Raw genomic sequence first — 56,473 nt, forward strand, 5'->3', positions numbered from 1 at the left:
GGAAACGCTGACCGGCGACAAGATTTCCGTCGGAGCGCCGTTCTTCAACCTGACCTTCGGCCTGCTGATGGCGCCGCTGATCGTCATCGTGCCGTTCGGGCCGATGCTTGCCTGGAAGCGCGGCGATCTGCTCGGCGCCCTGCAGCGGCTCTACGTCGTCGCTGGTCTCGCCTTCCTTGCCGCGGTGGTCTTCTTCTACATCGAACATGGCGGGCCGGTGCTTTCGGTGCTCGGGCTTGCTGCCGGGCTGTTCCTGGTCCTCGGTGCGGTGGCCGATCTCTGGTACCGCGCCGGCATCGGCAAGGTGGCGGGCCATCTTGCCTGGCGCCGGCTTTCCGGCCTGCCGCGTTCGGCCTTCGGCACCGCGCTCGCCCATGCCGGGCTCGGCGTCACCGTGCTCGGCATCGTCGCGGTCACGACGTTCGAGACGGAGCACGTCATCGAGATGAAGCCGGGGCAGGTGACCGAGGCCGGCGGTTACAGCCTGCATTTCGACGGCATGCAGCCGGCGACCGGACCGAATTATAGCGAGGACCGCGGCCACTTCACCATCCGGCGCGCCGGTGTCGCGGTTGCCGATACCTGGTCGGCCAAGCGCCTTTACACCGCCCGCCAGATGCCGACGACGGAGGCCGGCATCCTGACCTTCGGGCTCAGCCAGCTCTATGTATCGCTCGGTGACGCCACCAAGGACGGCGGCATCGTCGTGCGCATCTGGTGGAAGCCGTTCATTCTCTGCATCTGGGGCGGCGCGGTGTTCATGGCCTTCGGCGGCCTCGTCTCGCTCAGCGACCGGCGCCTGCGTGTCGGCGCCCCGCGCCGTAAGGCGAAGCCGGCACGGCCGGCAGCTCCCGCAATGGAGCCGGCGGAATGATACGGCGTCTGCTCCTGGCTTTCGTTTTGCTGCTGGTGGCGGCCCCCGCCTTTGCCGTCAATCCGGACGAGGTGCTGGCCGATCCGGCGCTCGAAGCGCGCGCCCGCGCCCTTTCGGCGGAACTGCGCTGCATGGTCTGCCAGAACCAGTCGATCGACGATTCCAATGCCGACCTGGCCAAGGACCTGCGCCTGCTGGTGCGCGAGCGCATCGCCGACGGCGACAGCGACGAGGCGGTGCTGACCTATATCGTCTCGCGCTACGGCGAGTTCGTGCTGTTGAAGCCGCGTGTCAGCATGAAGACGGTGCTGCTCTGGGGTGCGCCGGTCCTGCTGGTGCTGGCCGGCGGGCTGTCACTGCTGGTCTTTGCGCGCAAGAGGGCCGGCAAGCCGACCGGCAGCAAGCTGACGGCAGACGAGCAGGCGAAGCTGAGCGAGCTTCTGAAAAAGTAGGCGGCCAACCGGCGGCAATTCCGTCAGATGGTGTTGGCTTGACGTTGAGTTTTCAGAAGCGATAGCAACTCATTGGTCGTAACAATGAGTTCCTGAAGTTGCCCAGCCGATGGCTGCAGATCCACGTTGCCGTGGATGACCTGGTTGCGAAGACTCGCCATATTCCTCAGTAACTCTGCCTGCGTCGGGGTCACAAATCCGCCGGCAGCGAGAAGCTCGACAACTCGTCCAGGCGTTTGCGGCCTGATTGTTTCGCCAGGTTCCAGATTTCGGGCGATTGCTTCAAGAGATGCCCACGCCAGCAAGAGCGCGGCTCTTGTATCAGCTAGCTTATCCAAATTTGCGACGGTCTGCTCAATTGACGAAAGGCTCGCAATGGGAACCTGTCGCTCGCCGTCGCCGCCATAGACGACCTCGAGACGCCAATCGGGATGACCCGCTAACATTTCTCTCAATCTGCGAATTTTCGATTGCGCTGTCGGACTACCTTTAGTGACGACCTCGACGATTATGTTGTCATCCGGCCCGGTCGCAACGGCGTCAGCGTCATAGTCGGCAAGGAAGGGGGGGAGATCCGCCTTGGCTGGACGGCGCACGACCCTGTAGCCCCGCGCATTGAGGCGCGGCAGGTATTCATCGAGCGCGTTTCTTTCGACTGCGGCGAAATCGATCATTAGAAAACTGCTTCCTCAGGGACTGCATCCACACGAATATAGAGGATCGGGTCCTCTGATCCTAGTGCTTGTACCAACGTGTCGGATGGATTGGAAAACGCCGCCTTTGTTTCGGGATCAAATCTTTGAACCAGCACTCGATCGACAAGACTATCATCGAGGTAGATGGAAGGGATCATCGCATCGAGCGTTAGCTTGACTATGTTGTCGATGTCGCCGGTCATCGCGGCCTGCGGAAAATAGAAGAGGGTTACCGCCAAGCGAGCTTCGTCGAACGACCAAGCTCCCTCCGGAAGTGCCCTGGCTGCCGCTTCGGCAACCCTTGTCTTCCATTCCTGCCTTGCCGCCGCAAGGACGCTTTGCGAACTGACAGGGGTTCCGATCACGTTGAATTCGAACGGCAGATCCGGCCACATAAGTTTCCGTTAAATTTTTGAATCAGAGGTGCCTGCCAGGCATAGAGCGGCTTCGGCATCCTGACAATACACCGCCTCTCTACCAAGCCGTATGGGTTTGCCGTCAGACAAACCTTGCAAACATTACGAACTTTTCATTCGCCGGACAGTTCGCAGTAAGGTGCGGCGTCCTATATCTTTAGTCATCGACTGATCCGGCGCCGCCGATCTGAAGATTTAAGAACAAAAGAAGGTGCTCCAATGCTCAAGAATTTCAACGGACGTCCGTCCCTCGCTACTGTGCTCAAGGCTTCTACCGTCGCCGGTATCGCAGCCGCTGTGCTCGCAACCGGCGTTCCGCTCGAAATCACCCGGTCTTATGCCGAAGCTGTCAAGGTCCAGGCGCCTGCCGTTCCGAGCTTCGCCAATGTCGTCGACGCCGTTTCTCCGGCCGTCGTTTCCGTCCGGGTCGAAAACCGCGTCAACCCCGTCGCCGACAATAATGACGGCTTCTCCTTCGATTTCAACGGCCGCGGCTTCGACGACCTTCCCGACGATCATCCGCTGAAGCGGTTCTTCAAGCAGTTCGGCGAGGGTCCGAATGATCAGCAGGGCCATTCCCGGCGCTTCGGCCAGAACGGCCCGAATGGCGGTCCGAATGGTCCGGGCGGCAAGGGTCGCCTCCGCCCCGTCGCCCAGGGTTCCGGCTTCTTCATCTCCGAGGACGGCTATATCGTCACCAACAACCACGTCGTTTCTGATGGCCAGGCCTTCGTCGCTGTCACGAATGACGGCACCGAGCTCGATGCCAAGCTGATCGGCAAGGATCCGCGCACCGACCTCGCCGTGCTGAAGGTCGACGGCAAGGGCAAGAAGTTCACCTACGTCAACTGGGCCGACGACAATAACGTCCGCGTCGGCGACTGGGTCGTTGCCGTCGGCAACCCCTTCGGCCTCGGCGGCACGGTCACAGCCGGCATCGTCTCGGCCCGCGGCCGCGATATCGGCTCCGGTCCCTATGACGATTACCTGCAGGTGGATGCCGCCGTGAACCGCGGCAACTCCGGCGGCCCGACCTTCAACCTCAGCGGCGAAGTCGTCGGCATCAATACCGCGATCTTCTCGCCGTCGGGCGGCAGCGTCGGCATCGCCTTCGCCATTCCCGCCTCGACCGCCAGGGATGTCGTCGCCGACCTGATGAAGGACGGCCAGGTCTCGCGCGGCTGGCTGGGTGTGCAGATCCAGCCGGTGACCAAGGATATCGCCGAATCCATCGGTCTCTCCGAGCCGAGCGGCGCCCTCGTGGTTGCCCCGCAGGCCGGTTCGCCGGGTGACAAGGCCGGCATGAAAGCCGGCGACGTCGTCACCGCGCTGAACGGTGAGACGATCAAGGATGCGCGTGATCTCAGCCGCCGCATCGGCGCGATGCAGCCGGGCAGCAAGGTCGAGCTTTCGGTCTGGCGCGCCGGCAAGGCCCAGCCTCTCACCGTCGAACTCGGTACGCTGCCGATCGACCAGAAGGATGCGTCCGCCGATGACAACAGCCAGCCGCAGCAGCCTGAGGCACCGGCTTCCGAAAAGGCGCTTGCCGATCTCGGCTTGACGGTTGGCCCGTCTGACGATGGCAAGGGCCTGGCGATAACAGGCATCGATCCGGACTCCGACGCTGCCGACAAGGGCATCAAGGAAGGCGAAAAGATCACTTCGGTCAACAACCAGGAGGTCGCCAGCCCCGACGATGTCGTCAGGGTGCTGAACCAGGCCAAGAAGGACGGGCGCACCCGCGCGCTGTTCCAGATCCAGTCCAATGAAGGAAGCCGTTTCGTCGCGCTTCCGATCAACGGCCAGGGCTGACCCTCAAGACAACTTGGAGCCGCGCGGACGAAACTCCGCGCGGCTCGATTCTTCTGACCTTGAAGGATGATCGCGATGAGCGCCGCCCCGCAGGAAGATGCTTTGAGCCTTGCCGAAACGCAGCCGGCGGGTAATGTCGGCCGCATGAAGATTCTCATCATCGAAGATGATCTCGAAGCCGCGGTCTACCTCACGAAAGCCTTTCGCGAGGCGGGCATCGTCGCCGATCACGCCAGCGACGGCGAGAGCGGCCTGTTCATGGGGTCGGAAAATACCTACGACGTGATCGTCATCGATCGCATGCTGCCGCGCCGGGACGGGCTTTCCGTCATCAGCGAGTTGCGCCGCAAGGCCATCCATACGCCGGTCCTCATCCTCTCGGCACTCGGCCAGGTCGATGACCGCGTGACCGGTCTTCGTGCCGGCGGCGACGATTACCTGCCGAAGCCTTATGCCTTCAGCGAGTTGTTGGCACGCGTCGAGGTGCTCGGCCGCCGCAAGGGCACGCCGGATCAGGACGTCGTCTATCGCGTCGGCGATCTCGAACTCGACCGGCTCTCCCACGAAGTGCGCCGCGGCGGCAAGGAGATCCCGCTGCAGCCGCGCGAATTCCGCCTGCTGGAATATCTGATGAAGAATGCCGGCCAGGTGGTGACCCGCACCATGCTGCTCGAAAATGTCTGGGACTATCACTTCGACCCGCAGACCAACGTCATCGACGTCCATGTCTCGCGGCTGCGCTCGAAGATCGAGAAGGACTACAGCCAGCCGCTCCTGAAGACCATTCGCGGCGCGGGGTACATGATCAAGGATGAGGGATGAGCCGTTTCAAGGTTCTCTTCAAGTCCACAGCAGTCCGCCTTTCGGCACTCTACATCCTGCTTTTCGCGATCTGCGCCGCGACGCTCGTCTTCTATGTGACGGCGATGTCGGAACGGCTGCTGTCGGGCCAGATCCGCGACGCCGTCAGGCAGGAGGTGGAGCAGGTGCAGCGCGCCTATGACACCGGCGGCATGAACCTTCTGCTGCGCATGATGGAGCGGCGTGCCCGCCAGCCGGGCGCCAACCTCTATATCATCGCCGGTCCCTCGGGCGATATTCTCGCCGGCAATGTCGCCTCGGTGCAGCCGGGTGTCTTCGAGGAGATCGGCTGGACCTCCGCGCCCTTCGGCTACCAGCGTTATACCGACAGCGGCATCGAGCGCCGCCACAGGGCGATTGCCAATATCTTCGTGCTCGACAATGGCCTCAGAATCCTGATTGGCCGCGACCTTGGCGACCCCGAGCGTTTCCGTCTGCTGGTGCGCCAGGCGCTGATGGTGGCCTTGGCGATCATGGGGCTCGGCGCCATCATCATCTGGTTCGCCATCGGCCGCAACGCACTGAAACGCATCGACCGCATGTCGGATGCGAGCAAGAAGATCATGGCCGGCGACCTGTCGCAGCGCCTGCCTGTGGGCGGATCCGGCGATGAATTCGACCGCTTGTCGATGTCGCTGAATACCATGCTGGAGCGCATCGAGAAGCTGAACGAAGGCCTGCGGCAGGTCTCCGACAACATCGCCCACGATCTCAAGACGCCGTTGACGCGGCTGCGCAACAAGGCGGCCGATGCACTGGATATCGCCGACGGCGAGGCGCGGCGCACTGCACTGGAAGGCATCATCTCCGAATCGGACCAGCTGATCCGCACCTTCAACGCGCTGTTGATGATCTCCCGCGTCGAGGCCGGATCGGTCGCCGCCGAGATGTCGCCGGTGGAGCTTTCGGCCATCGTCGCCGACAGCGCCGAGCTTTACGAGCCGGCGGCGGAGGAGGCCGGGCTTGGCCTCAGCTCCAGCATCGAGCCGGATGTCGAGGTGCAGGGCAATCGAGAGCTGATCGGCCAGGCAATCTTCAATCTGCTCGACAATGCCATCAAATATTCCTCCGATACGGAAGGAGCAGGCAAGGTAACGCTGAAGCTCGCCCGCCGCCCGGATGGCATCTGCCTTTCGGTGGCCGACCATGGGCCAGGCGTTCCGGCCGACAGGCGCGACGACGTGGTGAAGCGCTTCGTCCGCCTCGATGAAAGCCGATCGAAGCCGGGAACGGGGCTCGGGCTTTCGCTGGTGGAAGCAGTGATGGAGCTGCACAACGGCCGGTTGGAACTCTCCGATACCGATCCCGACAAGCCCGAAAAGCGCGGATTGACCGTCAGCATGATCTTCCCCGCCAAGGCTGCCTGAGCTTTTCCGCCGAAACACGATCGGTTGAATCGTATATTGGCGGTTTGCCGCCAAGACCCTAGTTTAATGCTGGTCGAAGGAGGCGTTCCCGCGATTCTGCGGGACCGTTCCTTCGGCGCTAAAGCAGGGAGAGTGCATGCTGACGAAATCGACGCATTGCCTGAAGAATGTGGCCGAAGGGCTGCTGCGTCCGCTGAACCAGACGGAGTTGAAGCTGGCGCTGGCCGACCTTCAGGAGGCCGGCAGACACGAGCCGTCGGTGGCTGCGATGCTGAAGACGGAGAGCCCGCTTTGCGATTTCATCGCGGCCGTGCTGACGCTGTCGCCTTATCTGCGCGAAATCGTCAATCTCGATCCCGCCATCCTCGCCGGCGCCATCACCCAACCGCTGGAGCCGCAGATCGAGGCGCTGGTCGCCGATGCGCGGCGCTGCTGGCAGCGGGACGGCGAGGGGGCCGCACCTTCGGAATCCGTGGTGATGAGCAGGCTGCGCATCATCAAGCGCAAGGTGGCCTTCCTCGTCGCTCTCGCCGATCTCGCGCGCATCTTCGACGGCCGGGCGACGACGGCCTGGCTGAGCGAGCTTGCCGAAGCTTCGGTTGCCGCCGCGATCGACCATCTGCTGCTGGCGGCGCATGAGGGTGGAAAGCTCAGGCTGCGGGATCTGGCGGCACCGAGCGAGGGCTCCGGGCTGATCGTGCTCGGCATGGGCAAACTCGGCGCATCCGAACTCAACTATTCCTCCGATATCGACCTCGTCGTCGTTTTCGACGAACAGGCGGGCATCGTGCCCGACCCCGATGACGCGATCGAGGTCTTTCCCAGAATGATGCGCCGGCTGGTGCGCATCCTGCAGGAGCGGACAGCCGACGGCTACGTCTTCCGCACCGATCTCAGATTGCGCCCCGATCCCGGCTCGACGCCGCTGGCGATCCCGGTCGATGCGGCGATGATCTATTACGAGGGCAGGGGCCAGAACTGGGAGCGGGCGGCCTTCATCAAGGCGCGTGCCGTTGCCGGCGACTTGACCGCGGGCGGCGATTTCCTGCGCGGGCTCGCCCCTTTCGTCTTCCGCAAATATCTCGATTACGCGGCGATTGCCGATATCCATTCGATCAAGCGTCAGATCCACGCGCATAAGGGCCACGGCGCCATTGCGGTCAAGGGTCATAACGTCAAGCTCGGCCGCGGCGGCATTCGCGAGATCGAATTCTTCGTCCAGACGCAGCAGCTGATTGCCGGCGGTCGCATGCCGGCATTGCGTGGCAGGGCGACGGAGGAGACGCTCGGTGAACTCACCAAGGCGAAATGGATCGACGCGGAGACCCGCGACGAACTGACGGAGGCTTACTGGTTCCTGCGCGATGTCGAGCATCGCATCCAGATGGTGCGCGACGAGCAGACCCACCTGCTGCCGGAGACCGATGCCGACCTGAAGCGCATCGCCTTCATGATGGGCTTTTCCGACACGCCGAGCTTCTCCGAGCGGCTGGTCGGCGTGCTGAAAACGGTCGAGCGGCGTTATGCCCACCTCTTCGAGCAGGAGAGCAGGCTTTCCACCGACACCGGAAATCTCGTCTTCACCGGCCAGGGCGACGACCCGGATACGCTGGAGACGCTGAAGAAACTCGGTTTTACCAGACCGTCCGATATTTCCCGTATCATCCGCACCTGGCACTACGGCCGCTACCGGGCGACGCAATCGGTCGAGGCGCGTGAAAGGCTGACGGAGCTGGCGCCGGAGCTCCTGCGGGTCTTTGGTGAAAGCAAGCGCGCCGACGAGGCGCTGCTGCGCTTCGACAGTTTCATCTCCGGCCTTCCCTCCGGCATCCAGCTGTTCTCGCTGCTCGGCAGCAACCCGGCGCTGCTGTCGCTGATCGTCAACATCATGTCCTCCGCACCCCGGCTTGCCGAGGTGATCGCCGCCAAGCCGCATGTCTTCGACGGCATGCTCGATCCCGGCCTGATGGCCGAGCTGCCGACGCGCGATTATCTCGGCGAACGGCTGAAGGGCTCGCTTGCCCAGGCACGCCACTATGAAGAGGTGCTCGACCGGCTGCGCATCTTCGCCGCCGAGCAACGCTTCCTGATCGGCATCCGCCTGCTCACAGGCGCGATCAACGGCGTGATGGCCGCACGCGCCTTCACCCATCTCGCCGACCTCATCATTGCGGCGGCACTCGATGCCGTGGTCGGCGAGATGCGGGCAGCACACGGCGATTATCCCGCCGGGCGCATCGCTGTCGCCGGCATGGGTAAACTCGGCAGCTTCGAGCTGACCGCCGGTTCCGACATCGATCTGATCCTGCTCTATGATTATGACGATGCGGCCTCCGAGTCCGACGGGCCGAAGCCGCTCGATGCGACGCGTTACTTTACCCGCATCACCCAGAGGCTGATGGCCGCTTTGTCGGCGCCGACCGCCGAAGGTGTGCTTTATGAGGTCGACATGCGGCTGCGCCCATCCGGCAACAAGGGGCCGGTCGCCACCCGCATCAATGCCTTCGGCAAGTATCAGCGCGAAGAGGCATGGACCTGGGAACATATGGCGCTCAGCCGCGCTCGGCTGATTTGCGGCAATGAGAGCCTGATCGCCGAGGCGGAACATATCGTCCGCGAGGTGCTGTCGGCCGATCGCGACATTGCCAAGGTGGCGCATGATGTTGCCGAGATGCGCGAACTGATCGACAGGGAAAAGCCGCCCTCCGGTCCGTGGGACCTGAAGCTCATTCCCGGCGGCGTCATCGATCTCGAATTCATCGCCCAATATCTCGCACTGATCGCGCCGACCAGGGGCGTCGGCATTGCCGTCAATGGGATCAGCACCGGCGAGGCCCTGAAAGTGCTTGGCGACCGGCTGATGGCGCCAGTCGATCTCGATATATGCCTCGAGGCGTTCGCGCTTTATACCCGCCTTTCGCAGCTGATCCGCCTCTCCATCGACGGCCTGTTCGATCCGAAGGATGCGCCGGCGGGCCTCGTCGAACTCGCCTGCCGCGCCGGCGACTGCCCTGACATCAAGACGCTGGAAGGCGAGGTAAAGCGGCTTTCGAAAGCGGTTCGGAAAATATTCCTGAATGTCGTAAAAGCCTGATCTCACATCAGATGGAACGACCGCGAGGATTATCTCGAGCATGGCCTGTCGGATTCTCGTTTAGCCAGTCGTCTTCAGGACAAAGCTATGGAGAACACCAATGACGATTACCATCACTGCCTTTGAACGGTCGCCCGATCGCGGCAGGGGTCTGGCGCGTGACATGCGCGTTCGCTGGGCGCTCGAAGAAGTGGGCCAGCCTTACGACGTTCGTCTTGTTTCGTTCAAGACTATGAGAGAACCCGCGCATCTCGCACTTCAGCCTTTCGGGCAGATCCCGACCTATGAAGAAGGCGATCTCGCTTTATTCGAGTCCGGAGCGATCGTCTTTCATATCGGCGAGCGCCATCCGGGCCTGCTGCCGGACGATGCGAATGCCCGGGCGCGCGCGCTCACATGGATGTTTGCCGCGCTCAACACGGTGGAAACACCGATCTTCGACCGCGCTCTCGTCATGATCCTCGAGCGCGACAAGCCTTGGTACGACCAGCGCCTTTCTGCCCTTGAGGACAGCATCCGGAAGCGGCTGACCGACCTCTCCCACCGTCTTGGCGATGCCGACTGGCTCGACGGCGCGTTCAGCGCCGGTGACCTGCTGATGGTGACGGTGCTTCTCAGGTTGAAAGGATCAGGCATACTGGAAGAATATTCGAATCTCTCCGCCTATATCGCCCGCGGCGAAGCGCGGCCGGCATATAAGCGCGCTTTCGCCGCCCAATTGGCGGTTTTCACCGCCGCATCGGTCGGCTAAATGAGGTCGGGTCTAGATATCGTCGGGAATACGCAGCGAGATTACGGTGCCGACCGCTTCGCGTGAGCGGATCTTCATGCGGCCGCCATGCAGCAGGGTTAGCGAGCGGGAGATGGCGAGCCCGAGGCCGGAGCCGCCCTTGCTCTTGGCATATTGGCTCTGCACCTGCTCGAAGGGCTGGCCGATCTTCGACAGCGCCGAGCGTGGAATGCCGATGCCGGTGTCGGCGATGGTGACGACGACGGCGCCGTCGACGCGGCGGGTGCGTACCGCGATGCGGCCGCCATTGTCGGTGAACTTCACCGCATTGGAGAGCAGGTTGAGCAGCACCTGCTTCATCGCCCGGCGGTCGGCCATCAGCGTCAGACCGGAGCAGATGCGCTGTTCGATGACGATGTTCTTTTCAGCTGCGGGCATGGCGGTGAAGCGCAGGCTTTCCTCAATCAGCGGCACAAGATCGATGCGCTCGCAATGCAGCCTGACATGGCCGGCTTCGATCTTCGACATGTCGAGAATGTCGTTGATGACGTTGAGCAGATGTTTGCCGCTGTCATGGATATCGCGGGCATATTCGTCGTATTTCAGCGAGCCGAGCGGACCGAACATCTGGTTCTGCAGGATTTCCGAGAAGCCGAGGATGGCGTTGAGCGGCGTGCGCAGCTCATGCGACATGTTGGCGAGGAATTCCGATTTCGCCTTGTTGGCAGCCTCGGCGCGTTCCTTCTCCGCCTGGTAGTTGGCGTTGGCCGTCGAAAGCTCGGATTTCTGGATCTCCAGTGTCTGGCGCGAGGCGGACAGATCGCCGATCGTCGCCATCAGCCGGCGCTCGGATTCGCGCAGCCGCTCCTGATGGCGTTTCATCAGCGTGATGTCGGTTCCGACCGAGACCCTGCCGCCGTCGCGGGTGCGCCGCTCGTTGATCTGCAGCCAGCGCTCGTCGGCAAGCTGCACTTCCGTCGTGCGCGAATAGCCGGAGCCGTCGGCATCGGAAATCCGCCGCTCGATGACAGGCCGGGCGGCGGCGGCATTGACGGTCGAGCGCTCGGTGCCGGGCACGAGCACGCTATCCGGCAGGCCATAGGCCTGCTGGAAATGCGTGTTGCACATGACCAGCCGATCGTTTTTGTCCCAGAGCACGAAGGCTTCCGAGGTGCATTCGATGGCGTCGGCCAGGCGTTGGTCGGCTTCTGCGTAGCGCTGGGCGAGCCTATGCTGTTCGGTCACGTCCATGGCGATGCCGATCAGGTGCATACGGCCGGAATTGCTGCGGATCACCTGGGCGCGCGCCCGCATCCAGACATAGTGGCCGCCGGCATGGCGCATGCGGAAGATCTGGTCGACCTGGGCGGAAGCGCCCTTGCCGATGACGCGCGCGATCTCGTAGAGCCCGCCGTCATCGGGATGCATCAGCCGCGCGGCGTCGCCGAAGCCCATCGTCTTGTCGGAACCCGGCAGGCCGAGCATGTCGTACATTGAGCGCGACCAGAAGAATTCGCGGCTCTCGAAATCGAAATCCCAGAGGCCGCAGCGGCCGCGCGACAGCGCCGTCTCCACGCGCAGGTTCGATTCCACGAAGATGTCGTCGGCGTCACGGGCGCGCTTCACCTGGGTGTAATAGGCATAGAGGATGACGAGCAGGATCGAGGAGATCCCGGCAAACAGCGTGACGTTGAGCGCCAGTTCCTCGCGCCAGAGCCGGCCGACCTCGTCGAGCGAGGTGGCGGCGACGATATAACCGCCGGCATTGCCCATCAGCGTGATCTCGGCATAATAGGGCACGCCGCCGATCGTCGTTTCGATGACGCCGGCGCGATCGCCGAAGCGGCGGATCGCCGAGACCTCGGGGAAGAAATCGCCGACATTGCTGCCAACATGCGAAAGCCCGGCGGTGGTCGCGGCAAAAACCTTGCCGCTTGCCTGCACGAGCAGCACGAAAGCGCCGCTGTCCAGCCGGTCCTGCGGCAGGTATTTGGCGAGGCGGGCCTGCGCCCCGGCGATATCGCCGCTGTCGAAGATGTCGGCCGCATCGGCAAACACCGCAGAGGCGGTCGCCGCCGAAAGGGCGGTGGCATGGCGCGCCGAGGCCTCCAGCCGCCCATATTCGCTCATCATGCCGAAGAAATGCGAGGCGGCGACGACGGAGAGGAAGGCGACGATCAGCGCCGGGATGGCCCGTTTCAAGACCAGCTCGGCCTTGGGCAGATAACGGAGAAGTGGTTCCGATGTCGCATGGCCCGAAAGGCTGTCGCGCCAGGCTTTCAGCCCGTCAAAATCGACACGCAGCCGTCCTCCGGCCACGGTTGCCCGCCGCACGTCCATCATCTCTTCGCCTTGTTCCTCATGTGATTCGCGCGCCGCTCGCTCGAACCTGACCTAGAGAATCATGGGTGATTCGCCTTGTCCAGAGGCAAAGGTAAAAATCCGTTAACTATTTATAATTTCGGGTTTTTCCAGGTGATTCGAGGTGCTGGGCGACCGGCCGCCGAATTTCTCCTGATGGCCGGTCGAATCAAATTACCCTTTAAGCGTGCGCTCTACGATATCGCGCACGTCGGTCGAAAGATCGGCGGCCCGCTCGATCTCGATCAGCGCCGAGCGGGCGTGATCGGCACGCACGGGTTCGAGCGAGCGCCAGGAGCGCATCGAGGTGAGGATGCGGGCGGCAAGCTGCGGGTTGCGCCCGTCGATATCGAGAATCTGATCCGCGAGGAAGCGATAGCCTTCGCCATCGGCGCGGCCGAATCCGGTCGGGTTGGCAAAGGCGAAGGTGCCGACCAGCGACCGCATCCGGTTCGGATTGGTGCGCTTGAAGAGCGGATCGTCCATCAGCGCGCGGACCCGTCCCAGGGTTTTTGCGCCCGGAATGCCGGCCTGGATCGCGAACCATTTGTCGATGACGAGCGCATTTTCCGCGAAGCGGTCACGGAAGGTGGCGAGCGCCTCGCTTGTCTCGGCGCTGTCGGGAAAACGATGGGCGAGGATGGTTAGCGCATGGCTGAGATCGGTCATATTGTTGGCCGCATCGAAGGCGGCCTTGGCGCGGGCCGGCGTCTCTTCGGCATGCGAGAGGTAGGTGAGGGCGCTATTGCGCAGCGCCCGCAGGCCGGCGCTTTTCGCATCCGGGTTGAAATCGCCTGATGTCGTCATCGCTGCGTAGAGGCTGGCAAAGACATCCTTTCCGGCATCGGCGATCTGTTTCAAGACCGCCTGCCGACCGGCATGGATGGCATCGGGATCGTTGTTGCCGCCAAGTTCCCGGGCGATATCGGATTCGCTCGGCAGAGCCAGCGCCTGGGCACGGAAGGCGGGCTCGAGGCTCTCGTCGGCGGCGGCCGCGATCAGTGTCTCGACGAAGGTCGCCTCGCAGATCACAGGCTTACCCTGGCGGGCGTCGCGTGCCGCTTTCAGCAGGTTCGGCAGCGCCAGATCGGTCAATGCCTGCCAGCGGGCGAAGTGATCGGTCTCATGGCGGGCGAGATGGGCGAGATCGGCCGGGCTCTGATCGAAATGCAGGTTGATCGGCGCCGAGAAGCTGCGGTTGATCGAAACGACCGGCCGCGAGCCAACGCCATGGAACACGGCCGTCTGCGTGCGCCCCGTGAGATGCAGCACCTCGCCGGCATATTCCGCGCCGTCGACCGAGGTCGGCTCGATCTTGCCGCCGTTTTCGCCAAACAGCGCGAGGCTGAGCGGAATATGCATCGGCTCCTTGCTCGGCTGGCCGGGCGTTGCCGGGATCATCTGTTCGAGCGACAGTGTGAAACTGCCGGCCGCCGCATCATAGCTGCCCGATGCGGTGACGAGCGGCGTGCCGGCCTGATGGTACCAGAGCGAAAATTGCGTGAGGTCGCGACCGCTTGCATCCTCGAAGCATTTGACGAAATCCTCGATCGTCACGGCCTCACCGTCATGGCGGTCGAAATAGAGGTCCATGCCTTTCTTGAAGCCGTCCTTGCCGAGCAGCGTCGCGATCATGCGCGTGACTTCGCTGCCCTTTTCGTAGACGGTCGTCGTGTAGAAATTATTGATCTCACGATATGTCGTCGGCCGCACCGGATGGGCGAGCGGGCCGCCGTCCTCCGGGAACTGCTCCGATTTCAGGTGGCGCACTTCGGCAATGCGCTTGACGGCGCGCGAGCGCTGGTCGGAAGAGAATTCGTGGTCGCGATAGACCGTCAGGCCTTCCTTGAGGCACAGCTGGAACCAGTCGCGGCAGGTGATGCGGTTACCTGTCCAGTTGTGGAAATATTCATGCGCGATGATCGTCTCGATATTGGCATAGTCGGCATCGGTGGCGATCTCTGGATCGGCAAGGACGTATTTGTCGTTGAAGACGTTGAGGCCCTTGTTCTCCATCGCGCCCATGTTGAAATCGGAGACGGCGACGATCATGAAGATGTCGAGATCGTATTCGCGGCCGAACCTCTCTTCGTCCCACTTCATCGAGCGTTTCAGCGCGTCCATGGCATAGGCTGCGCGCGGCTCCTTGCCGTGCTCGACATAGATCTTCAGCACCACCTCACGGCCGGACATGGTCGTGAACGTGTCTTCGACGACGCCGAGATCGCCGGCGACGAGCGCGAAGAGATAGCTCGGCTTCGGATGCGGATCGAACCAGGCGGCGAAATGTTTGCCGGGGCCATAGCCGGCGCCGCCGAGGAAGTTGCCGTTCGACAAAAGCAGCGGGTTGGCGTCCTTGTCGGCGATGATGTTGACCGTGAACGGCGCAAGCACGTCGGGCCGGTCGGGAAAATAGGTGATGCGGCGGAAACCCTCCGCCTCGCACTGCGTGCAGTAGATGCCGCCGGTGCGGTAAAGGCCCATCAGCTTGGTGTTGGCCTCAGGGTTGATGACGGTGGTGACCGTCAGTTCAAAGGGCGCGCTCTCCGGCAGGTCGCGCACCGTCAGGCTTTCCGGTGTTGCGTCGTAACGCGAAGGGTCCAGTTCCACCTGGTCCAACAGCAGCCCCGACAGCATCAGTTCGTCGCCGTCGAGAACGATCGGCGCTGCCGGATCGGTGCCCGGGCGACGATGAAAGATCAGACGTGCCTCGACCTTTGTCTCCGTCGGGTCGAGTTCGAAGGTCAGGTCCACACGTTCCAGCACGAAGTCGGTGGGACGGTAATCTGCCAGATGAATGACCTGGCCGGTATCTGTTCGCATGGTGTTTCCTGAAGACCGTTATTTGATAACCGCGGAATACAGAGGCGGGCGCACTCTGCCATAAATTTTGCCGGGGATGATTACATTAAAGTCTGAACTAAAGTTAAAGCAAATTGCCCGCGAACACCAAGTTCGCGGGCAAAATATCTTATTGGAAACGGATGAACGCCGCTGCGGGGAGATGGGCGCTACTTCAGGTTGAGGGCGGCTTTGATCGTCGCGTCGTTTTCCGTCTGCTGCACGACGACGCCGTACCAGCCGAGCCCATCGTAATCCTCGTAGCCGAGGGTCCGCGCGAAGGCGACGATCGAGCCGTTATTGTCGTAGTAGCTGCCTTTCGTTTGGCCGGACGGATTGGCGAGCGCGAAATGGGAAAAGAGCAAGGCGCGATTGGTGGTGGCGATGACCCGGCTCTTGCCGTCGAGCAGCATGACCGTCGTTCTTTCCGCCAGTTGCGGTGGCAGGTTGGCTTCTTTCTCGACGATCGCCTGGCCCTGGTTCTGCCAGTCGAAATAGACGCCGAGCGTGCCGACCAGCCGCCCGTCGAGCTTGCCCTCTTCGCGGATGCCTGTGGCATAAACGAGCGCATGCCTGGCGTCGTGGAGCGGGCTCGCTTTGACATCATCGACGATATAAGCGTCGCCGGAGGAGCAGGCGGATGCCGCGCGGAACCACGGATCGCCGGCAAGGCTTGTGCCTGCGATCTTGCGCTGGAACTTGGGATTGGCGGAGGCGATCACCTTGCCCGAGAGATCGGTCATGACGAGATCGAGATAGACGGTGTAGAAGCGGTTGATGGCGCCGAGACGCTCCGCCGCAAAGGCGACGGTTTCCCGGCTCGGGTTCTGCAGCGCCTGCCAGAGCGCTGGATCCGTCGCCCACCAGCGCACATCGGCCGTGCGCTCGAAGAGATTGCGGACGATGAGCTGCACCAGCGTCTGCGCCAGATCGGTGAGGCGAACGCCCTCCATCTCCTCGACCAGCGAGTCCGCCATGGCACGGCTGAGGCCGATGCGGCCGAGCACGTTGCTCTCGAACCTGCCGGTGATGTCGGTCGCGATCTGCGCCAGCCGCTGCACCTCGTTGGCAACGACGGCAAAGCCCTTTCCGGTCTCGCCGGCCCTAGCCGCCTCGATCAGCGCATTGATCGCCAGCAGCTTGATCTGCTTGACGATATGGGTGTTGTCGGCGCTGAAGCGCTCGAGGTCGGTGCTGATGCCGTCGGTGACGACGCGCATGGAGCGCGGTGTCGCATTCTGCGACTGGGCAATGGTTTCGACGCTAAGCGGCTTCATCAAATGGGATCCTGAAAGGAGCGGGCAATTGTTTGTGCGGTGAAGAAAATTTCGAGATCAGCGATAAAAACGATGCTTGCCTATGGTTTTCAATTGGTTAACGCCGAGCGCCGGGAGATGAACATTTTGGGGGTAAATGGCTCAAAAAAGGAAATTTCAGCGCGGTGACGCGTATGCAGCACGGTTGAGCCCGCGGCTGACGGCGATTCTGTGATTCTCTCATATTGCTTGCGGTTTTTTCGCCAATCAGACTTTTCTTTCGCTACGATGGGCGACGTCACCTGCTGCGTTCCCGAGTCGAACGCGTCTCCCCGTTCCGGTTAAGTCAGTATCAAGAGCCAGGATCATGCACTCGGTTCTCAGAAACCCGATGAGAGGCATTGCGCTGAAAGTCTCGTCGGTCGTGGTCTTCCTGGCCATGCAGACCTTCATCAAGCTGGCGGGCTCAGACATCCCGCCGGGGCAGGTCACCTTCTGCAGGTCGTTCTTCGCGCTTTTCCCGATCATGGCCTATCTGGCCTATAACAGGCAGTTGCGCGCCGCCTTCTACACGGCCAATCCAATCGGTCACCTGAAGCGCGGCACGATCGGCATCTTGTCGATGGCTTTCGGTTTCTACGGCCTGCTGCATCTACCGCTGCCGGAGGCGATCGCGCTCGGCTATGCGTTGCCGCTCGTCGCCGTCATCTTCGCTGCCGTTTTTCTCGGCGAGACCGTGCGCATCTATCGCTGGAGCGCCGTCCTCGTCGGCATCGTCGGCGTCGCCATCGTTTCATGGCCGAAACTCACGCTGTTTCGCGACGGCGGCATGGAAGCAGAACAGGCCGTCGGTGCGCTCTGCGTGCTGCTCTCGGCCGTTCTCGGCGGCGTGGCGATGATCCAGGTGCGCCGCCTCGTCGAGGAAGAGAAGACGGCGACGATCGTGCTCTATTTCTCGATCACCGCCTCGGTCTTCTCGCTGGCTTCTCTTCCCTTCGGCTGGCTCATCCTGGCATGGCCGACGGCGCTCTATCTGATCGCAGCTGGCTTTTGCGGCGGAGTCGCGCAGATCCTGCTGACGGAAAGTTACCGCCATGCCGACGTCTCCACCATCGCGCCGTTCGAATACACCTCGATCCTGCTCGGCGGCATCGTCGCCTACTTCGTCTTCGGCGACGTGCCGAGCGTGACCATGCTGATCGGCACCGTCATTGTCGTCGCCGCCGGCATCTTCATCATCTATCGCGAGCATCAGCTGGGCATCGAGCAGAGAGAGGCGCGCAAGGCCACAACGCCGCAAGCCTGACGGCTGCAAGCGCATGTTTATCAAGGTTTTAACGCAGGGATTGCGGTGGCTTGAAACTTGCGCTCAAAGAGTGAAAAGAATGGTGAATTCTTGGGATATCCTCGGTCTGCGGAATATGATTGTTGAACATGAGAGAGTATCATTTATTCCAAGCTGTGCATGTCTGAATGGCCGCTGATGCCGGAGGAGCTCTCGGGTGTCGTTGCTCCGAACGCTGGCCGGCGAGCGGGGGGTGGAGAAAAGCATAATGGCATTCACAGCGGAGCAATTGGTGGGGAACTCTTCCTTTCTGATGAGCATTCGCTTTTTGGCTGGGCAGATGCGCGGCATGTTCGATGCCGGTCCGCGGCTGGCGCGACTGCTCGCCTCCCATCAACGCTGGCTTCTGACCCAGACTGCCTATGCCCTCCATCTGGAATATGATCCGCGCGACCCGACCTCGGGCTTCACCGCCGTTGGGCTGACCGGGCGCATCACCGCGCACAAGGTGGCGAGCCGCAACACCGTGCTCGCCTTCATCGAAGAACTCTATACCTACCGCTTCATCACCCACACGCCCGGCGACGAGCGGCGGCGACCACGTCATTTCGAACCGGGCGACGTCAGTCATCAGGGTATGTTTGCCTGGCTTTTCTCCAATCTCGGTGCGCTCGACCTGCTCGACGGCGGTCAAAGGGCAGCCTTTTTCCAGGCAAATCCATCACTGATGCGGCTCATTCAGCCGCGCATTGCCCGCCATTGCCTCGAAGATGCCGCCTGGCGCGAACCGCCGGAGCAGGTAGCGCTCTTCCTCTGGACGGAAGCCGGCGGCCTCGTCGTCGACAACTTCATCGCCCGGATGGCTATAGAAGGCAGCGAGCCGGATAGGCTGTCCGTCGGCCGTGTCGAAACCCGCGCGCTCGCTGCCGATTTCATGATGTCGCGCACTCATCTGCAGCGGTTGCTGGCAAAAGCGGCGCAACGCGGCTGCGTCGGCTGGCGTGACGAGCCGCGCAAGACGCACCTATGGATATCGCGGGATTTCGTCGAGGAATATTGCGCCTGGCAGGCGGTCAAGTTCGCCTATGTCGATGAAGCCTTCGAATGGGCGAAGGCCCAGATCGAGGAAATGGCCATCTAACCAGAGCACTTCCAGCAAAAGTGCGCAGCGGTTTTGCGTCCGGAATGCGTGAAAACAAAGAGATAGAGCATTTCCATGACTCGGAAATGTTCTAGAGAACGATCGCCGCTGTACCTGCGCCAATGCGCGATCCGGCATCGGCCGGCTTGACCGAAAGCTCGCGCTCATATTCCCGCGCGGCGCAGACCGCGACGCGGATGTGCTCGAAGGTTTCGATGTTGCGCAGAAGCGATATCAGGATCGTCGACATGTTGGGTACTCTTGACACGAAAGGGCAGGCGAAGCGCCTGCAGCGCCGCGCGTCTTTTCAGACGCGCAAAGGACGCTGCAACACTTTGAGTCTCTGCTCAATATTGCTGGAAGTCCGAAAAAATAGCGTTCGGGCGCGCCGTACGGCTGTTGATACCGGTGCCGCGGGCAATCATCTGTTCGTTCGTGGCAAAGCCGAAACGGCTGTAGCCTTGAGTGGAACGAACCTGGTCGCCGGCGAGGCGAAGGGTTTCAAACCCGCTATGGATAGGACGAAAACGCTTGTTCATGGCCTTGGTTCCTGTGATTCCTCCCAAGACACAGTTGATATTGCGATGCAGCATAGATTCCGCAATGCATCACGGCGGGATGCAGCCATGCGAAAATCGCATAGGCTGATTCACAAATTATTCAACTTTGGCTAATTTCTAAGCAAAGAGAGGGACTTAAGTTTCGCCTGAAAAGCCAGCAGGTCATTCCAGGCCAGCCGCTTGTTTACAGGTGCGGTTAACAGATCCTGCGGATGCAGGCTGGCTATGGCAGGAATGACACAGTCCGCAACGGCAATCTCCTTCCAGCGGCCGCGCAACCCATGAATCGTATCGTTTTCACCGAAGAAGAAGCGCGCCGAGAAATTGCCGAGCAACAGGATCGCCTTGGGTTCGGCAAGCGCGATCTGCCGCTCGATGAAGGGTCGGCAGATGTCCATTTCCGCCGCCGAGGGCGCACGATTGCCAGGTGGTCGCCAGGGGATGACCTGCGTCAACAGAACGCTCGAGCGCGTCAGCCCGATCGCCGCCAGCATCTTGTCGAACAGCTGGCCGGATTTTCCCGAGAAGGGCATGCCCTCGCGATCGTCTTCGGCGCTCGGCGCGGAGCCGATCACCATGATCCCGCTTTCGGCATCGCCGCTGGCAAAGATGGTCGAGCGGGCACTGTGCTTGAGGTTGCAGCTGCTGAAGGCTTCGATCGCGGTCTTGAGCTCGACGAGCGAGCGCGCGGTCTCGGCGACGAAGCGCGCCTGCTGTACCGCCTCGCCATCCGGGATTGCCGGTTGCGGACCGGACGCCGCGCGTTCGGCAGGCGCCGGGCGCACCGCTGCATTCGGGCGCACCTGTGCCTGACCTGGGGCAGGGCGCTCCCCAGCGGCGGGACGTTGCTGCTGTGCCGCCGGGCGGCGGGCGGCCTTCATCGCCTCGAATTCGGCGAAGCGGTCAATCGCCTCTTCCTCCAGCAGCCATTCCACGCCGGCATCGGCATGGAAATGCAGAAGCGCTGCGAGCTCGGCTGGGGAAAGGTCGTTGGCGGAGATCATGCGGCAAGCTTAGCGGAGTGACACGGGCATTGAAAGGGCGGGCGGCCGATTGCCCGACCTTGCCGGCTCTATTGCACAGTCCATTGCGCGATGTCGTCACGTTCGCCGATCAGCGCCAGGCCATGGGCGATCGACAACAGCTCGCCGCCGCTTTCGATCCGGTCGCGCTCGAAGCGTTCGGTAAAGATGCGGCGCACCGCCGGCACGAACGAGGTGCCGCCGGTCAGAAACACCTTGTCGATCTCCGATGGTTTCGTCTCGGTCCTTTCGAGTACGTCGTCGAGCGCGCCTTCGATGCGGGCGAGATCATCGGCGATCCAGCCTTCGAAGTCGCTTCGCTTGATGCTGCGATGTCCGCCGCGGCCAAGCGGCGCGAAATCGAAAGGCGCTTCCTCCGAAGCCGAGAGCGCCATCTTCGTCGCCGACACCGCCTGATAGAGCGGGTAGCCCTCATCATGGTCGATGAGATCGATGAAGATTTCGAGCTTTTCCGGTTCCAGGCTGGTGCGCACCAGCTTCTTCAGATCCTCGAATTCGCGCGTCGTCTTGAAGATCGACAGCTGGTTCCAGCGGCCGAAGCTGGAATAGTAGTTGGACGGCACTTCAAGGATCTTGTCGAAGCTTTTGAAATGGCTGCCCTTGCCGATCAGCGGCGCGACGATGTTGTCAATCATCCTATAGTCGAAATGGTCGCCGGCGACGCCGACGCCGGAATGGCCGATCGGCGTTGCCGTCAGTCTGCCGGCAACGGTCTCGAAGCGGATCAGCGAATAGTCGGTCGTGCCGCCGCCGAAATCGGCGACCAGCACTGTGGCATCCCGCTTCAGGTTCTGCGCGAAATAGAAGGCGGCGGCGACCGGCTCGTAGACATAGTGGATTTCGGGAAAGCCGAAGCGCGACAGCGCCTCGTTGTAGCGCTCGGTCGCCAGCGCCGGATCGGGGCTGGCGCCGGCAAAATGCACCGGCCGGCCGGTGACGATGCGACTAACATCCGAAGGCCAGTTGTCGCCGGCATAGTTGCGCAGCCGCCGCACGAAGACCTCCATCAGATCCTCGAAATTATGCCGTTTGGCGAAGATCAGCGTGCCCTGGAACAGCGCGCTCGCCGCAAAGGTCTTGATCGACTGCAGAAAGCGGCATTCGCCGGGATTGTCGATGAATTGGCGGATCGCCGCATGGCCCGCTTCCACCTTCAGTGCCGAAGCGCCGAGCTGGGCATCCTTCATGAAGGAAAGCGCCGTGCGCATGCTGTCTGCCGTACCCTCCGTGCTCGTGAACGCCATCGAGCGCGTCGCCCCGCCATCCGCCATGGCGAGAACCGTATTCGTCGTGCCGAAGTCGAAACCCAGCGCCTGAGCCATGCCCGCACCTCTTCATGCCGATTGTTATTGGAGACGGAGCATCGCTCCGCGAAAGGGCGTAAGCACGCCCCGGAATCAGGAGGGCGGGTGATGCCACAGGGGCGTGACACTTTCAAGAGGATTGAAGGCATCGCGCCGACATCTGTTGTTCCCTCTTCGCCTGCCGGAGCGAAGAGGGCAGGCCGCCGTTACTCGGCGGCCATCGCCCTTGCCTCTTCCAGCTGCGGCTCCTCGACCTTGTTGTGGCCGATCAGGCGGCCGAGGAAGTTTCCGAAGCGGTCCATCTCGACGAAGATGACCGGGGTGATGAAGAGCGTCAGCATCTGCGAGACGATCAGGCCGCCGACGACGGCGATGCCGAGCGGCTGGCGCAGTTCCGAACTTGCGCCGGTGCCGAGCGCGATCGGCAAGGCGCCGAGCAGGGCGCAGAAGGTCGTCATCATGATCGGTCGGAAGCGTCGCACGCAGGCTTCGTGGATCGCCACCGTCGCCTTTTCGCCGGTTTTGCGCATGGTCTCCACCGCCACGTCGATCATCATGATCGCGTTCTTCTTGACGATGCCGATCAGCATCAGCAGGCCGATCAGGGCGATGATCGACAGGTCGAAGCCCATGATCTTGAGCGCCAGCAACGCACCGAATGCCGCCGCAGGCAAACCGGAGAGGATGGTGAGCGGGTGGATGAAGCTCTCGTAGAGCACGCCGAGCACGACATAGATAGTCAGCACCGCCGCCAGGATGAGGTATGGCGTATTGCCCTGAGACTGCTCGAAAATCTCAGCTGTACCGCCATAGGAGGTGAAGACGTCGGCCGGCATGCTCATTTCCGTCTTGATCCGGTCGATTGCTGCCGTGGCATTGCTGAGCGATACGCCCTCCGGCAGGTTGAAGGAAACGGTGGTCGAGACGAGTTGGCCCGTCTGGTTGATTGTCACAGGGCCGACCGTGCGCTCGACATGCGCGAAGTTTGAAAGCGGCACCAGGCTGCCATTGGCCGATGCGACACGGATTTCCGAGAGCTTCTGGTCGTCCCACGGCTTGCTTGTGTCATATTCGACGATGACGTCGTAGCTGTCGCCGGTTGACTGGATTTCCGCCGCTGCATATCCGCTGAAGGATTCCTGCAGCGTCGTGCGCAGCGTGTCGTTGTCGATCCCGTAGGCGGCTGCCCGCTCGGTATCGATGACGATATTGGCCTGCAGCGCGTTGTTCTGCGCGTCGGATGTCACGTCCGTGAAGAGGCGATCTTTGCGCATCGCCGCCTGGATCTTGCCGGCCCAGAGATTGGTCTGATCGGCACTCAGCGCCTGCACCACCAGCTGATACTGGCTGGCGGTCTGGCGGCCGCCGAAGCGCAGGCTCTGGTTCGGCGTCACGAAGGCCTGCAATCCGGGGATCTTGTTGATCGCCGTGCGCAGCTCGCGCAGCGTCTGGTCAAGCGGCGGACGTTCCGTCTTGTCCTTGAGCTCGACGAACATCGAGCCGTTGTTCTGTGGCTTGTTGGGGTTGCCGCCGATGGTGGACATCCCGTGGTTGACCGCCGGGTTCGCCTTGACGGCGGCTGCCGCCTGCTGCTGCAGCGCCGCCATGGCTGAATAGGAAATGTCTTGGCGAGCCTGCGTGCTGATCGTCAGGCGGCCGATATCCTCCTGTGGGAAGAAGCTCGTCGGCAGCGTCATGAAGAAATAGATCGTCAGTGCGACCGAGGCGAGGAAAACGCCGAGGATCGTGGGGCGGTGGCGAAGGCACCAGCCGACAGCCCTGTCATAGCCGTTGAGCGTCCGTTCGAAGCGGGCATCGAAAATGCGGATGATGAGCGGCGGGCGGCTCTGGTGGTTGGACAGACGCGAGGCGAGCATCGGCGTCACGGTCAGCGAGACGATTGCCGAGGAGATGATCGCAATCGCAACCACCATGCCGAATTCGTTGAACACGCGGCCGACAACGCCGCCCATCAGCAGGATCGGAATGAAGACCGCGATCAACGAAACCGACATGGAAATGATGGTGTAGCTGACTTCGCCCGCACCCTTGATCGCCGCTTCCCGCACGGGCATGCCTTCCTCGACATGGCGCAGAATGTTCTCGAGCATGACGATCGCGTCGTCCACCACGAGCCCCACCGCGAGCGTCAGCCCGAGCAGCGAGATGTTGTCGATACTGTAGCCGAGCACATACATCATGCCGAAAGTCGAGATCAGCGACAGCGGAACGGCAAGCCCGGGAATGATCGTTGCGGTCGCATGGCCGGTAAACAGGTAGATGACGAGAACGACGAGGCCGATCGTGAGCAGCAGCGTGAACTTCACGTCGGAGATGGCATCGCGAATCGGTTTTGCGGCGTCATTCATGACGACCGTGTTGACCGAGGGCGGGATTTCGGCGTGAAGCTGCGGCAGCTTGGCGTTGATCGCATCGACGACATCGACCGTGTTGGCATCCGGCTGACGCTGGATGGCGAGGATAATGTCACGCTGGCCATCATACCAGCTGCCGGTATACTGGTTCTCGACGCTGTCCTGCACATCGGCAATATCGCCGAGGTGGATCGGCGCGCCGTTCGGATTGGCAATGACCAGCGAACGGAATTGTTCGGCGCTGGTGCGCTGCGTGTTCGCCGTGATGGTCATGCTCTGCGAATTGTTCTGCAGCGTTCCCACAGGCTGCTGGCTGTTGGCGGCAGCAAGCGCCTTGTTGACGGTGTCGATGCCGATGCCGCGGGTCAAAAGCTTGTTGGGATCGACCTCGACGCGCACGGCATAGGTCTGCGCACCGTAGACGCTGACCTGGGCAACGCCGGGAAGCGTCGAAAGCGACGGCGAAATGATGTTCTCGGCGATGTCGTCAAGCTTGCTGCGCGGCATGGTGTTGCTCTGCACCGAGAGCAACATGACAGGCGCATCGGCCGGGTTGGTCTTGCGATAACTCGGCGGCGTCGTCAGATTGTCGGGCAGTTGCCGGGTCGCATTCGAGATCGCCGCCTGCACGTCGGCTGCGGCCGCATCGATATTACGACTAAGGTCGAACTGCAGCACGATGCTGGTGCTGCCGAGCGAACTGGAGGCGCTGATTTCGGTGATCCCGGGAATGGTCTCGAACTGCTTGATCAGCGGCGTCGATACCGAGGTCGCCATCGTCTGCGGTGAGGCGCCGCTCAACTGCGCCGAAACGTTGATGGTGGGAAAATCGACCTGCGGTAGCGCTGCGACGGGGACGAGCTGATAACCGGCAAGACCGGCCAGAATGACGCCGATCGCAAGCAGCGTCGTCGCGACGGGTCGCTGGATACAGAAATTCGGGATCATTGTTGAGCTCCCACCGCGATCGTCTCGGAGGGCTGCTGTTGCCGAGGCGCTTCGGCGGAGGCGACATCAAGCGCCTTATCGTCGAACTGCTCCTTGATCGCCTGCTGGTCGCTGAGCTGGCCCTGGCCCTCGACGACGACATGGTCGCCTTCCGAAAGGCCCGAGGCGATGGCGGTGAAGCCGCCATTTGCGCGGGCAACGGTGACGGCCGTCAGATGCGATTTGCCGTCCTTGGCGACGAAGGCGAAGAAACCCTCCGGGCCGGGGCTGACGGCAAGCGTCGGCACCACCACCTGCTGTTCGTTATTGTTGAAATGCACGACGATGTTGACCGACTGGCCGGGCCAGAGCGCGCCGGAGGCATTCTCGAATTTCGCCTTGGCAAGGATCGTGCCCGAGGCGGTGTCGACCGTGTTGTCGTAGAAGCTGATTTCGCCCTTTCGCACTTGCCCCTTGGTGGAATTGGGGGCGGTGCTGACCTCGACCGGACCGCTTGCCAGAGCGCTCTTCAGCTCCCGCAGATAGCGTTCCTGCAGGTGGAATTTCACATAGATCGGATCGTATTTCGCGATAGTGACGATTGCCGAGCCGGCATTGAGGAAGGCGCCCTTGCTGACGGCGATATCGCCAAGTCGGCCATCGAAGGGAGCACGGATGTCGGTGTGCTCGAGCAAGATCTGGTCGGAGACCAGCGAAGCCTTGTCGGCGTCCACAGTGGCTGCGGCGGTATCGCGGGCGGCGACCGCCTGGTCGAGGCTCTGCTGGGTGCCGGCCTTCTGGTTGAAGAGATTCTGCGCGCGCGTCAATGCGGTCTCGGCTTCCGACAGGGTTGCCGCGTCGCGCACGATCATCGCATTGTCCTTGTCGACGGTTGCCTTGGCCGTCCGGTCGTCCAGCTTGGCGATCAGGTCACCGGCTTTCACGGTCGCCCCGTCCTGCGCATCGATGCTGACGATCAAGCCCTGTTCCTGTGCGGCAATGGTCGTGTTGTCATCGGCATCGGCCCAGCCGGTCGCCGTCACATCCATCGGCAACGTCGTTTTCACGGCTGCAACGGTCTTGACGACGGTTGGGCCGCCGCCGCCCCGTCTGCGCCCGCCGCCCTGATGTTGCCCCCCATCCTGACTGCCGGCCTGACCTTGATCGGCTTGCGCCTGCTGCCCGCCGCCATTGCCGCCGGCCGGCTGCTTGATGAACTGCGAGAGGTAGGGAATGCGGGAGGCATAAGGGACCAGATTCCCGAATTGCCAGACGCCGATGGCGGCAATTGCGATAACGCTGACGGTGATCCAAAATTTCTTCATGGGCGGGAACCGGTCTTGAGCGAGGTTGCAAACTTTATGCTCCGATTGAGCTGCTTATATTGCGGCGCAAAAAGGACATAATTCCCGGTGTGCGATCACTAAGTGGTTATAACGGCTTAAAATTTTGTAATGAATATTCCGTAATATTCAAATTATACTAATATAGATCCAGTGTAATCCGATGCCGTCCGACGGCACCCGCGCAGGCGGTTCGCAAGCCGTCCATCGCGCGGAAGAATACGGAAAAACGAGAGAAGGCAGGTCGTCATGACTGAGTTGGATGCCAGCGAATTTCGCTCTCTGATCGTAAGCGTATTTCCTGAACTCACGGCCTCCGTCTTCAAACTGGCGGCGAAGGGCTGGGATTCGCTTGCCGTTGACGTCGATGACACATTAATCTTCAAGTTTCCCCGTAATCTCGGCGCGGAAAGAGCGCTTCAGAAGGAAGCCGCCTTGCTCGATATTGTTCGGCCGTCGCTGTCGATGGCGGTTCCCGACATGCGCATTCACGACGGGCCGCCGATCTTCTCCAGCCATGCCAAACTCGACGGCGAACATCTCATTGCCGAAGATTATGATGCGCTTGGCGAAAGCGATCGGCAGCGCCTCGGGGAAGATCTCGCGCGTTTTTACGCCGAGCTGCATGTGCTCGATGCCGATCGCATACGGTCGGCGGGTGCCGGGGCTATCCAGCCATGGCAATCGCCCGAGACGGTGCGAATAAAGGCTTTGCCGCTGCTGCCGCCTGACATCAGGAGCTTTGCGCAGGCCATTATTTCGGATTTCGAGGCCTTGCCGCCCGATCCCTACGGCAACATCTACGGCTTCTTCGACGGTCATGGCTGGAACATGGCCTTCGACCATGCGCAAAGGAAGCTCAACGGCATTTACGATTTCGCCGATTCCGGCTTCGGCCCGCTGCACCAGGAATTCATCTACTCGAACTTCATCTCGCCCGATCTGACCGCGCGCATCATATCGGCCTATGAAATGCTGACCGGACTCAGGCTCGACCGGCGGCGCATTGCAATCCTGACCGGTTTCCATCGTCTGTCCGAGCTCGCCGAACTTGCGGAGGATCCGGCTAACGTCGAACAGATGATCCGAAGTGTGGCGACATGGGCGGCGGCGGCCCGCGTCGGCTGAGAAAAAATGTCAGACGGATCGTGCCGCGCCGCCGTCGCAGCGGATGAGCGAGCCGGTGATGTAGCTTGCCGGTTGGCTGCACAGGAAGGCAGCCGTTGCGGCGAATTCTTCGACCCTGCCGTAGCGACCGACCGGAATGCGCGCTTCCTTGTCGGTGCGGATCTCCTCGAGGCTCTTGCCGGTCCGCTTTGCCGCGGCCCCGTCGAGATCGTCGAGCCGTGCCGTCAGGATGCTGCCGGGCAAGAGCAGGTTGGTGGTGACGCCGAAGCCCGCCACTTCGGAGGCAAGCGTCTTGCTCCAGCCGGCAAGGGCCGGACGCAGCGTATTCGACAGCGCCAGATTGGCGATAGGTTCGATCACGCCGGATGAGGCGACCGTCAGGATGCGGCCCCAGCCCTGCGCCTTCATGCCAGGCAGCAGCGCATTGGTAAGCGTGATCACGCGGGCGACCATGGAGAGGAAATAACTTTCGAGCTTTTCGCCCGTCATCTCCTCCGTCGTACCGGGCGTCGGTCCGCCGGTATTGTTGACGAGAATATCGAGACCGCCGAACTTCTCCTTCACCGCCGTCGTCGTCATCTCGACGAAGCGTTCGTCCCCGAGATCGGCCCAGATCCAGTCGGCCCGGCCTTGGCCTTCACCATTGATCGCCTTGCAATTGGCCTCCAGCTGTTCGCCGCTGCGCCCGCAGAGCAGCACGTTTGCGCCCTCCCGCGCCAGCGCCACGGCGATGCCGAGGCCGAGACCGCGCGAGGAGGCGAGGACGAGTGCCCGTTTGCCCTTGATGCCGAGATCCATGATTGTCCTCCGATAGCTTTGAGCGATGTATAAGGCGCAAGCGGCGGAAAAGGAAAGGGCATGTGACCGGTTCGACAGCGTTTGATAATTGACGTTAACGTAAGCGGCATGTAATTCTTTTCAACCAGGCCTCATCATCGGGCGAATTGGAAGATTGGCTGTCGTATCCCGGCTCGACAATGCTTTCTCGTTTTGACAAGAAAGTGCCATGACGGGATGACGGCCGCGTGCCGCCAAGCGGAGACGAGTGAATGACCGAGACGACTGAGCTGCCCGAACGCGAGAGCATGGAATTCGACGTTGTGATCGTCGGCGCAGGTCCTGCCGGTCTTGCGGCGGCGATCCGGTTGAAGCAGGTCAATCCGGAACTCTCCGTCGTCGTGCTGGAGAAGGGCGCGGAAGTTGGCGCGCATATCCTCTCTGGTGCCGTGGTTGACCCGATCGGCATCGACCGGCTGTTGCCCGGCTGGCGCGACGAGGCCGACCATCCGTTCAAGACCAAGGTCACGGCCGATCACTTCCTGCTGCTCGGTCCCGCCGGCTCTGTTCGCCTGCCGAATGTGCTGATGCCGCCATTGATGAACAATCACGGCAACTACATCGTCTCGCTCGGAAATGTCTGTCGCTGGCTGGCGACCAAGGCCGAAGAACTCGGCGTCGAGATCTATCCCGGCTTTGCCGCCACCGAAGTGCTCTACAATGACCAGGGTGCGGTCATCGGGGTCGCCACCGGCGATATGGGCATCGAGAAGAATGGCGAGCCCGGCCCGAACTATACCCGCGGCATGGAACTGCTCGGCAAATATGTGCTGATCGGCGAGGGCGTGCGCGGCTCGCTCGCCAAGCAGCTGATCGCCAAGTTCGATCTGCAAAAAGATCGCGAACCGCAGAAATTCGGCATCGGCCTCAAGGAACTCTGGCAGGTCAAGCCGGAAAACCACAGGCCGGGCCTGGTGCAGCACTCCTTCGGCTGGCCTCTCGGCATGAAGACGGGCGGCGGCTCGTTCCTCTATCACCTGGAAGACAATCTGGTCGCCGTCGGCTTCGTCGTCCACCTCAATTACAAGAACCCCTATCTCTATCCCTTCGAAGAATTCCAGCGTTTCAAGACGCATCCGGCGATCCGCACCACCTTCGAGGGCGGCAAGCGGCTGTCCTATGGGGCGCGTGCCATCACCGAGGGCGGCTACCAGTCGGTGCCGAAGCTTTCCTTCCCCGGCGGAGCGCTGATCGGCTGTTCGGCTGGTTTGGTCAACGTGCCGCGCATCAAGGGCAGCCACAATGCGGTGCTGTCGGGCATGCTGGCGGCCGAGAAGATCGCAGCCGCGATTGTATCAGGCCGCAGTCATGACGACGTGATCGAGATCGAGAATGAATGGCGCAAGGGCGACATCGGCCGCGACCTGAAGCGGGTGCGCAACGTCAAGCCGCTGTGGTCAAAATTCGGCACTGCGCTCGGCGTGGCGCTCGGCGGCTTCGACATGTGGACCAACACGCTGTTCGGCTTTTCCGTCTTCGGCACGTTGAAGCATGGCAAGACCGATGCTGAGAGCCTAGAGCCGGCGTCGCAGCACAAGCCGATCGCCTATCCGAAGCCCGATGGCGTCCTGACCTTCGATCGCCTCTCCTCGGTGTTCCTGTCGAACACCAATCACGAGGAGGACCAGCCGGTGCACCTGCAGGTCAAGGACATGGCGCTGCAGAAGCGTTCCGAGCACGATATCTATGCCGGCCCGTCGACGCGTTACTGTCCGGCCGGCGTCTATGAATGGGTGGAAAAGGACGGCGAAGAGGTCTTCGTCATCAACGCCCAGAACTGCGTGCACTGCAAGACCTGCGACATCAAGGACCCCAACCAGAACATCAACTGGGTACCGCCGCAGGGCGGCGAGGGGCCGGTCTATCCGAATATGTGAGGCGGATTGTCCTCGCGGCCGACAATTCTTGCGTCCTGACGCCTTCGTGATCGCCTTCTGCCGGAGGCTGTTAGCCGTTCGTTAACCATAATTTCCTTAGCTTGCGACATCAAGTTGACGCACTAAGGACACATTCATGACGATCTCCCGCCGGGGCTTTCTGATCGCTCTGCCGCTTTTCGTGGCCGGCTGCTCTTCGACCGGCCTGAACAGCCAGACCAATTATGCCGCACTTCCGGATGAAAAATTCCCGTTGAAGCAGGTGCCGATCGACAAGATCAAGCCGGAGCTCCGCCGCCAGGAAGTGGCCTACGAAACCACGCATGCTGCCGGCACCGTGATCGTCGATACACCCGCGCGCCGCGCCTATTACGTCCTCGGCGGCGGCAGGGCGATGCGTTATGGCGTCGGTGTCGGCCGCGAGGGGCTGGCCTTTGCCGGTAACGCCTATATCGGCCGCAAGGCCGAGTGGCCGAGCTGGACACCGACGGAAAACATGCAGCGCCGCGAAGAGCGCTATCGCAAGCTCGCCGGCGGCATGCCGGGTGGCCCGAACAACCCGCTCGGTGCGCGGGCGATGTATCTCTATCGCGGCGGCAACGACACGCATTTTCGCATTCATGGCACCAACCAGCCGCAATCGATCGGCCTCGCCATGTCGAGCGGCTGTGTCCGCATGATGAACCACGATGTGATCGACCTCTATAGCCGCGTCGAAGTCGGCGCCAGGGTCGTCGTCATCCAGGCCTGAGGTGGCCGTTCGAAGCTCGGTTAGGATGCGTCTCCATTGAAAAAGCCGCCGCAGCGATGGCTGCAGGCGGCTTTCCATCTGCTGTTGGTGTTGGATTTCAGCGGCGTGGCGTGGCGATACCTGTCGAAAGCGCCACGCCGATGCCGGTGATCACGGCGGCGCTGATTTCCGTCATGCCGATCGCTTCGCCAAGCAGCAAGCCGCCGCCAAGCGTCGCGAGCACCGGCGTCAGCGCCGTGAAGGCGGCGGCCTGAGTTCCGCCGAGTGTTCTGACGGCGGTGCCGTAGGCGACCATGGCGACGAGGCCGGAAAGAACGCCCTGGCTCAGCACCTGCAGGCCGATCTCCGGAAGAGTAGCCTGTCGCAGCGAGACGCCGAAGATGAGGGCAAGCGCGCCCATGATCAGGAAGGACCAGACGGCGATCAGGGCGCTCGCCTGGACGGCGGTCAGACCGGAGCGGCGGAAGGCATGCGTATAGCTTGCCCAGAGAATGGCGCCGGCCGGCAGCAGCACGAAGCTCGTCCATGGCAGCGAGGCATCCGCAAGGCTAAGCGTGAGCAGGATCAGCACGCCGGCGACGATCGCAACGAGCCCAGCGATGCGGGTGCCGTCAGGTCTTTCGCGAAACAGCGCGATCCCGATCAGCGCCGCGGCGAGCGGCATCGAGCCGCCGAGCAGAATGCCTGAAGAGGCGGCCGGCGTCGAATGGATTGCCAGCGTCGTCAGCAGGAAGAAGACGGCGCCGGAGCCGGACACCATGATCGCCAGCAGATGAAGCGGCAGGGCCTTCGGCAGCAGCCCCGTCTTCAGCCAGACGGGCGAAAGCACCAGCGCCGGAATTCCGAAGCGGATCAGCCCGATATCGATCGAGCCGAGCGGCGTTGCGGCGCTGTGGCGGGTGACGAGAAACCATGTCGCCCAGATCAGCACGGTAATAGTGCCACCGGCATAACCCAGTACCTGCGACGGCGACTTGTCGTTTGTAAATGCAATGGTGGTCATCGTCTTGATCCTTTCTTCCGTCCGGAGCTTGGCCGGTTGAAGAAAAGATTAGCGCCACAGGCCAGGGCATGTCCTTGCTATCTATGGCTCGAAAAACTTGCTATACGCAATCTTCTGCCAATTGATGCCGAAAGCTAGCGTGAAAATGCCAAATCTCGATAAATTCGATATCGCCATCCTGAAGTGCCTGCAGGAGGATGCGCGCGCCACCAATGTCGAAATCGCCGAGAAGGTGAACCTTTCGCCGTCGCCCTGCCTGCGCCGCATTCGCAATCTCGAACGGTCCGGCATCATCCGCGGCTATACGGCGGATATCGACCGCAAGGAGGTTGGTCTCGGCCTCACCGTCTTCGTCGAATTCAAGGTCGTCCATCACAGCCGCGAGAATTCCGAGGCGCAGCAGAAGGCGCTGCTCGCCATCCCCGAGATCGTCTCCTGCTTCCTGATTTCGGGTACGGCCGATTTCCTCGCCGAGGTGGTGGTGGAAGATCTCGCCGCCTACGAACGGCTTCTGACGGAAACGCTGTTGACTCTGCCGAATGTCAGCGACATCCGCTCGAACTTCGCCATCCGCAGCATCAAGACGCATGGGCCGTTGAAGCTGCCCGAGGGAAAATAATTCCCCTCGGGCTTGTTTGCGGGTTAGAGCAGGGTCCCGCTGAGGATGAGCAGCGCCACCGAGAAGTAGATGACGAGCCCGGTGACGTCGACCAGCGTGGCGACGAAAGGGGCCGACGCGCTGGCCGGATCGAGCCGCAGCTTCTGCAGCACGAAGGGCAGCATCGAGCCGCAGATCGAGCCGAAGGTGACGATCCCGATCAGGGCGGCAAACACCGTGACGGCGACCATCTGCCAGTGCGGGCCGTAATCGTAGAGCCCGGCCGACTGCCAGAAGACGATGCGGATGAAGCCGACCAGGCCGAGGATCGCGCCGAGCACGATGCCCGTTGGCAGTTCGCGCAAAAGCACCTTCCACCAGTCCGAGAGCTTCAACTCGCCGAGCGCCAGCGCCCGGATGATCAGCGACGTCGCCTGCGAACCGGAGTTGCCGCCCGAGCTCATGATCAGCGGGATGAACAGCGTCAGCACCACGGCCTTTTCCAGCTCGCCTTCGAAATGCTGCATGGCGCTTGCCGTCAGCATTTCGCCGAGAAACAGGGCGGCGAGCCAGCCGGCGCGCTTGCGGATCATGCCGGCGAAGCTGATCTTCATGTAGGGCTGGCCGAGCGCCTCCATGCCGCCGAACTTCTGGGTCGCTTCCGTCGTGTCTGCGATCATCGTGTCGATCACGTCGTCGACGGTGACGATGCCGAGCATCTGCCCCTGTTCGTCGGTGACGGGCAGGGCGAGCAGGTCGTGCTTGCGGATCAGCCGGGCGACATCTTCCTGCTTCATCAGCGGATCGGCCGAAACCGCCGCGCCCTTCTGCGCCACCGAGAGGATCGAAGCCTCCGGCTCGCCGGTGATGAGGCGACGCAGCGTCACCACATGCAGCAGCGCATGGCTGACCTCGTCGAGCACATAGATGGCGTAGACGGTCTCGCGCGAGCGTTCGACCTGACGCACATGGTCGAGTGTGCGGGCGACGGTCCAGCTATCAGGCACGCTGACGAACTCCGTCGTCATGATGCCGCCGGCCGTGCGCGGCGGATATCCCATCAGGTGCTGGATCGCGATGCGCACCGGTTCGTCGAGGCTGGAGAACAGCCGGGCGCGGGTGTCGCCGTCGAGTTCGAGCAGCACATCGGCGACGCGGTCGTTCGACATGCCGTGCAGCAGCCGAGCGGCGTCCTCGGCACTGATCAGCGCAAGGATCTGTGCGGCGTTGCGAAGCTCCGGCCGGTCGAGAATGTTGACCGCATAGTCGAACGGCATGCCGGTTAGCACCCGCCCGGCGTCCTGGACGCTGAGCGCGTTCAATGATTCGACGCGTTCGGCGATCGTTGCGCCGCGGCTGTTGTTGATGAAGGCACGGGCGGCATGGCCTGCCCGAAGAGGGAAGCGATTGATATTCATTTGAGGCTCGCCTTTCCGTCGATCCGCCGTAGCGTCCGATCGGGCGAGCCGACAGGAGTCGGTCAGCGCACGAGGGCCGCGTACGGCAAAGGCAATCGACTGCTACTGTCGCTTGGCATCGTTATGATGGCTCCGTTGAAATCCGTGGCTGACGAGTGTCGTCCACGTGGATGCTAGGTGGTCCCGGATGCGGAAAAAGTCAAGCGGGATAAATGCTTAACGCCAGAATGCCGCACCCCGCGATGCGGCATTCCAGGCGGGTATGGCCAGGCGGGTATGGTCAGGCGGGTATGGTTTGTAGACCTTGCTGACCCGAAGCGGTCTCAGAATCCTGCAAGCACCGCCTTGCCCCTCATCCTGCCGCTTTCGACCATGGCATGCGCCGTCTTGAGATTTGCCGCATTGATCGGCCCGACGATCTCTGAAAGCGTGGTGCGGATCTTTCCGGCGTCGACGAGTTCGGAAATCTTGTTCAGCAGCTTGTGCTGCTCGATCATGTCAGGTGTGCCGTAGAGCGGACGGGTAAACATCAACTCCCAATGGATGGAAACGGCCTTGCGCTTGAAGGGCACGATGTCGAGCGTCTTCGGATCGTCGATCAAAACGAAGCGGCCCTGCGGCGCAATCGCTTCGACGATGTCGCCAATATGGCTGTCGGTATTGGTGGTCGAGAATATGAATCCCGGCGCGCCTATGCCGAGCGCCGCCACTTGCGGCGCGATCGGCCTGGAATGGTCGACGACATGATGCGCGCCGAGTTCCTTCACCCAGTCCTGCGTTTCCGGCCGCGAGGCGGTGGCGATCACCGTCAGGTCGGTCAATGCCCGGGCGATCTGAATGGCGATCGAGCCGACGCCGCCGGCGCCGCCGATGATCAGGATGGAGCGTGCCCCTCCCGAAACCGCGTCCTGCACCTTCAGCCGGTCGAACAGCGCTTCGTAGGCCGTGATCGAGGTCAGCGGCAAGGCGGCCGCGGCAGCGAAATCGAGGCTCTTCGGTTTGGCGCCGACGATGCGCTCGTCGACGAGATGGAATTCGGCATTGCTGCCCGGACGGCTGATGACGCCGGAGTAGAACACCTCGTCGCCGGGCTTGAACAGGGTGACATCTGCGCCGATGGCCTTGACGACGCCGGCGGCATCCCAGCCGAGCACCTTGAGTTCGTCTGCGGGCGGTGCGGAATGGGCGCGCACCTTCACATCGACGGGATTGACCGAAACGGCTTTGATTTCGACGAGCAGATCGTGGCCCCCAGCCTCCGGCATCGGCAGCTCGACATCGATCAGCGAGGTTTCGGCGGAGATCGGCTGGGGCGTTTTGTAGGCGACGGCGTGCATGGGAAACTCCTGTGTTCGTTGCACGGAAGCTAGATGCGCACTAAGTTCTGACAACGCAAGAATGCACAAATTCTGTACGTAGTACCCAAAAGGATACCGTAAAATGTCATTGCCACGCGCCAAGCTCGTCCAGAATTTCCCCGGCTGCCCGGTCGAAGCGACGCTGACTTACCTCGACGGGAAGTGGAAGGGCGTGGTCCTCTTTCACCTGATGCAAGGAACCCTCCGCTTCAACGAATTGCGGCGTAAACTGCCGGCCGTGACCCAGCGCATGCTGACCAAGCAGCTGCGTGAACTGGAAGAATCCGGTCTGGTCTCACGCACCGTCTATCCGGTCGTGCCGCCGAGGGTCGAATATGCAATGACACCGCTCGGCATGACGCTGAAGCCCGTCATCCAGGCGTTGGCCGCCTGGGGTGACGATTATGTCTTCTGCAGCCCGGAAGGCCGCGAGTTGCGCCTGGCTTCAGACGGCCTGCGCGCTCCGATCGCGGCGCTCGAGGCGTAGCGAGGCTGCAAAGACGAACAGGCCGAGGAAGGACAGCGCCGCGCCGACATAGCCGGTCGCCGCAAAACCGTAGCCTCCGGCGATGACAAGGCCGCCGAGCCAGGCGCCGATCGCATTGGCGATGTTGAAGGCGGAATGGTTGGACGCGGCCGCAAGCGTCTGCGCATCGGCGGCGACATCCATCAGCCGCGTCTGCAGCGCCGGGCCGGCGGCAAAGCCGCAGCCCACGAGGAAGACGGAAAGCCCGAGCAAATAGGGATTGGCGGCGGTCAGCGAGAAGGTGGTCAGCACGACGATATTATAGACGAGCGACCCGCCGATCGTGCCGAGCAGCGATTTGTCGGCGAGCCACGAGCCGATGAAATTGCCCGCATTCATGCCGACGCCGAAGAGGACCAGCATGATCGGAACGGCTGCTTCCGGCAGCATCGCCACCTCAGTCGTCGTCGAGGCGATATAGCTGAACATTGCGAACATGCCGCCGTAGCCGACGGCGGCGATGCCGAGCGTCAGCCACACCTGCGGCCGGCGGAAGGCGCCGAGTTCGCGCAGGAAGCCCGCTTCCGCGGAAACCCTGTCCTTCGGAACGTTGAACCAGATCAGCGCTACCGTCAGCAGGCCGAGCACGCCGACCGAGAAAAACGCCACCTGCCAGTCGAGCGACTGGCCGAAGAAGGTCGTCAACGGCGTGCCGAGAAGTGTCGCAACGGTCAGGCCGAGCATGACGCGGCCAATAGCACGGGCGCGGCGATGCGCCGGCACCATCGAGGCGGCGACAAGGGCCGCGACGCCGAAATAGGCGCCGTGCGGCAGGCCGCTGACGAAACGCAGCAGCGTGAAGGTCTCGAAGGTCGGCGCCATGGCGCTCGATATATTGCCGGCGGCAAAGATCAGCATCAGCGTCAAAAGCAGCGTGCGCCGCGCCATCTTCGCGGCGAGTACCGCAATGACAGGTGCGCCGACGACGACGCCGAGCGCATAGGCGCTGATGACGTAGCCGGCCTGCGGCGTCGTGACCGAGAAAGTCTCGGCGACATTGGGCAGCAATCCCATGATTGCGAATTCGCCTGTGCCGATGCCGAAGCCGCCGCAGGCAAGCGCCAGTTGGACCAGCGCCACGGTCATTGCCGATGGCAGCGCTTCATCCTGGCTATCAATGGAGTTCCGGCTATCGACTGAAATATTGGCGGCAATCTCACTCACGAGAGCTCCTCGAGGCGGTTTCTGCTTGGCAACGGCCCCTGGCGCAGGCGCGGCCACGAGCCCGATCGTTGAAATGGCGGGAGGTGGAGAGCACGTCTCCGATACGCCATCTATCCGTGACCTCTCGGCCGCCGTCGAGTGCATTTTTTGCAGTGCAGCGTCCTGCTATGTGCATACGTCTATTGCAATTTTTGCATTTCTGCCCTTTGTCAGAAAAGAAGGCTGCGCTTGAAATCGCCGATGCCGCAACCATTTCAGGGGCAAGGCAGGAGCATTTCCGCGCCGGACACGGGAGCTCTTATGAAGCTTGTAGGCTTTTTCAATCGCGACGGTGGGACCTTCAAGACCACCGACATGCTGGCCTATGAAAAAAGGGCGGAGGCGGCTTTCCGCGAAGCGGGGCACGATTTCGACGCCATCGTCTTCTCAGGAAAGGAAATCGTTCCTGCCATGGAGCGGGCAGCCAAGCGCGACGATATCGACGGTATCGTCGCCGGCGGCGGCGACGGTACGATTTCGGCGGCGGCATCGATTGCCTGGAAGAACGGAATTGCGCTCGGCGTCGTGCCCGCCGGCACGATGAACCTCTTTGCCCGCTCGCTGCGTGTGCCGCTCGATATCTGGCAGGCGCTCGATGTGCTTGCCTCCGGCGAGATCGACAACGTCGATATTGCCAGCGCTAACGGTCGGCCCTTCATCCACCAGTTTTCCGCCGGCCTGCATGCCCGCATGGTGCGCTACCGCAACGCCTACAGCTATCGCTCCCGGCTGGGCAAGATGCGGGCGAGCACGAAGGCGGCTTTGGGCGTCATCTTCAATCCGCCGGAATTCGAGGTCGAGTTCGAGGCGGCCGGCATGCGCGAGCGCCGCAGGGTGTCGGCGATCTCAGTCTCCAACAATCCCTTCGGCGAGAACGCGCTGCTCTACGCCGATAATTTGAGAAGCGGCGAACTCGGCTTCTACACGGCAAAACCGTTGAAACCCCTCGGTGTCGCCCGTCTCGCCATCGACATGCTGCGCGGCAAGGTCCGCGAGAATGCCGATGTCATGGTGATGCACCCGGCCGAAGTGCACCTGCATTTTCCGAAACTGCGCTCCAAAGCCAATTGCGTCATGGACGGCGAACTGCTGCCGCTCGAACGCGACGTCTCGATCCGGCTGCATCCGGGCGAATTGAAGGTTCTCGTCAAGCAGGGTCTCGCCGCTCAAGTGAATGCGGACGAACGCCGCGAGCCCGCTGCGTAAGTCGGCCGCTGCGTAAGTCGGCCGCTGCGTAAGTCGGCCGCCGCGTAATTTCAGAGCCGCGGCAGATAGGTGCGGTAGTCGAAATCCGAAACGGTGCGCAGATGGGCAAGCGCTTCCTTGCGCTTGGTGTCGCCATAGAGCGCCTGATAACGCGCACCGAAGATATCGGCGATGAAGGGCGAGGTGCGGAAGGTGTCGACGGCGCTGAGGAAATCATGCGTCAGTCGCGCCGTATTCGCAGGCGTGTGCGAGGGCGTCGTCTCTTCGCCGGGGTCGAGTTCGCCATCGAGACCGGCGAGCATGCCGCCGAGGATCGCTGCCAGCAGCAGATAGGGATTGGCATCGGCGCCGGCGACGCGGTGTTCGATGCGTGCGGCCGGGCCATCCTTGTCGGGGATGCGGATCGCCGTGCCGCGATGGCCGCTGCCCCAGGTCAGATCCACAGGCGCAAACGAGCCCGGCTGGAAGCGGCGGTAGGAATTGGCGAAGGGAGCGAAAATCAGTTGCGCCGCGCGCATGGAGTCGAGCAGGCCTGATATCACCGATTTGAGCAGCTTCGGTTCGCCGCCCTTGGCATCGAGGATGTTACGGCCTTGCTCGTCGATGATGCTCGCATGCACATGCAGGCCGGAGCCGGCATGTTCGGAATAGGGCTTGGCCATGCAGGTCGATTTCAGCCCGTGCCGGCGCGCCGCCTGTTCGGCGATGCGCTTGAGATAGAGGCAATCGTCGGCGGCAGCCAGCGCGTCCGCGCGGTGCAGCAGGTTGACCTCGAACTGGCCCGGACCGAATTCTGCCGTCGTCGCATCCGCCGGCAGGTTCTGCGCCTTCGCATAGGCCCTCAGGGTCTGCAAATAGCCATCGAGCGCGTCGACGGCGCTCATGTCGTAGAGCTGGAAACCGTTCGGTTCGCCGCGATAGGTGAGGTTTTCGGGCGGGCAGGGGCGTCCGGTCTCGCGCCAGTCTCCGGACATCACGTAAAATTCCAGCTCGGTCGCGACGACGGGCGTCAGCCCGCGCGCCGTATAGCGCTCGACCACCGAAGCGAGGATGGCACGTGGATCCATGAAGCTCGGGCTGCCGTCGAATTCGTGCATGGTGGCGAGCACCTGCATCGAGCCCTCGGGCGCCCAGGGCATCGGCGCCAGGCTGCGCCGGTCGGGGATGACCTTGCCGTCAGGATCGCCGATCGTCAGCGACAGGCCGGTGATATCGTCATTATCGTCGCCCCAGATGTCGAGCGATTGCGTCGAGGTCGGCAGACGGATGTCGCCGGCCCAGACCTTGTCTTCGGCGCCGGGCGGAAGCTGCTTGCCGCGCAGGTCGCCGTTCATGCCGACGATCAGGATCTCGAAACGCGGGTCGTCGCCTTTCGTCTTGCCGTCCATCCTGTCGCTCGCCATGACCTTGAAAATCCTCCGGGACAAGGCCAAGCTCCTATCCCATCGACATCAGCCTTTCAATCCGCGAGGGTCTTTACCAATCATGCCCGATACTTACCCACCCTCGAACCTTGCCGCGATCGACGCCGCGCACCACCTGCATCCCTTCGCCGACATGAAGAAGCTGAATGCCGAGGGCGCGCGTATCATCCAGCGCGGTGAGGGCGTCTACATCTTCGACAATCACGGCAGGAAATATCTCGATGGCTTCGCCGGCCTCTGGTGCGTCAATATTGGCTATGGCCGCCGGGAGATCGCCGATGCCGCCACCAGGCAGATGAACGAGCTGCCCTATTACAACACCTTCTTCGGCACGACCTCGACGCCGGCGACGCTGCTTGCGCAGAAGGTCACCTCCCATGCCGGGGAACGGTTCAACCATATCTTCTTCACCGGCTCCGGCTCGGAGGCGAACGACACCTGGTTCCGCATGGCCCGGGTCTACTGGAGCGCCATCGGCAAGCCGTCGAAGAAGATCGTCATATCGAGGAAGAACGGCTATCACGGTTCGACCGTCGCCGGCGCCAGCCTCGGCGGCATGAAGTACATGCATGAGCAGGGCGACCTGCCGATCCCGGGCATCGTCCATATCGGCCAGCCCTATTGGTATGGCGAGGGCGGCGATCTCTCACCCGCTGAATTCGGTCTCAAGGTTGCCCGCGAGCTCGAAGCGAAGATCGACGAACTCGGCGAGGAGAACGTCGCCGCCTTCGTCGCCGAGCCGGTGCAGGGCGCTGCCGGCGTCATCATCCCGCCCGAGACCTACTGGCCGGAGATCGACCGCATCTGCAAGGCGCGCAATATCCTGCTGGTGACCGACGAGGTGATCTGCGGATTCGGCCGACTGGGCGCGTGGTTCGGCCACCACTATTTCGGCGTCGAGCCCGATCTGGCGCCGATCGCCAAAGGGCTTTCCTCCGGCTACCTGCCAATCGGCGGCGTGCTCGTCAGCGACCGCATCGCCGATGTGCTAATCAACGAGGTCGGCGACTTCAACCACGGCTTCACCTATTCCGGCCACCCGGTCTGCGCTGCCGCAGCCCTCGAAAACCTGCGGATCATCGAGGAGGAAAGACTGGTCGAACGCGTGCGCGACGATATCGGCCCCTATTTCGGCAGGGCCTGGGCAGCGCTGGCAGACCATGATCTGGTCGGCGAAGCCGTCAGCATCGGCCTGATGGGCGGACTGCAGCTTGCCGCCGAGAAGAGCACGCGCACTCGTTATGCCAAGCCCGATCAGGTCGGTGCGTTGGTGCGCAACCACGCGCTGGCGAACGGTCTGGTGCTGCGCGCCACCGGCGACCGCATGCTCGCCTCGCCGCCGCTCGTCATCAGTCACGCCGAGGTGGACGAGATGGCGAGGATTACCAGGCTGGCGCTGGATTTGGCCTGGAAGGAGCTGAAACCCTGATTGCGCTCAGCCAGGCTGATTGACCCAGGCATAGCCGAAACGGTAGCGGTCGTCGCCGCGCCCATAGACATAGGGCACGTCGATCACCGACGCCTCAGGTGCGGACGTGCCGAGATTGGCCTGCAGCCATTCAGCCATATCAGGCGGCAGCGCTTCGCTTCCGCCCTTGGGGAGGAGCCACACGAGGAGAAGCGGTCGTCGGCTGGAGAGATCCGGGTTGAAGCCTGGATAATCCACCGAGAGGACCGGCACGCCGGGAATATCCTGCCTGAGATTGCCGGCAAGCAGGCTGTCGCCGGCAAGGATCGCGGCCGGTTCGGCCTGTTTGCGCAAGGTTTCCAGCATGCCGGCATAGGGCCTGTTCAGCCGCTCGTAATGACCGGTAAAGCGCGCAGTCGCAACGCTCCCGTAAAGGGCCGCCGGCACGCCGATCATGATGACGGCGAGGATGGGTATAAAACGCCGGAACGCTCTGTCTGTCGTGACGCCTGCTGCCTCGATCTTCAGGCAGAAATAGAGCGGTAGGATGAAGAGCATCGGCACCAGCCAGCGATCCTTGATGCCGGCAGCACCCCCGAAGACGATCAGAAACAGAATGCCGGCCAAGAAGACGAGCATCATCCGCTCGAGAAGCCGCGTCCATTCCGAGCCGGAGGCGAGCGCCGGACGAAGGCCCTTGCCGAAGACGATCGCAAACACCGCCACGGTCAATGCGGCAAAGCTGATGGTGGCGACAGCGAGCGAGCTCACGCCCATGGCGACCTGCGTGAGATAACTCGCATCGCCGCTCGCGGTCATCTTCTCCAGGGTGCGTGCGGTGGCGAAATCGAGATTATCCTTCAGCCAGAACAGATGCGGCAGGGTGATGACGAGCGCCACCGCCGCCGTCAGCGCCAGCCGCCAGTCGAAGATCCGCGGCCGCAGGCGCGCATCCGAAAGCGCGGCGATCAGGGCTGCCGCCGGCAGGATCGCGAAATTATACTTGGCAAGCAGGCCGAAACCGATGCCGATGCCTGCGATCAGATAGGAGGCAAGGCTCGGCTGCTTCAGGCTGCGGATAAAGCCGTAGAAGAAGATGCTGGCCGAGAAGAACACCGCGACCGTGTGCGTAAGGTCGCGCTGCATCTCGAAAGCCATCTGCGGGATCGTCAGCAGGCCGAGCGTGGCGATCGCCACCAGCGCCTTGTCGCGCAGGATAAGCCGCGCGGTCAGGCCGTAGAGCACGTAGGAGCTGAACAGCAGAAGGTTCTTCACGATAGAAAGCGCGGTCAGCGAGACGCCGGCAAACCGGAAGACGGTGTATTGCAGCCAGTTGTAGAAGGGCGGCTGCGGGCCGTAGCCGGCGGCAAGCCATTGCGAGCGGAAGGCCTGTTCGGCCTCGTCGAGATCGAGCGAATGCGAGGTTGCGAGCCGCACGCCGACCTGAAGCGCGAAATAGGCTGCCAGCAGAACGAAGATCCAACTGATGTCGCGACGGCTGCTCTCGGTCATTCTATTTGATCCCCGGCCGAACCCAGGCGTAGCCGAGCGCGAAATTGTCGCCCTGCCGGCCGAAATAATAGGGAAGCGAGAGCGAGCCGATCTCCTGCAACGCGATATCAGCCGCCGTCAGCGCCGATGAAAACCGCTCCGGCATCACCGCGTCGGCAGTCGTCGCCGTCTTCTTGCCGCGCCAGACGATCAGCACCGGCCCCTTGGCCTCGGCATAGGCCGGAATGCCCTGTGCCGGAAAATCCGGGATCACCACCGGCACATCGGGAAATTGCAGCCGCATGTTTCCGCCAATATAGGTGTCGGAAGCGATCACCAGCGCCGGTTGCGCCTGTCGCGTCATCTCGCGCGAAAAACCCGCCATCGGCACATTCGGCCGGCTGTAGGCGCCGATCAGCCCGGCACCGACGACGCGGAAGCCGAGTGCGATCAGCACGCAGGCCATCAGCACCGGCGCGACCTGCCGGAAGCGGCGTAGCCCGGCGGAAAGGTCGAGCCCGGCCGCCTGCATTTTCGCCAGGAAATGGATCGGCAGCACCAGCAGGAAGGGGTCGAGCCAGCGCTCGCGCACCGTGGTGGAGCCGGTCAACAGCACGATCAGAACGATGCCGGCAAGACTTGCGAGCATCATCCGCTCCATCATCCCAGTCCAGCGGTTGCCCGCCGAAAGAGCCCGGACAAAATCCCGGCGGAAGGTGACGGCGAAGATCACCACCGGCAGCGCCGCAAAGGCGATGATGGCGACGAGAAAGGCGAGAAGGCCTTTGCCGATCCGCACGGCGCCGGCGGGTTCGCTGCCGGCGGCCATCTTGACCAGAGTGTCGGAGGAGGCGAATGCGAGATTGCCCTGCAGCCAGATCGCGTGCGGCAGGATGATGACGAGCGCAACAGTGATCGCCGCCAGCATGCGCCAGTCGAGCGCCCGGCGCCGCCATTCGGCATCGGGCAGGATGGCGATCAAGGCGACGACAGGCATCAGCGCGAAATTATATTTCGAGATCAGCCCGATGCCGGTCGCAAGCCCGAGCAGCAGGTAGCTCGCCATATCGGGCTGGTCGAGCGTGCGGAAGAAGCCGTAGAGAAACAGCGAGCTGGCAAAGAGCAGCGCCGTCGTGTGGGTCAGATCCTGCTGGGCCATGTAGGAGACCTGAGGCAGGGTGATCAGCGCCAGCATGCCGACGGCGGCAAGCGCCTCGTCCTTCAGCGCGCGCCGCCCGGCAAGGCCATAGAAGAGATAGGACAGGAACAGCAGGATGTTTTTCGGAACGATCAGCGCGCCGATCGACATGCCCGTCACCGAAACGACGGCATATTGCATCCAGTTGTAGAAGGGCGGCTGCGGGCCGTAGCCCGCCAGCAGATATTGCGAGAAGAAGGATTGCTCCGCCTCGTCGAGCTCCAGCGAATGCGGAAGCACGATGCGCAGCACGATGTTGAGCACGAAATAGGCTGCAAGCAGCAGGCCCGCGGTTTTGATCGTCCTCGTCGCGCGCTCCAGCATCGTGCTGCCGGCTTAGGCTTGGCTTTGATCGTCGAAGATCTGCCGCACGATGTAATTCGGAGAGGCATCGTCGCGGTAATAGGTGCGCGCGATCATTTCCGCCAGGATGCCGGTGGTGATCATCTGCACCGACGACAGCAGAAGTACCACGCCGACCATCAGCATCGGTCGCGTGCCGATGTCGTTGCCCAGGATGAATTTGTCGAAGCCGAGATAGAGCAGGATCAGCATGGCGAGCGCGCCGAGGCCTAGGCCTAGCGAACCGAAGAAATGCCCCGGCCGCGCCTTGTAGCGCATGAAGAACATCACCGACAGCAGATCGAGGATGACGCGGAAGGTGCGCGAAATGCCGTATTTCGAAACGCCGTGCTCGCGTGCGTGGTGGGTGACGGCCATCTCGCCGATTCGCGAGCTCGGGACGACACCGGCGACCCAGGCGGGGATGAAGCGGTGCATCTCGCCCATCAGCTTCACCTGCCTGATGATCGAGGCACGGTAGATCTTCAGGCTGCAGCCGTAATCATGCAGCTTGACGCCGGTGATGCGGCCGATCAGGTAGTTGGCGCACCAGGAGGGGATCTTGCGCAGGAACAGACCGTCCTTGCGGTTCTTGCGCCAGCCGACCAAGAGGTCGAGTTCACGCCGTTCCAGCTCGGAGACCATCGAAGGAATGTCCTTCGGGTCGTTCTGCAGGTCGCCGTCCATCGTCGCGATCAGGCGGCCACGGGCAGTATCGATGCCGGCCTGCATGGCGGCTGTCTGGCCGAAGTTGCGCTGCAACTCGACGATCCTAAGCGTCAGCCCCTCGCGTCCGACGAACTTGCGGGCGTTGACGAGTGTCGCATCCGTGCTGCCGTCGTCGACGAGGATCAGCTCCCAGCGATGGGGGTAGCTGAGCATCGCAGCCGCGACACGCTCGACAAGCGGGCCGACGCTTTGCTCTTCGTTGAAAATGGGCACGACCAGCGACAGTTCGAGCGATTGTACCGGATCATTCGTACCGCGAATGGGCTCTACGGTTGTCTGCAACTTTCATCTCCAAAAGGCCGGACGGCCGAGCAATCTTTAATGCCGCCGCCGCACTTGCGGAAGGCTACTACATGAAGTGTCCGCCGGTTGCCAGCGGGCAATGCCGATTCCCGCAATCGGCTGATCTGCCGGGGCGCTATTTCGCGCCGCCATCCACCCAGGAGTAACCAATGGAGAAGCTGCGTTTGCCGTCACCGAAGAGATAGGGCAGCGTCAGCGTCTTCAACTCTTGCAGATGAATGCCCGATCTCACGAGGTCATTGGCGAAGCCGGGGGAAATTGTTGGATCATCTGCGGTCTCGCCGCGCCAGATAACCAGCACCGGCCCCTTCGCGTCCGCATATTCTGGAACTCCGGGACCGGGAAAGAACGGGATCACGACGGGAATATCGGGAAACTCCAGCCGCATGTTGCCGGCAACGAACTTGGTTCCCGCCACGATGAGAACCGGCTTGCGGGTCGCGGTCAATTCAGCCACGTAGCCGGAAAAGGGTACGTTCGTTCTCGTATAAGGGCCGATATATTGAATGCCGACGATCCGGAAAAGAAGGATCGACAGGATGACGACCATGAAGACCGGCACCACGGGCCGGAAGCGGGCAAGACCGGCGGAAAGATCGAGGTCTGCGGTTTCCAGTTTCAGGAACAGATAGATCAGCAGGACGAGCAGGCATGGGTCGAGCCAACGCTCGTGGATATCGCTCGCGCCGGCGAAGAGGACCACGCCGACGAAGGCGAGCAGGCTGATGACCATCATCCGCTCGATCACCCGGATCATCGGGCTGGTAGCGGAGAGCGCGCGAAAGAAGTCGCGCCGGAAGGCGGCCGCGATGAGAACGATCGGCAGTGCGACGAAGCCTAGGACGGCGATAACCAGAGACAGCAGCCCTTGCCCGATGCGGGGCAGGCCGGCCGGGGCCAGGTCTTCGGCGGTCATCCGCTCCAGCGTCGGCGCAGACGCGCTGACGAGATTGTCAGGCAGCCAGAGCGCATGCGGCAGCACGATCAGAATGGCGAGCACGGCCGCCGGCAGCAAACGCCAGTCGATGAGACGGCTGCGCCATTCCCGCTCCGGCAGTACGGCGATGAGGGCGGCAAATGGCAGGATGACGAAATTATACTTCGAGATGAGCCCGATGCCGGTGGCGATGCCGATGACAAGATAGCTCCAGATCATCGGCTGGCGCAGCGTGCGGAAAAAACCAAAGAGGAAGAGCGAGGTCGCAAACAGCAGAGCAACCGTATGGGTCAGTTCGCGTTGCGCCATCAGTCCGACCTGCGGCAGGGTAATCAGGCTCAGCATGGCGACGGCTGCGAGCGAACGGTTCTTCAGTACCTCGCGGGCAGCAAGCCCGTAGAAGAGATAGCAGCCGAAGAGAATGATGTTCTTCGGCACAGAGAGCACCCACATCGATATGCCTGTCACCGAAACGATGGCATATTGGATCCAGTTGTAGAAGGGCGGCTGCGGACCGTAGCCGGCAAGCAGGTATTGCGAGTAGAAGGATTGTTCCGCCTCGTCGAGATCGAGCGTATGAGGCAATGCGATGCGGAGCGCGATGTTCAGCAGGAAATAGACTGCCAGAAACAGGCTTGCGCTCGTAATGCTTCTGGTAATGCGCTTCAACATCGATCTCCAAGTCAGGCCGGCAAGGCGTCGTTATTTTTCGGTCGTCCTGGGGGATCGTCGGCCTTAAGGCGATATCGCCGCCGTCGCCGTCAACTCCGCCGTTGTGCGCAACCTTCATTTCTCCTAAAACGCCTGGCGACGGAACCGAGGCCCATGCCGACGCCAAGCGAGGAATGCCTACTACATGAAGAGTTCGATCGTTGAAAGCCGGCAATCCTGGTTTATGCGCAATCGCATGACCGTTCTGACGGTCGTCATCGTCGCAGCCTATGGCCTCTTCATCCAATGGTTCTGGGGTTGGCCCGTCATCATCAGCCAATGGGCCGATGTCGGCGCGGGTCCCGTGATCGCTGCGCTCGTACTGCTGACGAGCACCTATTTCCTGCGCACATGGCGCATCTACGATTATTTTCCGAAGGAAACGGCCGGCCGGTTTGCGACCCTCTTCCGCGTCACGCAGATCCATAATCTGCTGAACATCATGCTGCCTTTCCGAACCGGCGAAACCAGCTTTCCGCTGTTGATGCGCACCGAATTCGGCATTCCGCTGACGCGCGGGACCTCGGCGCTGTTCGTCATGCGGCTGCTCGACCTGCACGCGCTTCTGGCGGCTGCTGGCATCGGCTTTGCCATTGCTGCCACAGATGCGGCCGTCGCCTGGTCGCTTTGGGCAATCTTCCTGCTGCTGCCGGTGGCAGCTTTCGCCGCGCGCAAGCCGCTGTTGCGAGTTGCCGCCAAGCTGCTGCCTGCGAAGGCGCAGAAATTCGTCGCCGAGATCGAAAACGGCTTGCCGCTCGATGCCGTCGCCTTTGCGCGTGCCTGGGCGATGACCATCGTCAACTGGCTGGTGAAGGTGATGGTGCTCGCATGGGCGCTCGGCCTGATGGGCGTGCTGCCGATGGCGGCAAGCTTCGGCGGCGCGCTCGGCGGCGAACTCTCCTCCGTGCTGCCGATGCATGCGCCAGGCGGCGTCGGCACCTATCCGGCCGGCATCACCGCCGGCGCCATCGCATTGGGCGCCTCCAGCGAGCGGCTGGCCCTTGCCGCGCTGGCACAGGCGAGCGTCAATGCCCACTTGCTGATCATTGTCTCGGCGCTGACGGGAACTGCGATCTCACTACCGCTCGGACGTCGTGGCAAGCTCTGAAATCCGCTTTCTCAGAAACGCCTGCTCCGGCTCCTGCCGGCAGAGCGACAGCGCCGTTTGATAGGCCGCGATCGCCTCTTGCCTCCGGCCGAGACGGCGCAGGAAATCGGCGCGCGCCGAATGGACGAGGTGATAGGCCTGCAGCTCCCGGCGTCCCAGAATGTTATCGATCAGGTCCAGCCCCTTCGCTGGCCCTTCGGCCATCGCAATCGCCACGGCGCGGTTGAGCTCGACGATCGGAGAGGGCTGCGCCGCCAGCAGCAGATCGTAATAGAAGGCGATCCGCCGCCAGTCGGTCTCTTCGGCAGCCGGCGCCTTGGCATGTTCGGCGGCGATCGCCGCCTGCAGCGTATAGGTGCCGATCTCTCCGGCTTCCATCGCCGCGGCGAGCAGCGCCAGGCCTTCCGTAATCTTCGCATGATCCCAGAGCGAGCGGTCCTGATCGGCAAGCAGCACCAGCGATCCGTCTCCGACGCGGCGGGCGGTGCGGCGGGAATCCTGCAGCAGCATCAAGGCCAGCAGGCCGGAGACGTCGGGATGCGGCAGCAGCGCCAGAAGCAGTCGCGCCAGACGGATCGCTTCTGCGGTCAGGTCGGCGCGGACCACCTCATCGCCCGAAGAGGCCGAATAGCCCTCGTTGAAGACGAGGTAGATGACGTGCAGCACCCGGTCTAGCCGCGGCGGCAGCGCCTCGCGGCCCGGCACCTCGTAGGGGATCTTCGCCGCCCGGATCCTGCCTTTGGCGCGCACGATCCGCTGGGCCACCGTCGGCGCCGGAATGAGGAAGGCATGGGCGATCTCTTCGGTGGTCAGTCCGCAGATTTCCCTCAGCGCCATCGCCATCTGCGCATCGGCCGGGATGAGCGGATGGCAGCAGGTGAAGATCAGCCGCAGCATGTCGTCCTCGATCGGTTCCATGTCGCCGATCTCCGTTGCATCGGGCGTGTAGAGGCTGTCCTCGATATGATGCTGCGAAGCATCGAAACGCGCCCGCCGTCGGATCGTGTCGATCGCCTTGAAACGCCCTGTCGAAACGAGCCAGGCGAAGGGATTGCCGGGAATGCCGTCCGTCGGCCATGTCCGGGCGGCGGCGGCAAACGCGTCGTGAAGCGCCTCCTCCGCCCGGTCGAAATCGCCGAGCAGACGGATCAGCGTCGCCAGCACCCGGCGCGATTGAGTTCGGTAGATTTCTTCGATGATGCTTTCCAATCAGGCTCCTCAGTCTGGCAGGGTCAGCGGCCGCACGGGCCTCAGTTCGACCGCGCCGTAACGGGCCGACGGGATTCGCCCGGCGATCTCTTTGGCCTTGACCATGTCGGGCGCCTCGATGACGTAGAAGCCGGCCAGATGCTCCTTCGTTTCGACATAGGGACCGTCCGTGGCGGAGAGCGTGTTGTTGCGAACGCGCAGCACGGTCGCCGTGTCAGGCATCTCCAAGGCATCGGAGTGGATCATGATGCCTTCGCGGCTCAGCTCCTCATCGAAAGCGAAATGCGCTTTGATAAGTTCGGCGGTTTCATCAGGCGTCAGCGTTCCGTCCGTGTCGGTGCTGTTATAAATCAGGCAGATGTACCGCATCGCTATTTCCCATCCTCAATGGAGTAAGTCGGGCGCACTTCGATCGAGCAATATTTGAGGATCGGAAAACTCGACACGATCGTCCTCGCCTCCTCGATAGTCTCTGCTTCGATCAGCAAAAAACCGCCGAGGTGCTCTTTGATTTCGGCAAATGGGCCATCGGTCGCAAAGGCTTCGCCATTGCGCAGGCGGACCGTGATCGCCGTTGACGGGTCATGCAAGGCGAGCGCCACCAGCAGATGGCCGCTCTCGCGCCAGCGATTGTCGCTGGTGATGCATTCCTGTGTGAGCGCATCCCATTCGGTCTGAGGGACCAGCTTGCTTTTTTCCGTGTCGAACCAGATCTGGCATAGAAATTTCATTGGTCTCTCCTCATTTAGCTTCGAATTCGTGGATTGGCCGCACCTCGATCGCGCCGAGGCTGGCGAGCGGGATGCCCGCGGCAATGCGGATCGCTTCGTTGAGATCCTTGGCCTCGATCAGGATGAAGCCGCCGAGCGCCTCCTTCGTCTCGGCGAAGGGACCGTCCGTCACCGACATCTCGCCATTGCGCACCCGTACGGTCACCGCCGATTTCGGCGGCTGTAGCGCCTGGGCGACGATCATATGCCCGCTTTCGACGAGGTCCTTGTCATAGTTCAAGGAATTAGTGTCGAGTTCGGTCTTCTGCTCCTGTGTCATGGCGTCGAGCACCCCGCCATCGAACCAGACCTGACAGAGATATTTCATCGCGGCAGCCTCCTTGCTCTGTTCCCATAAACATGGACGAACGACCTGCATGCATTTCGACAGCGCCGCGAAAAAAATTTGTGCGGACGAGGTGTCGAAATCGCAAGGCAGCGCTCGACAAGAGCATGTCGCGCAAAAGTGTGCAGCGGTTTTGCGATAACGACATGCGTAAAAACAAGAACCTAAAGCGCGAGGAGCGAATCTGAAAGATCGCGACGCGCTTTAGGCTTCATCGAAACCCGTCGAGGAGAATGGAAATGAGCATTCTTGAAATCGCTCTGGCAAGCCAGATCTGGGCACGTCGCCACGAGAAGCGTCAGCTGGTAGTACTCGACGATGCCGATGCGCTGAAGGCTCTGCTGCGCATCGCTTTCGTCGTGGTGGCCTTCACCTTGCTGATATCAGGGCTGAATCTTGCCGCCGGTAGGCCGCAGATGCTGGCCGAGGGCTCTGCGCCTGTCACGACGGGCAGATGAGGAAACGGCCTATTGGAAGGCCGTTTCGAAGAAGCTGCGCAGCTTGCGTGAATGCAGCGCTTCCTTCGGCATGGCGGCAAGCTTCTGGACGGCACGGATGCCGATCTGCAGGTGTTGGTTGACCTGCGTGCGGTAGAAGGCCGTTGCCATGCCCGGCAGCTTCAATTCGCCGTGCAGCGGCTTGTCGGAGACGCAGAGCAGCGTGCCATAGGGCACGCGGAAGCGGAAGCCGTTGGCGGCGATCGTTGCCGATTCCATGTCGAGCGCGATCGCGCGCGCCTGGGAGAGCCGCTTCACCGGCCCGCGCTGGTCGCGCAGTTCCCAGTTGCGGTTGTCGATCGTGCCGACGGTACCGGTCCGCATGATGCGCTTCAGCTCGAAACCTTCATAGCCGGTGATTTCGGCCACGGCTGCTTCGAGCGCCACCTGCACTTCGGCCAGCGCCGGGATCGGTACCCAGACCGGCAGGTCGTCGTCGAGGACATGGTCCTCACGCATATAGGCATGGGCGAGAACATAGTCGCCGAGCCGCTGGCTGTTGCGAAGACCGGCGCAGTGGCCGAGCATTAGCCAAGCATGCGGGCGCAGCACGGCGACATGGTCGGTGATCGTCTTGGCGTTGGAGGGGCCGACGCCGATATTGATCATGGTGATCCCGGCATGGCCCTTCTTCTTCAGATGGTAGGCCGGCATTTGCGGCAGGCGGGTGAGGGTGGCATCCGTTTCCGGCGCGTTCGAGCCGGGCAGGGTGACGACATTGCCGGGCTCGACGAAGGCGGTATAGCCGTCGCCGCCCTCCGCCATCAGCTTGCGCGCCCAACTGCAGAATTCGTCGATATAGAACTGGTAGTTGGTGAACAGCACGAAATTCTGGAAATGCTCGGCATGCGTCGCCGTATAATGCGACAGCCGGGCGAGCGAATAGTCGATGCGTTGCGCGGTGAACGGCGCCAGCGGCGAGGGCTCTCCCGGCGGCGGGATATATTCGCCGTTGGCGATCTCGTCGTCGGTGGTGTTGAGGTCGGGCGTGTCGAAGATATCGCGCATCGGAACGTCGACGAAGGCGTTGGTCGAAGCTTCCACATGCGCACCCTCGCCGAAAGCGAAGTGCAAGGGGATCGGCGTCGCAGATTCCGAGACGATCACAGGCACATTGTGGCTCTTCATCAAGAGTGCCAGTTGCTCCTTCAAGTAATGCTTGAAGAGTTTCGGCCGGGTGACGGTCGTCGTGTAGATGCCGGGTGCCGTGACATGACCGTAGGAAAGCCGCGAATCGACATGGCCGAAGCTTGTCGTCTCGATGCTGACCTGCGGATAAAATGCGCGGTAGCGCGAGGAGATCGGAGCGCCCTGCGCAAGTTCGCTGAAACTCTCGATCAGGAACGCCGTGTTGCGCTCGTAAAGCGCTGTCAGCGTCTCGACCGCCTTGGCGGGATCATCGAAGCTCTGAGGCTGGAAAGGCGGTGGAGAGGATATGTCGAGGGGCGACAAAAGGGAGATTCGTTTGTTCATGACGCATTATAGAGAGTTGTTCTTGACAAGCAAACGACGCGCGCCGGCGGAATTCGATTTTTATCTCCTTCCGTGTCTGATGCCAGTCACCTCACCGCGGGCGCGCAGAAGCTGCCGTTTCTCTCCAGACAGGTATAGCTCGCCCCGAAATGCGACTGTGCACCGCCGCCACCCTCATGCACCACGACTGCCGAAAACGTGATCGCAAAGATCGCCGCAAATAGCGTGATGATGCTGAGGCGTCTTGCCATAATATAGTGGTCCATTGCCTTGTCCCCGATACGCAACTCTATCGTGAGAAGAGTTTTGGCATGCGACGGCTGAACGAGTGCTGAGATACCGGTTCATCAGCCGTTCAGCTTGCCGGGCGGGCTCGGGCCGACCGCCAAGGGGCTTCGAGGCATGGATGATGGCTGCGCAGGTGCGTTACGATACGCTTATAAGTTGGCTCGGCTATTCTTCGGCCGGCCAATCCCGCGCGGTATGGATCACACGCAAGATGACGACGCTTTCGCGCCCCGCGATCGACCGCAGCTCATAGGAAATTATGTAGGAGAGCCGGGTGAGGGATTTTTCATAAGTGCCAGTTATTCGTCCTGGCCGACCGGTTGCAAATTCGCCAAGTTTCTTGCCGGCATCCTCGATGGCGTCCACGACCCTTTCGGCCGCATCGGGGTTGTCCTTTGCGATGTAACGCAGAATTTCCAGATTATCCTGATGTGCTTCCTTCGATCAAAGAACCGGCCTCATCCGCGCGGGCTCTTCCTACGCTTGGCATCCTCGATGACCTTACGCATTTCGGCGACAGCCTGCTCGTGCGGTATAACGCATCCAGCTTCCGCATCAGCCATGCCGCGCTTGATACCCTCGATGATTTCAAGCTCGCGCTCCACATAGGTCGCTACGGCCTCGCCGGCGAGGAATGATTTGCTGCGTTGCGTGTCGGCCGCAATCCTGTCGAGCTTTTCTTTTACGTCGGGGCGGACCCGAATTGTCATGGTCGTGCTGCCGGCCATTTCGAAAACTCCTGTGTTGAGCTGTGTACACTCTAACACATCTCGGCCGTTGCCTGCTGTCCGCCCCGCGTTCTCTCAAAGCCGCGTCCAGGTCTGAGACTTGCAGAGGATCTTCATCACGCAGCCCTGCATCCTCAGCGAATTGCCGGAAACCTTGCCTGAGCCGCTATAGGTCTTCTCGGCGGCTGGGTCGGTGATCTCGCCGGCATAGCTGCCGCCGGTTCCCGCAAGCGTGCCGATCTTCCGGCCGGCATATTTACCGCTCTTCAGTGTCACGCAGTAACTGCCGCCGCAGGATGCGATCACCGCCGTATCGCCGGCAGCCGTCTTCCAGTTGCCGACGATCGGCTCCTCGGCATGCGCAATACCTGCGATCACTGTTATGGCGCCGGCGAGAACGAAGCTGCGGATCATCTTTTCCTCCATGATGTCCTTGATCGCCGCGAAAATAACTGACGCGAACGTAAAGGTAAACAGGGTCAATCGCTATCATGCTGACTGGCTGAAAAACGCGAGAAAAAGCCGTGCGGCGAGCTTTCAAAGATATCGCCTGCTGATTTCATGATGAACGATCCGTTTATTTTCAAATCTGAATCTTTCGTAAAATCCGCTCGAAAATCCTTAATTCGCAGGGAGTCCGATGTTTAACGAAAATCCAATTTTACCAAGTGTTTGCACTTTGTTTGTCTCAAATTAATCATGCATTTTAGCCGTTTTTTGAAAGCCGTTTGGCATAGTGAACCCATCAAACGAGCGGGGCAAACCCGCCGGACCGGAAGGGCCGCAAGCCGCAACAGACGGCAAGGCCTAGAGGTAAAACAGGGTCAGTCATAAACAGGCTAACAGGGATAAAACCGATGGCACGCTTTGAAATGCACAATGCTGAAACGGCCACCATGGGTGGCGACAACAACAGCGCCGATGTCTTCTGCGAAATGGGTCTGATGTATGCGACCGGCCGCGGCTGCGAAGTCGATCTCGTCGCAGCCCACAAATGGCTGAACATCGCCGCAATCAAGGGCAACGACCGCGCCGCCGAGCTTCGCGCCGACGTGGCCGCCGCCATGGACAAGATGCAGCTCGCAGCAGCGCTGCGCGCCGCCCGCGAGTGGATGACGGTTCACTAGAACAGGATGATTTTAGGCCGCTTCGGCGTCTTCGATCAGGAATTCGACAAGAGCAGCAATAACAACCTCAAAAAGAGGGACTGGCGGGGCGCTTTGGACGGGGCCGACGCCGGGAGAGCGGAACCGCGACCGGATCCCACCGGCCGCGGTTCTTCGTTTTATCGGCTGATCTGTTCCAGCACCTGCGGCAACGCTTCTTCGAGAAGCGCCATATCCGCCTCCGGCCCGACGCTGACGCGAATGCAGCGATTGAGCGGCGCCACGCCAGGCATGCGGATGAAAACCCCGCGCTCCATCAATCCGTCGACGACCGCCCTGGCATAAGTGCCGTCGCGGCCAGCGTCGATCGCCACGAAATTCGTCGCCGAGGGCAGCGGTTGGAGGCCGTTCGCCCGGGCAATACCGCCGATCCGCTCCCGGCCCGCATGGATTTTTCCGACCACCTCGACGAGATAGGCCTGGTCCTTCAGCGCCGCGAGCGCTGCTGCCGTCGCCAGCCGGTTCATGCCGAAATGATTGCGGATCTTGTCGAAGGCCTGCGCCGTACCTGCCGTCGAGATCGCGTAGCCGGTGCGTGAGCCGGCAAGTCCGTAAGCCTTGGAGAAGGTGCGGGTGCGAATGACGTTCGGCAGCTCGATGAGCGAGGAGATCGACGGCAGCGACCCTGCCGGCCCCGTCTCGCTATAGGCCTCGTCGAGCACCATCAGCGTCGTCTCGGGCAGCGCACGGGCGAAAGCGGCGATGCTGTCGGCATCCCACCAGCTTCCCATCGGATTGTCAGGATTGGCGAAATAGACAAGTGGCGCATTCTCGCGTTTCACCGCATCGAGCAGCCCGTCGAGATCCTCGCGGTCGTTTGCGTAGGGAACGGTCACCAGCCGGCCGCCGAAACCGGCGACATGGAAATTGAAGGTCGGATAGGCGCCGAGCGAGGTAACGACGGGCGCGCCCGGTTCGATCACCAGCCGGACGATCTGGCCGAGCAATTCGTCGATGCCGCTGCCGATGGCGATATTGGCGGCCGAGACGCCGAGATGGGCGGCAAGCGCTTCCCGGAGCGCGAAATTCTCCGGATCATTGTATTTCCAGATATTGCCGGCCTCCTCGCGCATCGCTGCAAAGACAGAAGCGGCTGGGCCGAAGCCGTTCTCATTGGCGCCGATGCGCGCCGAAACGGCAAGTCCGCGCTGGCGCTCGATCGCCTCGGGGCCGACGAAGGGAACTGTGGAGGGCAGGGCGCTGGCAAGAGGTGTGAAGCGCGAAAAGGCGGACATGCGAAGGCAGCTTCCCGGACATATTGACAATCGGCGAAACAATAGGCCCGGGCACGGCCAACGCAAGCAAGATTATTTCCGCAACGGCAGCGCCGCGCGTGTCGCCGGCCTGTTTACGCGCGGAAGATCGGCGCACGCCGGGCGTCGATCGCTTCCATGTTGCCGATCATGAAATCGGTGCGGACGACGCGGCGCAGAACCTCGGGGTCCATGATGTTGATGAACCGCACGCCGATGCGTTCTTTATGGCGGTAGACCTCGGCGCAGCCGATCCGGTAGGCGAGGCCGAGAATGTTGAGATAATAATGTTTCGGCAGACCGGCGGTGGTCGATACGATGAAGGTGGCGCCGCCCTGCGAGATATCGATGATCTCGGCGCTTCGCATCGACACGCCGGTCAGGCACGGGCGGACAGCGACGATGCGGGCGGGTCTCTTGACGTTGAACTCTTCCCAGCGCAGGTCGTAG

At 62.0% G+C, this 56,473-nt stretch carries 50 protein-coding genes and 1 pseudogene (1 of these 51 cut by a window edge); 19 read left to right on the forward strand and 32 right to left on the reverse strand.

Annotated elements, in window-relative coordinates; genetic code table 11:
- Nucleotides 1-874, forward strand: an 874-nt coding sequence (locus tag GFM02_RS11015) for a cytochrome c-type biogenesis CcmF C-terminal domain-containing protein (RefSeq protein ID WP_281411268.1), incomplete at its 5' end; no start/stop codon positions are given.
- On the forward strand, nt 871-1,326 hold the full coding sequence (locus tag GFM02_RS11020; RefSeq protein ID WP_168321693.1) for a cytochrome c-type biogenesis protein: 456 nt from the start codon (nt 871-873) through the stop codon (nt 1,324-1,326). The genes GFM02_RS11015 and GFM02_RS11020, both read left to right, overlap by 4 nt.
- 23 nt (nt 1,327-1,349) lie before the next feature.
- Here GFM02_RS11020 and GFM02_RS11025 read toward each other — a convergent pair whose 3' ends face one another.
- Together GFM02_RS11025 and GFM02_RS11030 are read right to left on the reverse strand one after the other, a co-directional pair.
- Nucleotides 1,350-2,000 carry a hypothetical protein gene (locus tag GFM02_RS11025; RefSeq protein ID WP_168270123.1) on the reverse strand — a complete coding sequence of 217 codons (651 nt, stop codon included), beginning with the start codon at nt 1,998-2,000 and terminating at the stop codon, nt 1,350-1,352.
- Nucleotides 2,000-2,416 (reverse strand): RusA family crossover junction endodeoxyribonuclease, encoded by a 417-nt coding sequence (locus tag GFM02_RS11030; protein WP_168321694.1) that lies wholly within the window; start codon nt 2,414-2,416, stop codon nt 2,000-2,002. The genes GFM02_RS11025 and GFM02_RS11030 overlap by 1 nt, the downstream gene beginning before the upstream one ends.
- Nucleotides 2,417-2,656: 240 nt before the next feature.
- Here GFM02_RS11030 and GFM02_RS11035 point away from each other — a divergent pair, with 240 nt between their 5' ends.
- From GFM02_RS11035 to GFM02_RS11055, 5 genes are all read left to right on the forward strand, one after another.
- A complete protein-coding gene (locus tag GFM02_RS11035; protein ID WP_020049243.1) occupies nt 2,657-4,249 on the forward strand; it encodes a Do family serine endopeptidase in 1,593 nt (530 codons plus the stop codon).
- A 66-nt stretch (nt 4,250-4,315) separates the two neighbouring features.
- Nucleotides 4,316-5,071 carry a response regulator transcription factor gene (locus tag GFM02_RS11040; RefSeq protein WP_017990850.1) on the forward strand — a complete coding sequence of 252 codons (756 nt, stop codon included), beginning with the start codon at nt 4,316-4,318 and terminating at the stop codon, nt 5,069-5,071.
- Nucleotides 5,068-6,477, forward strand: a complete 1,410-nt coding sequence (locus tag GFM02_RS11045) for a sensor histidine kinase (RefSeq protein WP_168321695.1) — start codon at nt 5,068-5,070, stop codon at nt 6,475-6,477. Before GFM02_RS11040 ends, GFM02_RS11045 begins: the two co-directional genes overlap by 4 nt.
- 136 nt (nt 6,478-6,613) lie before the next feature.
- A complete protein-coding gene (locus GFM02_RS11050) occupies nt 6,614-9,571 on the forward strand; it encodes a bifunctional [glutamine synthetase] adenylyltransferase/[glutamine synthetase]-adenylyl-L-tyrosine phosphorylase (protein WP_168321696.1) in 2,958 nt (985 codons plus the stop codon).
- Between the two features lie 100 nt (nt 9,572-9,671).
- The gene (locus GFM02_RS11055; RefSeq protein ID WP_168321697.1) at nt 9,672-10,322 is read left to right on the forward strand and encodes a glutathione S-transferase family protein; all 651 of its coding nucleotides are present in this window, start codon (nt 9,672-9,674) and stop codon (nt 10,320-10,322) included.
- Nucleotides 10,323-10,334: 12 nt separating this feature from the next.
- Here GFM02_RS11055 and GFM02_RS11060 read toward each other — a convergent pair whose 3' ends face one another.
- The 3 genes from GFM02_RS11060 to GFM02_RS35450 form a co-directional block, all read right to left on the reverse strand.
- A complete protein-coding gene (locus GFM02_RS11060; protein WP_168321698.1) occupies nt 10,335-12,644 on the reverse strand; it encodes a PAS domain-containing sensor histidine kinase in 2,310 nt (769 codons plus the stop codon).
- 192 nt (nt 12,645-12,836) lie between these two features.
- Entirely contained in the window at nt 12,837-15,485 is a 2,649-nt protein-coding gene (gene pepN / locus GFM02_RS11065) for an aminopeptidase N (RefSeq protein WP_168321699.1), read from the reverse strand.
- 188 nt (nt 15,486-15,673) lie between these two features.
- Nucleotides 15,674-16,780, reverse strand: a complete 1,107-nt coding sequence (locus GFM02_RS35450) for a methyl-accepting chemotaxis protein (RefSeq protein ID WP_168321700.1) — start codon at nt 16,778-16,780, stop codon at nt 15,674-15,676.
- 346 nt (nt 16,781-17,126) lie between these two features.
- On the opposite strand from GFM02_RS35450, the gene GFM02_RS11075 reads away from it, so the two are divergent.
- Nucleotides 17,127-18,065 carry a DMT family transporter gene (locus tag GFM02_RS11075; RefSeq protein WP_003546796.1) on the forward strand — a complete coding sequence of 313 codons (939 nt, stop codon included), beginning with the start codon at nt 17,127-17,129 and terminating at the stop codon, nt 18,063-18,065.
- Between the two features lie 247 nt (nt 18,066-18,312).
- The gene (locus tag GFM02_RS11080) at nt 18,313-19,185 is read left to right on the forward strand and encodes a hypothetical protein (RefSeq protein WP_168321701.1); all 873 of its coding nucleotides are present in this window, start codon (nt 18,313-18,315) and stop codon (nt 19,183-19,185) included.
- Nucleotides 19,186-19,276: 91 nt separating this feature from the next.
- Here the strand turns inward: GFM02_RS11080 and GFM02_RS11085 are convergent, their stop codons facing one another.
- The 6 genes from GFM02_RS11085 to GFM02_RS11110 form a co-directional block, all read right to left on the reverse strand.
- Entirely contained in the window at nt 19,277-19,435 is a 159-nt protein-coding gene (locus tag GFM02_RS11085; protein ID WP_164902133.1) for a hypothetical protein, read from the reverse strand.
- A gap of 97 nt (nt 19,436-19,532) precedes the next feature.
- Nucleotides 19,533-19,724 (reverse strand): hypothetical protein, encoded by a 192-nt coding sequence (locus GFM02_RS11090; RefSeq protein WP_003546802.1) that lies wholly within the window; start codon nt 19,722-19,724, stop codon nt 19,533-19,535.
- A 131-nt stretch (nt 19,725-19,855) separates the two neighbouring features.
- Nucleotides 19,856-20,749 (reverse strand): uracil-DNA glycosylase, encoded by an 894-nt coding sequence (locus tag GFM02_RS11095; protein ID WP_168321702.1) that lies wholly within the window; start codon nt 20,747-20,749, stop codon nt 19,856-19,858.
- Nucleotides 20,750-20,817: 68 nt separating this feature from the next.
- Nucleotides 20,818-22,110: an Hsp70 family protein gene (locus GFM02_RS11100; RefSeq protein ID WP_020049255.1), complete on the reverse strand. Its 1,293-nt coding sequence runs from the start codon at nt 22,108-22,110 to the stop codon at nt 20,818-20,820.
- Nucleotides 22,111-22,298: 188 nt separating this feature from the next.
- Nucleotides 22,299-25,415 (reverse strand): efflux RND transporter permease subunit, encoded by a 3,117-nt coding sequence (locus GFM02_RS11105; protein ID WP_168321703.1) that lies wholly within the window; start codon nt 25,413-25,415, stop codon nt 22,299-22,301.
- Nucleotides 25,412-26,719 (reverse strand): efflux RND transporter periplasmic adaptor subunit, encoded by a 1,308-nt coding sequence (locus GFM02_RS11110; protein WP_168321704.1) that lies wholly within the window; start codon nt 26,717-26,719, stop codon nt 25,412-25,414. Before GFM02_RS11110 ends, GFM02_RS11105 begins: the two co-directional genes overlap by 4 nt.
- A gap of 267 nt (nt 26,720-26,986) precedes the next feature.
- Here GFM02_RS11110 and GFM02_RS11115 point away from each other — a divergent pair, with 267 nt between their 5' ends.
- Complete coding sequence (locus GFM02_RS11115; protein ID WP_020049258.1) at nt 26,987-27,865, forward strand: phosphotransferase family protein; 879 nt, start codon at nt 26,987-26,989, stop codon at nt 27,863-27,865.
- A 9-nt stretch (nt 27,866-27,874) separates the two neighbouring features.
- Here the strand turns inward: GFM02_RS11115 and GFM02_RS11120 are convergent, their stop codons facing one another.
- Nucleotides 27,875-28,663, reverse strand: a complete 789-nt coding sequence (locus tag GFM02_RS11120; RefSeq protein WP_131666003.1) for an SDR family oxidoreductase — start codon at nt 28,661-28,663, stop codon at nt 27,875-27,877.
- 251 nt (nt 28,664-28,914) lie between these two features.
- Between GFM02_RS11120 and GFM02_RS11125 the strand changes: the two genes are divergently transcribed.
- A complete protein-coding gene (locus tag GFM02_RS11125; protein WP_168321705.1) occupies nt 28,915-30,579 on the forward strand; it encodes an electron transfer flavoprotein-ubiquinone oxidoreductase in 1,665 nt (554 codons plus the stop codon).
- Nucleotides 30,580-30,715: 136 nt separating this feature from the next.
- Nucleotides 30,716-31,330 (forward strand): L,D-transpeptidase, encoded by a 615-nt coding sequence (locus GFM02_RS11130; protein ID WP_017959713.1) that lies wholly within the window; start codon nt 30,716-30,718, stop codon nt 31,328-31,330.
- Between the two features lie 97 nt (nt 31,331-31,427).
- Here the strand turns inward: GFM02_RS11130 and GFM02_RS11135 are convergent, their stop codons facing one another.
- Entirely contained in the window at nt 31,428-32,333 is a 906-nt protein-coding gene (locus GFM02_RS11135) for a DMT family transporter (RefSeq protein WP_168270154.1), read from the reverse strand.
- Between the two features lie 145 nt (nt 32,334-32,478).
- Between GFM02_RS11135 and GFM02_RS11140 the strand changes: the two genes are divergently transcribed.
- Nucleotides 32,479-32,952, forward strand: coding sequence for an Lrp/AsnC family transcriptional regulator (locus GFM02_RS11140; RefSeq protein ID WP_003587651.1), 474 nt, complete (start codon nt 32,479-32,481; stop codon nt 32,950-32,952).
- 23 nt (nt 32,953-32,975) lie between these two features.
- Here GFM02_RS11140 and mgtE read toward each other — a convergent pair whose 3' ends face one another.
- Together mgtE and GFM02_RS11150 are read right to left on the reverse strand one after the other, a co-directional pair.
- The gene (gene mgtE / locus GFM02_RS11145; RefSeq protein WP_168321706.1) at nt 32,976-34,349 is read right to left on the reverse strand and encodes a magnesium transporter; all 1,374 of its coding nucleotides are present in this window, start codon (nt 34,347-34,349) and stop codon (nt 32,976-32,978) included.
- 323 nt (nt 34,350-34,672) lie between these two features.
- A complete protein-coding gene (locus tag GFM02_RS11150; protein WP_168321707.1) occupies nt 34,673-35,686 on the reverse strand; it encodes a zinc-binding alcohol dehydrogenase family protein in 1,014 nt (337 codons plus the stop codon).
- Nucleotides 35,687-35,789: 103 nt separating this feature from the next.
- On the opposite strand from GFM02_RS11150, the gene GFM02_RS11155 reads away from it, so the two are divergent.
- On the forward strand, nt 35,790-36,194 hold the full coding sequence (locus GFM02_RS11155) for a winged helix-turn-helix transcriptional regulator (protein ID WP_168321708.1): 405 nt from the start codon (nt 35,790-35,792) through the stop codon (nt 36,192-36,194).
- Here GFM02_RS11155 and GFM02_RS11160 read toward each other — a convergent pair.
- Nucleotides 36,153-37,397 (reverse strand): MFS transporter, encoded by a 1,245-nt coding sequence (locus GFM02_RS11160; RefSeq protein ID WP_168321709.1) that lies wholly within the window; start codon nt 37,395-37,397, stop codon nt 36,153-36,155. The two genes, GFM02_RS11155 and GFM02_RS11160, sit on opposite strands and share 42 nt — an antisense overlap.
- A 300-nt stretch (nt 37,398-37,697) precedes the next feature.
- On the opposite strand from GFM02_RS11160, the gene GFM02_RS11165 reads away from it, so the two are divergent.
- Entirely contained in the window at nt 37,698-38,642 is a 945-nt protein-coding gene (locus GFM02_RS11165) for a diacylglycerol/lipid kinase family protein (RefSeq protein ID WP_168321710.1), read from the forward strand.
- A 50-nt stretch (nt 38,643-38,692) separates the two neighbouring features.
- Here GFM02_RS11165 and GFM02_RS11170 read toward each other — a convergent pair whose 3' ends face one another.
- Nucleotides 38,693-40,045, reverse strand: coding sequence for a glutamine synthetase family protein (locus GFM02_RS11170; RefSeq protein WP_168321835.1), 1,353 nt, complete (start codon nt 40,043-40,045; stop codon nt 38,693-38,695).
- A gap of 82 nt (nt 40,046-40,127) precedes the next feature.
- On the opposite strand from GFM02_RS11170, the gene GFM02_RS11175 reads away from it, so the two are divergent.
- Nucleotides 40,128-41,495, forward strand: coding sequence for an aspartate aminotransferase family protein (locus tag GFM02_RS11175; protein WP_168321711.1), 1,368 nt, complete (start codon nt 40,128-40,130; stop codon nt 41,493-41,495).
- A gap of 6 nt (nt 41,496-41,501) precedes the next feature.
- Here GFM02_RS11175 and GFM02_RS11180 read toward each other — a convergent pair whose 3' ends face one another.
- From GFM02_RS11180 to GFM02_RS11195, 4 genes are all read right to left on the reverse strand, one after another.
- Nucleotides 41,502-42,986, reverse strand: a complete 1,485-nt coding sequence (locus GFM02_RS11180; protein ID WP_168321712.1) for an ArnT family glycosyltransferase — start codon at nt 42,984-42,986, stop codon at nt 41,502-41,504.
- 1 nt (nt 42,987) lies between these two features.
- A complete protein-coding gene (locus tag GFM02_RS11185; protein ID WP_168321713.1) occupies nt 42,988-44,487 on the reverse strand; it encodes an ArnT family glycosyltransferase in 1,500 nt (499 codons plus the stop codon).
- A 12-nt stretch (nt 44,488-44,499) separates the two neighbouring features.
- Entirely contained in the window at nt 44,500-45,516 is a 1,017-nt protein-coding gene (locus GFM02_RS11190; protein ID WP_168286375.1) for a glycosyltransferase family 2 protein, read from the reverse strand.
- Between the two features lie 136 nt (nt 45,517-45,652).
- Nucleotides 45,653-47,146 (reverse strand): ArnT family glycosyltransferase, encoded by a 1,494-nt coding sequence (locus GFM02_RS11195; RefSeq protein ID WP_168321714.1) that lies wholly within the window; start codon nt 47,144-47,146, stop codon nt 45,653-45,655.
- Nucleotides 47,147-47,330: 184 nt separating this feature from the next.
- Between GFM02_RS11195 and GFM02_RS11200 the strand changes: the two genes are divergently transcribed.
- Nucleotides 47,331-48,293, forward strand: coding sequence for a lysylphosphatidylglycerol synthase domain-containing protein (locus GFM02_RS11200; protein WP_168321715.1), 963 nt, complete (start codon nt 47,331-47,333; stop codon nt 48,291-48,293).
- Here the strand turns inward: GFM02_RS11200 and GFM02_RS11205 are convergent.
- The 4 genes from GFM02_RS11205 to GFM02_RS11220 are packed head-to-tail and all read right to left on the reverse strand — an operon-like array spanning nt 48,264 to nt 50,600.
- Nucleotides 48,264-49,502 (reverse strand): RNA polymerase sigma factor, encoded by a 1,239-nt coding sequence (locus GFM02_RS11205; protein ID WP_168321716.1) that lies wholly within the window; start codon nt 49,500-49,502, stop codon nt 48,264-48,266. The two genes, GFM02_RS11200 and GFM02_RS11205, sit on opposite strands and share 30 nt — an antisense overlap.
- Before the next feature lie 9 nt (nt 49,503-49,511).
- Nucleotides 49,512-49,871 carry a YciI family protein gene (locus GFM02_RS11210; protein ID WP_168321717.1) on the reverse strand — a complete coding sequence of 120 codons (360 nt, stop codon included), beginning with the start codon at nt 49,869-49,871 and terminating at the stop codon, nt 49,512-49,514.
- 2 nt (nt 49,872-49,873) lie between these two features.
- Nucleotides 49,874-50,233, reverse strand: coding sequence for a YciI family protein (locus GFM02_RS11215; protein WP_168305159.1), 360 nt, complete (start codon nt 50,231-50,233; stop codon nt 49,874-49,876).
- Nucleotides 50,234-50,243: 10 nt separating this feature from the next.
- The gene (locus GFM02_RS11220) at nt 50,244-50,600 is read right to left on the reverse strand and encodes a YciI family protein (protein WP_168321718.1); all 357 of its coding nucleotides are present in this window, start codon (nt 50,598-50,600) and stop codon (nt 50,244-50,246) included.
- Nucleotides 50,601-50,857: 257 nt separating this feature from the next.
- Between GFM02_RS11220 and GFM02_RS11225 the strand changes: the two genes are divergently transcribed.
- On the forward strand, nt 50,858-51,076 hold the full coding sequence (locus tag GFM02_RS11225) for a hypothetical protein (RefSeq protein ID WP_168321719.1): 219 nt from the start codon (nt 50,858-50,860) through the stop codon (nt 51,074-51,076).
- A gap of 9 nt (nt 51,077-51,085) precedes the next feature.
- On the opposite strand, the gene GFM02_RS11230 is transcribed toward GFM02_RS11225, so the two are convergent.
- The 5 genes and pseudogenes from GFM02_RS11230 to GFM02_RS11250 all read right to left on the reverse strand — a co-directional run bounded on the left by GFM02_RS11230 (nt 51,086) and on the right by GFM02_RS11250 (nt 54,018).
- Complete coding sequence (locus GFM02_RS11230; RefSeq protein WP_131665989.1) at nt 51,086-52,588, reverse strand: AMP nucleosidase; 1,503 nt, start codon at nt 52,586-52,588, stop codon at nt 51,086-51,088.
- Nucleotides 52,589-52,674: 86 nt separating this feature from the next.
- Nucleotides 52,675-52,854, reverse strand: a complete 180-nt coding sequence (locus tag GFM02_RS11235) for a hypothetical protein (protein WP_027665194.1) — start codon at nt 52,852-52,854, stop codon at nt 52,675-52,677.
- 187 nt (nt 52,855-53,041) lie between these two features.
- Nucleotides 53,042-53,338 (reverse strand): annotated as a pseudogene (locus GFM02_RS11240) (type II toxin-antitoxin system RelE/ParE family toxin).
- Nucleotides 53,335-53,604 carry a CopG family ribbon-helix-helix protein gene (locus tag GFM02_RS11245; RefSeq protein ID WP_168321720.1) on the reverse strand — a complete coding sequence of 90 codons (270 nt, stop codon included), beginning with the start codon at nt 53,602-53,604 and terminating at the stop codon, nt 53,335-53,337. The pseudogene GFM02_RS11240 and the gene GFM02_RS11245 overlap by 4 nt, the downstream one beginning before the upstream one ends.
- 75 nt (nt 53,605-53,679) lie before the next feature.
- Nucleotides 53,680-54,018: a DUF2147 domain-containing protein gene (locus tag GFM02_RS11250; RefSeq protein ID WP_168321721.1), complete on the reverse strand. Its 339-nt coding sequence runs from the start codon at nt 54,016-54,018 to the stop codon at nt 53,680-53,682.
- A gap of 443 nt (nt 54,019-54,461) precedes the next feature.
- On the opposite strand from GFM02_RS11250, the gene GFM02_RS11255 reads away from it, so the two are divergent.
- Nucleotides 54,462-54,731 carry a sel1 repeat family protein gene (locus GFM02_RS11255; protein WP_003546876.1) on the forward strand — a complete coding sequence of 90 codons (270 nt, stop codon included), beginning with the start codon at nt 54,462-54,464 and terminating at the stop codon, nt 54,729-54,731.
- 158 nt (nt 54,732-54,889) lie between these two features.
- On the opposite strand, the gene GFM02_RS11260 is transcribed toward GFM02_RS11255, so the two are convergent.
- Both GFM02_RS11260 and GFM02_RS11265 read right to left on the reverse strand, forming a co-directional pair.
- On the reverse strand, nt 54,890-56,005 hold the full coding sequence (locus tag GFM02_RS11260; protein ID WP_168321722.1) for a pyridoxal phosphate-dependent aminotransferase: 1,116 nt from the start codon (nt 56,003-56,005) through the stop codon (nt 54,890-54,892).
- Nucleotides 56,006-56,118: 113 nt separating this feature from the next.
- Nucleotides 56,119-56,473 carry the 3' portion of a hypothetical protein gene (locus GFM02_RS11265; RefSeq protein WP_003546879.1) on the reverse strand. It continues 47 nt past the right edge of the window, so 355 of the gene's 402 nt are visible here — the last part of the coding sequence; its start codon lies beyond the right edge, outside the window; it ends in the stop codon at nt 56,119-56,121.

It is taken from the genome of Rhizobium leguminosarum bv. viciae (assembly GCF_012276115.1).
Classification (GTDB): Bacteria; Pseudomonadota; Alphaproteobacteria; order Rhizobiales; family Rhizobiaceae; genus Rhizobium; species Rhizobium leguminosarum_T.

What these genes read in the sequence shown, in the direction of transcription:
- GFM02_RS11235 (WP_027665194.1), bottom strand. Translation starts at nt 52,854, where the DNA reads ATGGACCACTATATTATGGCAAGACGCCTCAGCATCATCACGCTATTT.
- GFM02_RS11080 (WP_168321701.1), top strand. Translation starts at nt 18,313, where the DNA reads ATGGCATTCACAGCGGAGCAATTGGTGGGGAACTCTTCCTTTCTGATG.
- GFM02_RS11250 (WP_168321721.1), bottom strand. Translation starts at nt 54,018, where the DNA reads ATGATCCGCAGCTTCGTTCTCGCCGGCGCCATAACAGTGATCGCAGGT.
- GFM02_RS11170 (WP_168321835.1), bottom strand. Translation starts at nt 40,045, where the DNA reads ATGGCGAGCGACAGGATGGACGGCAAGACGAAAGGCGACGACCCGCGT.
- GFM02_RS11180 (WP_168321712.1), bottom strand. Translation starts at nt 42,986, where the DNA reads ATGACCGAGAGCAGCCGTCGCGACATCAGTTGGATCTTCGTTCTGCTG.
- GFM02_RS11030 (WP_168321694.1), bottom strand. Translation starts at nt 2,416, where the DNA reads ATGTGGCCGGATCTGCCGTTCGAATTCAACGTGATCGGAACCCCTGTC.
- GFM02_RS11105 (WP_168321703.1), bottom strand. Translation starts at nt 25,415, where the DNA reads ATGATCCCGAATTTCTGTATCCAGCGACCCGTCGCGACGACGCTGCTT.
- GFM02_RS11220 (WP_168321718.1), bottom strand. Translation starts at nt 50,600, where the DNA reads ATGAAATATCTCTGTCAGGTCTGGTTCGATGGCGGGGTGCTCGACGCC.
- GFM02_RS11260 (WP_168321722.1), bottom strand. Translation starts at nt 56,005, where the DNA reads ATGTCCGCCTTTTCGCGCTTCACACCTCTTGCCAGCGCCCTGCCCTCC.
- GFM02_RS11115 (WP_020049258.1), top strand. Translation starts at nt 26,987, where the DNA reads ATGACTGAGTTGGATGCCAGCGAATTTCGCTCTCTGATCGTAAGCGTA.
- GFM02_RS11085 (WP_164902133.1), bottom strand. Translation starts at nt 19,435, where the DNA reads ATGTCGACGATCCTGATATCGCTTCTGCGCAACATCGAAACCTTCGAG.
- GFM02_RS11150 (WP_168321707.1), bottom strand. Translation starts at nt 35,686, where the DNA reads ATGCACGCCGTCGCCTACAAAACGCCCCAGCCGATCTCCGCCGAAACC.
- GFM02_RS11245 (WP_168321720.1), bottom strand. Translation starts at nt 53,604, where the DNA reads ATGGCCGGCAGCACGACCATGACAATTCGGGTCCGCCCCGACGTAAAA.
- GFM02_RS35450 (WP_168321700.1), bottom strand. Translation starts at nt 16,780, where the DNA reads ATGAAGCCGCTTAGCGTCGAAACCATTGCCCAGTCGCAGAATGCGACA.
- GFM02_RS11185 (WP_168321713.1), bottom strand. Translation starts at nt 44,487, where the DNA reads ATGCTGGAGCGCGCGACGAGGACGATCAAAACCGCGGGCCTGCTGCTT.
- GFM02_RS11200 (WP_168321715.1), top strand. Translation starts at nt 47,331, where the DNA reads ATGAAGAGTTCGATCGTTGAAAGCCGGCAATCCTGGTTTATGCGCAAT.
- GFM02_RS11120 (WP_131666003.1), bottom strand. Translation starts at nt 28,663, where the DNA reads ATGGATCTCGGCATCAAGGGCAAACGGGCACTCGTCCTCGCCTCCTCG.
- GFM02_RS11055 (WP_168321697.1), top strand. Translation starts at nt 9,672, where the DNA reads ATGACGATTACCATCACTGCCTTTGAACGGTCGCCCGATCGCGGCAGG.
- GFM02_RS11255 (WP_003546876.1), top strand. Translation starts at nt 54,462, where the DNA reads ATGGCACGCTTTGAAATGCACAATGCTGAAACGGCCACCATGGGTGGC.
- GFM02_RS11060 (WP_168321698.1), bottom strand. Translation starts at nt 12,644, where the DNA reads ATGATGGACGTGCGGCGGGCAACCGTGGCCGGAGGACGGCTGCGTGTC.
- GFM02_RS11075 (WP_003546796.1), top strand. Translation starts at nt 17,127, where the DNA reads ATGCACTCGGTTCTCAGAAACCCGATGAGAGGCATTGCGCTGAAAGTC.
- GFM02_RS11215 (WP_168305159.1), bottom strand. Translation starts at nt 50,233, where the DNA reads ATGAAATTTCTATGCCAGATCTGGTTCGACACGGAAAAAAGCAAGCTG.
- GFM02_RS11155 (WP_168321708.1), top strand. Translation starts at nt 35,790, where the DNA reads ATGTCATTGCCACGCGCCAAGCTCGTCCAGAATTTCCCCGGCTGCCCG.
- GFM02_RS11020 (WP_168321693.1), top strand. Translation starts at nt 871, where the DNA reads ATGATACGGCGTCTGCTCCTGGCTTTCGTTTTGCTGCTGGTGGCGGCC.
- GFM02_RS11035 (WP_020049243.1), top strand. Translation starts at nt 2,657, where the DNA reads ATGCTCAAGAATTTCAACGGACGTCCGTCCCTCGCTACTGTGCTCAAG.
- GFM02_RS11140 (WP_003587651.1), top strand. Translation starts at nt 32,479, where the DNA reads ATGCCAAATCTCGATAAATTCGATATCGCCATCCTGAAGTGCCTGCAG.
- GFM02_RS11025 (WP_168270123.1), bottom strand. Translation starts at nt 2,000, where the DNA reads ATGATCGATTTCGCCGCAGTCGAAAGAAACGCGCTCGATGAATACCTG.
- GFM02_RS11165 (WP_168321710.1), top strand. Translation starts at nt 37,698, where the DNA reads ATGAAGCTTGTAGGCTTTTTCAATCGCGACGGTGGGACCTTCAAGACC.
- GFM02_RS11090 (WP_003546802.1), bottom strand. Translation starts at nt 19,724, where the DNA reads ATGAACAAGCGTTTTCGTCCTATCCATAGCGGGTTTGAAACCCTTCGC.
- mgtE (WP_168321706.1), bottom strand. Translation starts at nt 34,349, where the DNA reads ATGAATATCAATCGCTTCCCTCTTCGGGCAGGCCATGCCGCCCGTGCC.
- pepN (WP_168321699.1), bottom strand. Translation starts at nt 15,485, where the DNA reads ATGCGAACAGATACCGGCCAGGTCATTCATCTGGCAGATTACCGTCCC.
- GFM02_RS11095 (WP_168321702.1), bottom strand. Translation starts at nt 20,749, where the DNA reads ATGATCTCCGCCAACGACCTTTCCCCAGCCGAGCTCGCAGCGCTTCTG.
- GFM02_RS11045 (WP_168321695.1), top strand. Translation starts at nt 5,068, where the DNA reads ATGAGCCGTTTCAAGGTTCTCTTCAAGTCCACAGCAGTCCGCCTTTCG.
- GFM02_RS11230 (WP_131665989.1), bottom strand. Translation starts at nt 52,588, where the DNA reads ATGAACAAACGAATCTCCCTTTTGTCGCCCCTCGACATATCCTCTCCA.
- GFM02_RS11050 (WP_168321696.1), top strand. Translation starts at nt 6,614, where the DNA reads ATGCTGACGAAATCGACGCATTGCCTGAAGAATGTGGCCGAAGGGCTG.
- GFM02_RS11175 (WP_168321711.1), top strand. Translation starts at nt 40,128, where the DNA reads ATGCCCGATACTTACCCACCCTCGAACCTTGCCGCGATCGACGCCGCG.
- GFM02_RS11225 (WP_168321719.1), top strand. Translation starts at nt 50,858, where the DNA reads ATGAGCATTCTTGAAATCGCTCTGGCAAGCCAGATCTGGGCACGTCGC.
- GFM02_RS11195 (WP_168321714.1), bottom strand. Translation starts at nt 47,146, where the DNA reads ATGTTGAAGCGCATTACCAGAAGCATTACGAGCGCAAGCCTGTTTCTG.
- GFM02_RS11210 (WP_168321717.1), bottom strand. Translation starts at nt 49,871, where the DNA reads ATGCGGTACATCTGCCTGATTTATAACAGCACCGACACGGACGGAACG.
- GFM02_RS11125 (WP_168321705.1), top strand. Translation starts at nt 28,915, where the DNA reads ATGACCGAGACGACTGAGCTGCCCGAACGCGAGAGCATGGAATTCGAC.
- GFM02_RS11100 (WP_020049255.1), bottom strand. Translation starts at nt 22,110, where the DNA reads ATGGCTCAGGCGCTGGGTTTCGACTTCGGCACGACGAATACGGTTCTC.
- GFM02_RS11130 (WP_017959713.1), top strand. Translation starts at nt 30,716, where the DNA reads ATGACGATCTCCCGCCGGGGCTTTCTGATCGCTCTGCCGCTTTTCGTG.
- GFM02_RS11040 (WP_017990850.1), top strand. Translation starts at nt 4,316, where the DNA reads ATGATCGCGATGAGCGCCGCCCCGCAGGAAGATGCTTTGAGCCTTGCC.
- GFM02_RS11110 (WP_168321704.1), bottom strand. Translation starts at nt 26,719, where the DNA reads ATGAAGAAATTTTGGATCACCGTCAGCGTTATCGCAATTGCCGCCATC.
- GFM02_RS11135 (WP_168270154.1), bottom strand. Translation starts at nt 32,333, where the DNA reads ATGACCACCATTGCATTTACAAACGACAAGTCGCCGTCGCAGGTACTG.